The sequence below is a fragment of the Mesorhizobium sp. M0815 genome (assembly GCF_040319995.1).
Classification (GTDB): domain Bacteria; phylum Pseudomonadota; class Alphaproteobacteria; order Rhizobiales; family Rhizobiaceae; genus Mesorhizobium.
Genome location: NZ_JAMYOU010000020.1, coordinates 55,992 through 110,433, shown reverse-complemented (window position 1 = coordinate 110,433; position 54,442 = coordinate 55,992). Strand labels below are relative to the sequence as shown.

At 63.3% G+C, this 54,442-nt stretch carries 61 protein-coding genes (2 of these 61 only partly in view); 31 read left to right on the top strand and 30 right to left on the bottom strand.

Going from position 1 to position 54,442, the window contains the following annotated elements:
* The 3 genes from NKI01_RS30865 to NKI01_RS21770 all read right to left on the bottom strand — a co-directional run.
* Positions 1-635 carry the beginning of a mechanosensitive ion channel family protein gene (locus tag NKI01_RS30865; RefSeq protein ID WP_502899453.1) on the bottom strand. 1,900 nt of this gene lie to the left of the window's left edge, so 635 of the gene's 2,535 nt are visible here — the first part of the coding sequence; it begins with the start codon at positions 633-635; the stop codon falls past the left edge of the window.
* Between the two features lie 101 nt (positions 636-736).
* On the bottom strand, positions 737-1,741 hold the full coding sequence (locus NKI01_RS21775; protein ID WP_352481386.1) for a cytochrome d ubiquinol oxidase subunit II: 1,005 nt from the start codon (positions 1,739-1,741) through the stop codon (positions 737-739).
* Complete coding sequence (locus NKI01_RS21770) at positions 1,738-3,111, bottom strand: cytochrome ubiquinol oxidase subunit I (protein ID WP_023718884.1); 1,374 nt, start codon at positions 3,109-3,111, stop codon at positions 1,738-1,740. The genes NKI01_RS21775 and NKI01_RS21770 overlap by 4 nt, the downstream gene beginning before the upstream one ends.
* 263 nt (positions 3,112-3,374) lie before the next feature.
* Here NKI01_RS21770 and NKI01_RS21765 point away from each other — a divergent pair, with 263 nt between their 5' ends.
* The 4 genes from NKI01_RS21765 (at position 3,375) to NKI01_RS21750 (ending at position 6,383) form a co-directional block, all read left to right on the top strand.
* Positions 3,375-4,301 carry an ABC transporter ATP-binding protein gene (locus tag NKI01_RS21765; RefSeq protein WP_352640363.1) on the top strand — a complete coding sequence of 309 codons (927 nt, stop codon included), beginning with the start codon at positions 3,375-3,377 and terminating at the stop codon, positions 4,299-4,301.
* A gap of 14 nt (positions 4,302-4,315) precedes the next feature.
* Positions 4,316-5,077 (top strand): ABC transporter permease, encoded by a 762-nt coding sequence (locus NKI01_RS21760; protein WP_023718882.1) that lies wholly within the window; start codon positions 4,316-4,318, stop codon positions 5,075-5,077.
* Positions 5,078-5,214: 137 nt separating this feature from the next.
* Entirely contained in the window at positions 5,215-5,706 is a 492-nt protein-coding gene (locus NKI01_RS21755) for a MarR family winged helix-turn-helix transcriptional regulator (RefSeq protein WP_023718881.1), read from the top strand.
* Entirely contained in the window at positions 5,703-6,383 is a 681-nt protein-coding gene (locus tag NKI01_RS21750) for a GNAT family N-acetyltransferase (protein WP_352640364.1), read from the top strand. The genes NKI01_RS21755 and NKI01_RS21750 overlap by 4 nt, the downstream gene beginning before the upstream one ends.
* 103 nt (positions 6,384-6,486) lie before the next feature.
* Here NKI01_RS21750 and NKI01_RS21745 read toward each other — a convergent pair whose 3' ends face one another.
* A complete protein-coding gene (locus tag NKI01_RS21745) occupies positions 6,487-8,478 on the bottom strand; it encodes a PhoX family protein (protein ID WP_352481384.1) in 1,992 nt (663 codons plus the stop codon).
* Between the two features lie 203 nt (positions 8,479-8,681).
* Here NKI01_RS21745 and NKI01_RS21740 point away from each other — a divergent pair, with 203 nt between their 5' ends.
* From NKI01_RS21740 to NKI01_RS21725, 4 genes are all read left to right on the top strand, one after another.
* Positions 8,682-9,020, top strand: a complete 339-nt coding sequence (locus NKI01_RS21740) for a hypothetical protein (protein ID WP_023718878.1) — start codon at positions 8,682-8,684, stop codon at positions 9,018-9,020.
* 14 nt (positions 9,021-9,034) lie between these two features.
* On the top strand, positions 9,035-9,736 hold the full coding sequence (locus tag NKI01_RS21735) for a phosphatase PAP2 family protein (protein WP_352481383.1): 702 nt from the start codon (positions 9,035-9,037) through the stop codon (positions 9,734-9,736).
* Positions 9,737-10,054: 318 nt separating this feature from the next.
* The gene (locus NKI01_RS21730) at positions 10,055-10,324 is read left to right on the top strand and encodes a helix-turn-helix domain-containing protein (RefSeq protein ID WP_023718875.1); all 270 of its coding nucleotides are present in this window, start codon (positions 10,055-10,057) and stop codon (positions 10,322-10,324) included.
* 181 nt (positions 10,325-10,505) lie between these two features.
* Complete coding sequence (locus tag NKI01_RS21725; protein WP_352964563.1) at positions 10,506-12,218, top strand: SulP family inorganic anion transporter; 1,713 nt, start codon at positions 10,506-10,508, stop codon at positions 12,216-12,218.
* A 13-nt stretch (positions 12,219-12,231) separates the two neighbouring features.
* On the opposite strand, the gene NKI01_RS21720 is transcribed toward NKI01_RS21725, so the two are convergent.
* The gene (locus tag NKI01_RS21720; RefSeq protein ID WP_352964561.1) at positions 12,232-13,092 is read right to left on the bottom strand and encodes an NHL repeat-containing protein; all 861 of its coding nucleotides are present in this window, start codon (positions 13,090-13,092) and stop codon (positions 12,232-12,234) included.
* 115 nt (positions 13,093-13,207) lie between these two features.
* Between NKI01_RS21720 and NKI01_RS21715 the strand changes: the two genes are divergently transcribed.
* Positions 13,208-14,011, top strand: a complete 804-nt coding sequence (locus NKI01_RS21715; protein ID WP_023718872.1) for a helix-turn-helix domain-containing protein — start codon at positions 13,208-13,210, stop codon at positions 14,009-14,011.
* Between the two features lie 345 nt (positions 14,012-14,356).
* Positions 14,357-15,151 carry a DUF6647 family protein gene (locus NKI01_RS21710; protein ID WP_156948065.1) on the top strand — a complete coding sequence of 265 codons (795 nt, stop codon included), beginning with the start codon at positions 14,357-14,359 and terminating at the stop codon, positions 15,149-15,151.
* 109 nt (positions 15,152-15,260) lie between these two features.
* Here the strand turns inward: NKI01_RS21710 and NKI01_RS21705 are convergent, their stop codons facing one another.
* From NKI01_RS21705 to NKI01_RS21695, 3 genes are read right to left on the bottom strand one after another with little or no spacing between them, the layout of a single operon-like run.
* A complete protein-coding gene (locus NKI01_RS21705; RefSeq protein WP_023718869.1) occupies positions 15,261-16,073 on the bottom strand; it encodes a C40 family peptidase in 813 nt (270 codons plus the stop codon).
* Positions 16,074-16,114: 41 nt separating this feature from the next.
* On the bottom strand, positions 16,115-17,059 hold the full coding sequence (locus NKI01_RS21700) for a CHAD domain-containing protein (protein ID WP_023718868.1): 945 nt from the start codon (positions 17,057-17,059) through the stop codon (positions 16,115-16,117).
* Complete coding sequence (locus NKI01_RS21695) at positions 17,056-17,529, bottom strand: CYTH domain-containing protein (RefSeq protein ID WP_023718867.1); 474 nt, start codon at positions 17,527-17,529, stop codon at positions 17,056-17,058. Before NKI01_RS21695 ends, NKI01_RS21700 begins: the two co-directional genes overlap by 4 nt.
* A gap of 88 nt (positions 17,530-17,617) precedes the next feature.
* Between NKI01_RS21695 and NKI01_RS21690 the strand changes: the two genes are divergently transcribed.
* Genes NKI01_RS21690 through NKI01_RS21675 form a run of 4 tightly spaced genes read left to right on the top strand, consistent with a single transcriptional unit; the run spans position 17,618 to position 21,346 of the window.
* Positions 17,618-18,334 (top strand): CerR family C-terminal domain-containing protein, encoded by a 717-nt coding sequence (locus tag NKI01_RS21690; RefSeq protein WP_502899452.1) that lies wholly within the window; start codon positions 17,618-17,620, stop codon positions 18,332-18,334.
* Positions 18,331-19,284 (top strand): HlyD family secretion protein, encoded by a 954-nt coding sequence (locus tag NKI01_RS21685; RefSeq protein ID WP_023718865.1) that lies wholly within the window; start codon positions 18,331-18,333, stop codon positions 19,282-19,284. Before NKI01_RS21690 ends, NKI01_RS21685 begins: the two co-directional genes overlap by 4 nt.
* Positions 19,281-20,201 (top strand): ABC transporter ATP-binding protein, encoded by a 921-nt coding sequence (locus NKI01_RS21680; RefSeq protein ID WP_352592329.1) that lies wholly within the window; start codon positions 19,281-19,283, stop codon positions 20,199-20,201. Before NKI01_RS21685 ends, NKI01_RS21680 begins: the two co-directional genes overlap by 4 nt.
* Positions 20,202-20,209: 8 nt before the next feature.
* Entirely contained in the window at positions 20,210-21,346 is a 1,137-nt protein-coding gene (locus NKI01_RS21675) for an ABC transporter permease (RefSeq protein WP_023718863.1), read from the top strand.
* A 36-nt stretch (positions 21,347-21,382) separates the two neighbouring features.
* Here NKI01_RS21675 and NKI01_RS21670 read toward each other — a convergent pair whose 3' ends face one another.
* The 3 genes from NKI01_RS21670 to NKI01_RS21660 all read right to left on the bottom strand — a co-directional run bounded on the left by NKI01_RS21670 (position 21,383) and on the right by NKI01_RS21660 (position 23,626).
* Entirely contained in the window at positions 21,383-22,036 is a 654-nt protein-coding gene (locus tag NKI01_RS21670) for a glutathione S-transferase family protein (protein WP_352964559.1), read from the bottom strand.
* A 92-nt stretch (positions 22,037-22,128) separates the two neighbouring features.
* Positions 22,129-23,106 (bottom strand): threonine/serine dehydratase family protein, encoded by a 978-nt coding sequence (locus tag NKI01_RS21665; RefSeq protein ID WP_352964557.1) that lies wholly within the window; start codon positions 23,104-23,106, stop codon positions 22,129-22,131.
* Positions 23,107-23,308: 202 nt separating this feature from the next.
* Positions 23,309-23,626, bottom strand: coding sequence for a hypothetical protein (locus NKI01_RS21660; RefSeq protein ID WP_023718860.1), 318 nt, complete (start codon positions 23,624-23,626; stop codon positions 23,309-23,311).
* Positions 23,627-23,807: 181 nt separating this feature from the next.
* On the opposite strand from NKI01_RS21660, the gene mbfA reads away from it, so the two are divergent.
* Positions 23,808-24,791, top strand: a complete 984-nt coding sequence (gene mbfA, locus NKI01_RS21655; protein WP_023718859.1) for an iron exporter MbfA — start codon at positions 23,808-23,810, stop codon at positions 24,789-24,791.
* Between the two features lie 6 nt (positions 24,792-24,797).
* On the opposite strand, the gene NKI01_RS21650 is transcribed toward mbfA, so the two are convergent.
* The 3 genes from NKI01_RS21650 to NKI01_RS21640 form a co-directional block, all read right to left on the bottom strand.
* Positions 24,798-25,142: an antibiotic biosynthesis monooxygenase family protein gene (locus NKI01_RS21650; protein ID WP_023718858.1), complete on the bottom strand. Its 345-nt coding sequence runs from the start codon at positions 25,140-25,142 to the stop codon at positions 24,798-24,800.
* Complete coding sequence (locus tag NKI01_RS21645; RefSeq protein ID WP_023718857.1) at positions 25,139-25,471, bottom strand: NIPSNAP family protein; 333 nt, start codon at positions 25,469-25,471, stop codon at positions 25,139-25,141. Before NKI01_RS21645 ends, NKI01_RS21650 begins: the two co-directional genes overlap by 4 nt.
* A 95-nt stretch (positions 25,472-25,566) precedes the next feature.
* Positions 25,567-25,782 carry a DUF1127 domain-containing protein gene (locus NKI01_RS21640; RefSeq protein WP_352481378.1) on the bottom strand — a complete coding sequence of 72 codons (216 nt, stop codon included), beginning with the start codon at positions 25,780-25,782 and terminating at the stop codon, positions 25,567-25,569.
* 68 nt (positions 25,783-25,850) lie between these two features.
* Between NKI01_RS21640 and NKI01_RS21635 the strand changes: the two genes are divergently transcribed.
* A complete protein-coding gene (locus NKI01_RS21635) occupies positions 25,851-26,525 on the top strand; it encodes an ArsR/SmtB family transcription factor (RefSeq protein ID WP_352964555.1) in 675 nt (224 codons plus the stop codon).
* A gap of 224 nt (positions 26,526-26,749) precedes the next feature.
* Here the strand turns inward: NKI01_RS21635 and ligD are convergent, their stop codons facing one another.
* From ligD to NKI01_RS21620, 3 genes are all read right to left on the bottom strand, one after another.
* Entirely contained in the window at positions 26,750-29,251 is a 2,502-nt protein-coding gene (ligD, locus tag NKI01_RS21630; protein WP_023718854.1) for a DNA ligase D, read from the bottom strand.
* A 9-nt stretch (positions 29,252-29,260) separates the two neighbouring features.
* On the bottom strand, positions 29,261-30,112 hold the full coding sequence (ku, locus tag NKI01_RS21625) for a non-homologous end joining protein Ku (protein ID WP_352964554.1): 852 nt from the start codon (positions 30,110-30,112) through the stop codon (positions 29,261-29,263).
* Between the two features lie 125 nt (positions 30,113-30,237).
* Positions 30,238-30,744: a YciE/YciF ferroxidase family protein gene (locus NKI01_RS21620; RefSeq protein ID WP_023718852.1), complete on the bottom strand. Its 507-nt coding sequence runs from the start codon at positions 30,742-30,744 to the stop codon at positions 30,238-30,240.
* 407 nt (positions 30,745-31,151) lie between these two features.
* Here NKI01_RS21620 and NKI01_RS21615 point away from each other — a divergent pair, with 407 nt between their 5' ends.
* The 3 genes from NKI01_RS21615 (at position 31,152) to NKI01_RS21605 (ending at position 33,715) form a co-directional block, all read left to right on the top strand.
* Positions 31,152-31,298: a hypothetical protein gene (locus tag NKI01_RS21615; protein WP_023718851.1), complete on the top strand. Its 147-nt coding sequence runs from the start codon at positions 31,152-31,154 to the stop codon at positions 31,296-31,298.
* Positions 31,299-31,556: 258 nt separating this feature from the next.
* Positions 31,557-31,937: a thiol-disulfide oxidoreductase DCC family protein gene (locus tag NKI01_RS21610; RefSeq protein ID WP_502895944.1), complete on the top strand. Its 381-nt coding sequence runs from the start codon at positions 31,557-31,559 to the stop codon at positions 31,935-31,937.
* A gap of 50 nt (positions 31,938-31,987) precedes the next feature.
* Positions 31,988-33,715, top strand: a complete 1,728-nt coding sequence (locus NKI01_RS21605) for a saccharopine dehydrogenase family protein (protein ID WP_352964553.1) — start codon at positions 31,988-31,990, stop codon at positions 33,713-33,715.
* Here NKI01_RS21605 and NKI01_RS21600 read toward each other — a convergent pair.
* The 3 genes from NKI01_RS21600 to NKI01_RS21590 form a co-directional block, all read right to left on the bottom strand.
* A complete protein-coding gene (locus tag NKI01_RS21600; RefSeq protein ID WP_352964552.1) occupies positions 33,628-34,011 on the bottom strand; it encodes a DUF1850 domain-containing protein in 384 nt (127 codons plus the stop codon). The genes NKI01_RS21605 and NKI01_RS21600 overlap by 88 nt on opposite strands.
* On the bottom strand, positions 34,008-36,104 hold the full coding sequence (locus NKI01_RS21595; protein ID WP_023718848.1) for a TRAP transporter permease: 2,097 nt from the start codon (positions 36,102-36,104) through the stop codon (positions 34,008-34,010). Before NKI01_RS21595 ends, NKI01_RS21600 begins: the two co-directional genes overlap by 4 nt.
* Positions 36,105-36,283: 179 nt before the next feature.
* A complete protein-coding gene (locus NKI01_RS21590) occupies positions 36,284-37,243 on the bottom strand; it encodes a TAXI family TRAP transporter solute-binding subunit (RefSeq protein ID WP_352481372.1) in 960 nt (319 codons plus the stop codon).
* A gap of 259 nt (positions 37,244-37,502) precedes the next feature.
* On the opposite strand from NKI01_RS21590, the gene NKI01_RS21585 reads away from it, so the two are divergent.
* Positions 37,503-37,856 carry a YciI family protein gene (locus NKI01_RS21585; RefSeq protein WP_023718846.1) on the top strand — a complete coding sequence of 118 codons (354 nt, stop codon included), beginning with the start codon at positions 37,503-37,505 and terminating at the stop codon, positions 37,854-37,856.
* Positions 37,856-39,112, top strand: coding sequence for an RNA polymerase sigma factor (locus tag NKI01_RS21580; RefSeq protein WP_352964550.1), 1,257 nt, complete (start codon positions 37,856-37,858; stop codon positions 39,110-39,112). Before NKI01_RS21585 ends, NKI01_RS21580 begins: the two co-directional genes overlap by 1 nt.
* Before the next feature lie 15 nt (positions 39,113-39,127).
* On the opposite strand, the gene NKI01_RS21575 is transcribed toward NKI01_RS21580, so the two are convergent.
* The 6 genes from NKI01_RS21575 to hrcA form a co-directional block, all read right to left on the bottom strand.
* Complete coding sequence (locus NKI01_RS21575) at positions 39,128-39,751, bottom strand: glutathione S-transferase family protein (protein WP_023718845.1); 624 nt, start codon at positions 39,749-39,751, stop codon at positions 39,128-39,130.
* Positions 39,752-39,934: 183 nt separating this feature from the next.
* The gene (cysK, locus tag NKI01_RS21570; RefSeq protein WP_023718844.1) at positions 39,935-40,915 is read right to left on the bottom strand and encodes a cysteine synthase A; all 981 of its coding nucleotides are present in this window, start codon (positions 40,913-40,915) and stop codon (positions 39,935-39,937) included.
* A gap of 165 nt (positions 40,916-41,080) precedes the next feature.
* A complete protein-coding gene (locus NKI01_RS21565; RefSeq protein ID WP_023718843.1) occupies positions 41,081-41,698 on the bottom strand; it encodes a LysE family translocator in 618 nt (205 codons plus the stop codon).
* Between the two features lie 87 nt (positions 41,699-41,785).
* Complete coding sequence (locus NKI01_RS21560; protein WP_352592301.1) at positions 41,786-43,138, bottom strand: PQQ-dependent sugar dehydrogenase; 1,353 nt, start codon at positions 43,136-43,138, stop codon at positions 41,786-41,788.
* Between the two features lie 101 nt (positions 43,139-43,239).
* Positions 43,240-43,437, bottom strand: a complete 198-nt coding sequence (locus NKI01_RS21555) for a hypothetical protein (protein WP_023718841.1) — start codon at positions 43,435-43,437, stop codon at positions 43,240-43,242.
* 33 nt (positions 43,438-43,470) lie between these two features.
* Positions 43,471-44,583: a heat-inducible transcriptional repressor HrcA gene (gene hrcA / locus NKI01_RS21550; protein WP_352481369.1), complete on the bottom strand. Its 1,113-nt coding sequence runs from the start codon at positions 44,581-44,583 to the stop codon at positions 43,471-43,473.
* A 132-nt stretch (positions 44,584-44,715) separates the two neighbouring features.
* On the opposite strand from hrcA, the gene rph reads away from it, so the two are divergent.
* Genes rph through NKI01_RS21525 form a run of 5 tightly spaced genes read left to right on the top strand, consistent with a single transcriptional unit; the run spans position 44,716 to position 48,039 of the window.
* Positions 44,716-45,432 (top strand): ribonuclease PH, encoded by a 717-nt coding sequence (rph, locus tag NKI01_RS21545; protein ID WP_023718839.1) that lies wholly within the window; start codon positions 44,716-44,718, stop codon positions 45,430-45,432.
* A gap of 33 nt (positions 45,433-45,465) precedes the next feature.
* Positions 45,466-45,876: a VOC family protein gene (locus NKI01_RS21540; RefSeq protein WP_023718838.1), complete on the top strand. Its 411-nt coding sequence runs from the start codon at positions 45,466-45,468 to the stop codon at positions 45,874-45,876.
* On the top strand, positions 45,876-46,553 hold the full coding sequence (gene rdgB, locus NKI01_RS21535; RefSeq protein WP_023718837.1) for an RdgB/HAM1 family non-canonical purine NTP pyrophosphatase: 678 nt from the start codon (positions 45,876-45,878) through the stop codon (positions 46,551-46,553). The genes NKI01_RS21540 and rdgB overlap by 1 nt, the downstream gene beginning before the upstream one ends.
* Positions 46,550-47,713, top strand: coding sequence for a radical SAM family heme chaperone HemW (gene hemW / locus NKI01_RS21530; protein WP_023718836.1), 1,164 nt, complete (start codon positions 46,550-46,552; stop codon positions 47,711-47,713). The genes rdgB and hemW overlap by 4 nt, the downstream gene beginning before the upstream one ends.
* Before the next feature lie 5 nt (positions 47,714-47,718).
* Positions 47,719-48,039, top strand: coding sequence for a low molecular weight protein tyrosine phosphatase family protein (locus tag NKI01_RS21525; protein ID WP_352495439.1), 321 nt, complete (start codon positions 47,719-47,721; stop codon positions 48,037-48,039).
* A gap of 190 nt (positions 48,040-48,229) precedes the next feature.
* On the opposite strand, the gene NKI01_RS21520 is transcribed toward NKI01_RS21525, so the two are convergent.
* Positions 48,230-48,418: a hypothetical protein gene (locus NKI01_RS21520; RefSeq protein ID WP_023718834.1), complete on the bottom strand. Its 189-nt coding sequence runs from the start codon at positions 48,416-48,418 to the stop codon at positions 48,230-48,232.
* Between the two features lie 7 nt (positions 48,419-48,425).
* Positions 48,426-48,608 carry a hypothetical protein gene (locus tag NKI01_RS21515; RefSeq protein WP_023718833.1) on the bottom strand — a complete coding sequence of 61 codons (183 nt, stop codon included), beginning with the start codon at positions 48,606-48,608 and terminating at the stop codon, positions 48,426-48,428.
* Positions 48,609-48,783: 175 nt separating this feature from the next.
* On the opposite strand from NKI01_RS21515, the gene rsmI reads away from it, so the two are divergent.
* The 4 genes from rsmI (at position 48,784) to NKI01_RS21495 (ending at position 51,654) form a co-directional block, all read left to right on the top strand.
* Positions 48,784-49,710: a 16S rRNA (cytidine(1402)-2'-O)-methyltransferase gene (gene rsmI / locus NKI01_RS21510; RefSeq protein ID WP_352495438.1), complete on the top strand. Its 927-nt coding sequence runs from the start codon at positions 48,784-48,786 to the stop codon at positions 49,708-49,710.
* Positions 49,703-50,080 carry a YraN family protein gene (locus NKI01_RS21505; protein ID WP_023718831.1) on the top strand — a complete coding sequence of 126 codons (378 nt, stop codon included), beginning with the start codon at positions 49,703-49,705 and terminating at the stop codon, positions 50,078-50,080. The genes rsmI and NKI01_RS21505 overlap by 8 nt, the downstream gene beginning before the upstream one ends.
* Positions 50,081-50,374: 294 nt before the next feature.
* Complete coding sequence (locus NKI01_RS21500; RefSeq protein ID WP_023718830.1) at positions 50,375-51,334, top strand: complex I NDUFA9 subunit family protein; 960 nt, start codon at positions 50,375-50,377, stop codon at positions 51,332-51,334.
* Positions 51,335-51,378: 44 nt separating this feature from the next.
* Complete coding sequence (locus tag NKI01_RS21495) at positions 51,379-51,654, top strand: metallothionein (RefSeq protein ID WP_352495436.1); 276 nt, start codon at positions 51,379-51,381, stop codon at positions 51,652-51,654.
* Positions 51,655-51,769: 115 nt separating this feature from the next.
* Here NKI01_RS21495 and NKI01_RS21490 read toward each other — a convergent pair whose 3' ends face one another.
* Both NKI01_RS21490 and NKI01_RS21485 read right to left on the bottom strand, forming a co-directional pair.
* Positions 51,770-53,005, bottom strand: a complete 1,236-nt coding sequence (locus tag NKI01_RS21490; protein ID WP_352592275.1) for a flavin-containing monooxygenase — start codon at positions 53,003-53,005, stop codon at positions 51,770-51,772.
* A 94-nt stretch (positions 53,006-53,099) separates the two neighbouring features.
* On the bottom strand, positions 53,100-53,906 hold the full coding sequence (locus NKI01_RS21485; RefSeq protein ID WP_023718827.1) for an undecaprenyl-diphosphate phosphatase: 807 nt from the start codon (positions 53,904-53,906) through the stop codon (positions 53,100-53,102).
* A 161-nt stretch (positions 53,907-54,067) separates the two neighbouring features.
* Between NKI01_RS21485 and NKI01_RS21480 the strand changes: the two genes are divergently transcribed.
* Positions 54,068-54,442: the 5' portion of a glutathione S-transferase family protein gene (locus tag NKI01_RS21480; protein ID WP_023678968.1), read on the top strand. Its footprint extends 318 nt past the window's final position; 375 of the gene's 693 nt are visible here — the first part of the coding sequence; its start codon is at positions 54,068-54,070; its stop codon lies off the right edge, out of view.

The window sequence follows — 54,442 nt, the reverse complement described above, 5'->3', positions numbered from 1 at the left end:
CACAGGCGGAACGTCGCGTTGTCGATGACGGTGAACAGGAGCTTGGTGTAATCGGGCATGTTGAGGCCGCCGCGGTCGGCCTCGGTGACGTCGACGAGGCCCGCTGCCAGACCGGCAAGACCCATGCCGCCGCCGGTCGCGCGCGGCACGTTGTCGGCGCCGCTCTCGTTCATCGTCTGCAGGAACGAGCGCATGGTGCTCATCGGGCTCGACTGGTCGACACGGACGTCCTCGACGGCGCTGACGCGCACGCCTGTCCACCATTCGGCGGTGGCGACATCGAAACGGCCCATGAAGCTTTCGCCGTCAGGCGACTGGACGAAGGTGAAGGCGCCCTGGCGGTCGCCTTCGAACCAGTGGCCGACAAGCTTGTCGCCTTCGGCCTTCGCCTCGATACGGCCGCTGTAAAGGGGGTAGACGCCCTTTACGTCGGCGCCGGTCTGCTCGAACTTGATCTGGGCGCCGCCGCCGCGCCATTTCGTGTCCCACACGCCGGTCCAGCTGGCCGCGTCCTGCGCATGCGCCTGCGGCATGGCCGGCAGCAGGCCTGCAAGCGCGAGTGCGCCGACCAGCGCGACCGTCCGGATCAGCATCAGCAACAGCCGATCCTGTCTCGCCGCAAAAAAGGGGGTCATTCTGTTGCCCTTCTTCTGCCGGCGATTCTGCTGGGCCGGCCAGAGAAGGTTATTCCGCTTGAAGATGAATATTCTGTTTCGGCCGGCGCCGGCGAAGCCGGTCAGTCATAGGTCAGATCCGTCGCCTTGCCGCCGAACACGCGGTAGGCAAAGAACGAATAGAAGATGATGATCGGCAGCACGACGACTGTCCCGACCAGGATGACGGCCAGGCTTTCGGGTGCCGAAGCAGCCTGCCAGATGGTCAGCCGATCGGGCACGACGAAGGGGTAGAACGACCAGGCGAGCCCGGCAAAGCCAAGCGTGAAGATCGCGGCCAATGTCAGGAACGGGAGCAGCGCGTGGCGATCGTCGGGCTTCGGCAGATGAAAGGTCTGGCGCCACAGCCACAGGAACAGCACTGCCGACAGGATCGGCAACGGCGACAAATAGAGCATGGCCGGCCAGACGAACCATTTGTCGAAGATGCGCGCGCTGGCAAAGGGCGTGGCCAGTGATACTGCAACCATGCCGAGCGCGGTCAGCACCAGTGCCGTGCGCAGCCACAGCACCGCTTTCTTCTGCAAGTCGCCTTCCGTCTTGTAGATGACCCAGGCCGCGCCCATCGCCGCGTAGGCGGCGGCAAGGCAGAGCGCCACCAGCGCCCCGAAAGCCATGCCGCCAGGGCCGACGTCGAGGCCGAGCACATAGACGCCGAGCATATAGCCCTGCGCCAGCGACGCGATGACCGAACCGAGGAAGAAGATGCGGTTCCAGCGGTGCTTCCTGCCGGCCGGCACTTTGGCGCGGAAATCGAAGGCGACGCCGCGCAGGATCAAGCCGACCAGCAGCACGAAAACCGGAATGTAGAGCGCGGTCAGGATGGTGCCGTGCGCCAATGGGAAGGCGACCAGCAGCAGGCCGACCGCCAGCACCAGCCAGGTCTCGTTGGCGTCCCAGAACGGGCCGATGGCGGCGATCATCGTATCCTGTTCGGTGTCTTCGGCTGCGGCGAACAGGATGCCGATGCCGAGATCGAAGCCGTCGAGGATGACGTAGATCAGGATGGCTAGGCCCATCAGGCCGGCGAAGATCAGAGGCAACAGGGTCGGCCAGTCGAAGCTCATGATGTTTCTCCCGGTTGCGCAACCGGCTGCGACAGCGGCCTGTTCATGACGCCCGGCAGCGGCGAGGTGTCACCATCCTTCGCCGCCTTCAATGCCAGATGCACCAACACGCCGAGATAGGCGATCAGCAGCAGCACGTAGAGGATGAGATAGACCGCGAGCGACAGCGCGACATGGCTGCCGGCGACCGGGCCGACAGCATCGGCGGTACGCAGCACGCCGGTGACCAGCCAGGGCTGGCGGCCGATCTCGGTGGTGTACCAGCCGGCCAGCGTCGCCAGCCAGCCGGACAGTGCCATCGGCACCATGACCAGCGCCAGCGGCTTAGGCAGGCTGTGGCGACGCTTGAGGAAGAAGGCCGCCGACCAGGAGACGACGAGCATCAACAGGCCGGTGCCGACCATGATGCGAAAGCCCCAGAACACCGGAAACACCGGAGGATGGTTGCCGGCATAATCGTTCAGCCCCGGTACGATGCCGCCGGCGCTGTGCCTGAGGATGAGGCTGGCGCCGTCGGGAATGGTGAGCTCGAACCTGTTCTCCTTGGCCGCTTCGTCGGGAAGCGCAAACAGCACCAGCGGCACGTTGGGACCGGTGTTCCAGTTGGCCTCCATGGCGGCGATCTTCTGCGGCTGATGTTCAAGCGTGTTGAGGCCGTGCTGGTCGCCGGCAAAGATCTGGATCGGGATCAGGATCGCGGCGGCGAAGACACCGGTGCGCAGCGCCTTCCACATCGATTCCGAGCGATCGCCGTAGAGATAGCGCAGCGCCGACAGGCCAGCGATCAGGAACGAGACGGTCAGCCCCGAAGCAAGCAGCATATGAACGAGCCGGTAGGGCATGGACGGATTGAAGACAACGGCCCACCAGTCGGTGGCGTGCGCAACACCATCGCGAATTTCGAAGCCGGCCGGCGTCTGCATCCACGAATTGAGGGCGATGATCCAGAAGGCGGACAGAGTGGTGCCGCCGGCTACCAGCACCGTCGCCAGCGTGTGGACGCGGTTTGAGACGCGGCGGAAGCCGAACAGCATGATGCCGAGGAACGCCGCCTCGAGGAAAAAGGCCGTCAGGATCTCGTAAGCCAGCAGCGGGCCGGCGATGTTGCCGACCGTCTCCATATAGCCCGGCCAGTTGGTGCCGAACTGAAAACTCATGGTGACGCCGGAAACCACGCCCATGGCGAAGGACAGCGCGAATACCTTAACCCAGGTGAAATAAGCGCGCATCCAGGCGGAGTCGCCTGTCGCGTTGTAGCGGAGCTTGAAGAACAGCAGCACCCAGCCGAGCGCGATGGTGATCGCCGGGAACAGGATGTGGAACGAGATGTTCGCGCCGAACTGTATGCGCGACAGGATGAGCGGGTCCATGGCGGCTCCAGCTGCTGCTTGTTTGTACAAGGATAGGCTTCATGCGCCGGGCGGTCAAAGCGGCGTCCCGCCGCGAGGCGGAACGCCGCAGTGCCGGTTAATCTGCTTTTGCGTGGAATTTTGCTGGACGACCAGGCGGGTGTTGCCTATTCCGGCGAACCTCGATGTCCAGAACTGTCAGGAGCGCCATTGACATCCGGATTTGCGCACCGACATTCAGCGGATTAAATCAACAACTCTGTTTCAAGCAGCCGTTTTCAGCCATGCAGCCGATCATCTCGATTTCCGGGGTCACGAAGACCTACGCCACCGGCTTCAAGGCGTTGAAGGAGATCAATCTCGATATCGTGCGCGGCGAGATATTTGCGCTGCTGGGGCCGAACGGCGCCGGCAAGACGACGCTGATCTCGATCGTCTGCGGCATCGTCAACCGCTCGTCGGGCACCGTCACGGTCGACGGCCATGACATCAACCGCGACTACCGCGCTGCGCGCGGCCTGATCGGGCTGGTGCCGCAGGAACTGACCATCGATGCCTTCGAGAGCGTGTGGGCGACGGTCAATTACAGCCGCGGCCTGTTCGGCAAGCCGGCGGACAAGGCGTTCGTCGAAAAAGTGCTGCGCGACCTGTCGCTCTGGGACAAGAAGGACGCCAAGGCGATCACGCTGTCCGGCGGCATGAAACGCCGGCTGATGATCGCCAAGGCGTTGTCGCACGAGCCGCGAATCCTGTTCCTCGACGAACCGACCGCCGGCGTCGATGTCGAGCTGCGCCAGGACATGTGGGCGATGGTGCGCCGGCTGCGCGAAGACGGCGTCACCATCATCCTGACCACGCACTACATCGAAGAAGCCGAGGCGATGGCCGATCGCGTCGGCGTCATCAACCGCGGCGAGATCGTGCTGGTCGAGGACAAGGCCGAGCTGATGCGCAAGCTTGGCCGCAAACGGCTTGTGCTGGAACTGCGCAGCCCGTTGGCCACCGTTCCCGATGTTTTTTCGCACTACGCGCTGGAGCTTTCGCCCGATGGCGGGCAGCTGACCTATACCTATGACAACCAGAGCGAACGGCCGGGCGTCGCCTCGCTGATCCGCGAGCTCGAGGCGGCCGGCATCCAGTTCCGCGACATCGATACGGAAAACAGCTCGCTCGAGGAGATCTTCGTCAATCTGGTGAGGAAACAGGCATGAACCCGCGCGCGGCCATGAACCTTCATGCGGTATGGGCGATTTATCGGGTGGAGATGGCGCGCGCCCTTCGCACTGTGCTGCAGAGCATCGTTTCGCCGGTCATTTCGACGTCGCTCTATTTCGTCGTCTTCGGCTCGGCCATCGGCTCGCGCATCACCGAGATCGACGGCATCAGCTACGGCGCCTTCATCGTGCCGGGGCTGATCATGCTGTCGCTGCTGACGCAGTCGATCTCCAACGCCTCCTTCGCCATCTACTTTCCGAAATTCGTCGGCTCGATCTACGAATTGCTGTCGGCGCCGGTGTCCTATCTGGAGATCGTCATCGCCTATGTCGGAGGTGCGGCGACAAAGTCGATCGTGCTTGGCCTGATCATTTTGGCGACGGCCTCGCTGTTCGTGCCGCTGACGATCGAGCATCCGTTCTGGATGCTCGCTTTCCTGGTGCTGACGGCCGTGACCTTCAGCCTGTTCGGCTTCATCATCGGCATCTGGGCAAGAAGCTTCGAGCAACTGCAGCTGGTGCCGCTGCTGATCATCACACCGCTGACCTTCCTCGGCGGCAGCTTCTATTCGATCAACATGCTGCCCGGCATCTGGCGCACGGTGACGCTGTTCAACCCGGTGGTCTACCTGGTTAGCGGCTTCCGCTGGAGCTTCTACGGCAAATCCGACGTTTCGGTCGGCGTCAGCCTCGGCATGACGGTGGTCTTCCTGCTTGTCTGCATAGCGATCGTCGCCTGGATCTTCAGAACCGGCTACCGGCTGCGCAACTGATCGATTGGCCTTGCCAAGCAAAGCAGCCTTATCGATCAACGGAAACAGCACTGAGTGCAGCCCCTGCAACGATAGCCCCTTGACCTTCATGTTTTGTTATATATCATGTTATGATTTATCGCGAGGCGGATTGGCCTATGGAAGACGTCATACGATCGCTTGGCTTCCTGTGCCTGGGCAGCAGGATGAAGCGTATAGGCGAGCAACTGCAAGCGGAGGCGCAGCGCCTTCTCGACCGGCTGGATGTTCCGGTTCAGGCGAGCCAGTACCCACTGCTGGCCGCGCTCGACAGGCTAGGCCCCCTGCCTGTCGGGGAACTGGCGCAATCCCTTGGCATCGCGCAGCCAGGCGTAACGCGAAGCGTCTCGCTTCTCGCCGAGTTGGGATTGCTCGAGGTCAGTCCGTCGATCGATGACCAGCGGCGCAGGATCGTCTCCCTCACCAGGGACGGCCGGCGGCTGGTCGATGTCGCAAAGCGCGAGGTCTGGCCGCGCATCGAGAACGCCGTCGCGGATCTGTGCGCGGATCTTTCGGGGCCGCTTCTCGATCAGTTGGCCGCCATCGAGGACGGCCTCGCCGCGGCTCCTCTCGACCGTCGTGCACCAAAACCGAGAGATGCCGTGCAATGAAACACCTGCTTGACCGCCCGATCTGGAGCGCGCTTCAGACGCGACATCAGGCCTTCGCGCAAGGTGGCAACCTCGCCAGGCGACATCGGCCGTCGATTGTTCCTTTCGCCGCCACTGGCGCGGACGACGCGGAAAGCCTGCGGGCGCTCGAAAAGCTTGTCTCCCCGGGCGAGAGTGTGATCCTGCTTCAAGCGGACGCCATTGCTCTGCCCACGGGGCTTTCCGCGACTTCGACCGCGGCCGGGGTTCAGATGATTGCCGAGCAGCCATTGCAGATCGTGTCCGACGGGCGCGTGCAACGTCTGACGCGAGACGACGCCGCTGAGATGCTGGCTCTGGCGTTGGTCACCAAGCCTGGCCCATTCACGCTCGAAGCCTTGAGCCTGGGCGATTTTTGGGGTGTGAAAATCGAGGGCAGACTTGCAGCAATGGCCGGCGAGCGCATGAAGCAACCTGGCTATACCGAACTCAGCGGAGTGTGCTCACATCCGAAATTTCGCGGCGGTGGCCTGGGCAAGCTGTTGTCCATATTCGTGGCAAACCGGATAGTGGCGCGCGACGAAATTCCCTATCTCCACGCTTATGCCAGCAACGCCACGGCCATTAGACTTTACGAGTCCATTGGCTTCAGGTTGCGAAGCACAATGAATGTGGCCGTGGTTCAGCGCACCGAATGATTCGTCGGCGCATAATGCGTAGCATGGATGCATCCCGCATCGGGAAAGGAAGGATTTCGTATCGCCGAAATCCTTCCTTGAGACTGCAAGACCTTGCTGCGTGTCAGACCGCGATCTTGCCACCACCTTGCCTGGTGATGGCAACGACCGCCGGCCGCACCGGCATGTCCGGCTTGAAGTCGGGCCAGCGGGTCGACAAATCCTCATAGTAGGACGGACGGCCGAAAGCCTCCCAGTCCTCGCCACCGTCGCCTGGATGCTGGACGGCAACGAAAGCGGTCTGGTCGTCCGGCGCAAACAGGGGACCACACATTTCGGCGCCGATCGGCACGCGGAAGAACAGTTTTGAGGTCGCCCGCGCCGGCCCTTCCGTATCGACCGCCCACAGACCGTCGGTGCGGCCAGTGGCCTTCGGACCCTGACCGTCGGTGGCGACCCAGAGGCGGCCGGTCGAATCAACCGCGCAATTGTCCGGCATGCCGAACCAGCCATTGGCCGTGGTTGCGGTCGAGAAGGTGGCGCCGACTGCCGCAACCGAGGGATCACCGCATTTCAAGAGCACCTCCCACTTGCCCTTGGTGGCGGCAAAATCGCCACCGTCCTCGACGATCTCGATGATGTGGCCAAAGGCATTTTCGGCACGCGGGTTGGCGGCGTCGACCTGATCGGCCTTGCGCTTCGAATTGTTGGTCAGCATGACATAGACCTTGCCGTTGGCGGCATTGGGCTGGATGTCTTCAGGGCGGTCCATCTTGGTGGCGCCGAGCAGGTCGGCGGCGCGGCGCGTCTCGATCAGCACGTCGGCCTGGCTGGCAAAGCCGTTCTCCGCCGTCAGCGGCCCTTGGCCGAAGACGATCGGCAGCCATTCGACCGAACCGTCGTCGGCAAACTTGGCGACATGCAAGGTGCCGTCGTCGAGCAAATCCATATTGGCGGCGCGGTCGTCCGGATTGAACTTGCCTGTGGTGACGAACTTATAGACATAGTCGAAGCGCTCGTCGTCGCCGAGGTAGAAGACGACACGGCCATCCTTGGCGACGATCGATTCGGCGCCCTCATGCTTGAAGCGGCCCATTGCGGTGCGCTTCTTCGGCACCGAAGTCGGATCCTGGACGTCGACCTCGACGATCCAGCCAAAGCGGTTCGGCTCGTTCGGCTCTTTGCCGATGTCGAAACGGTCGTAATGCGCTGCCCATTCATAAGCACCTTCGGGAATGCCGAGCCGCTTGTAATTGGCCGCTTCCTTGTGGCCTTGCGGCAGCTCGCCCGAGAAATAGCCGTGGATGTTCTCCTCGGCCATGACATAGGTGCCCCACGGCGTGACGCCGCCGGCACAATTGTTGACGGTGCCGACAACTTTCGTGCCGGTCGGGTCGGCGCTGGTCTTGACGCGGTCGTGGCCGGCGACGGGGCCGGACAGCGCGATCTCGGTGTTGGAGGTGATGCGGCGGTTGAGCTTGCCGTCGCGAACGACCTGCCATTTGCCGGCTTCCTTGCGGATCTCGACAATGGTGCCGCCATGCGCGGCCATCTCGACGTCGACTTGTTCCTTGCTGAGAGGCGCCTGCTTGGCTTTGCCATCGACGATGGTGACGAGGCCCGGAAACATCAGGTGCGGATTGGTGTATTCGTGGTTGACCACCAGCAGGCCGTGCTCGGCCGAGCCGTCGATCGGGATATAACCGACATAGTCATTGTTGTAGCCGAATTGTCTGGCCTGGGCTTCCGCCGACTGTTTTGTCGGATCGAATTCCGGCGAATCGGCGAACAGCGGATCGCCCCAGCGCAGCAGCACGTCGGCGTCATAACCGGGTGCAACGTGATGCTTGTCGTCGATGCCGGCCTCGAGCTCGTCGAAAGCGAAGGCGGAGCCTTCGGCGGCGCGGGCGTTGTCGGCGGTGATCAGCGCCAGCGGGCTGACGGTAGCGGCTATGGCCGAGACGGCAAGCGAGCCCTTGAGGAAGCCGCGGCGCGAGAACCGCGCGGCGATGATCTCACCCATGGTGCGGTTGTCGCTGGGATTGGCTCCTGGCCCATCGTTTTCCTCGAGCAGGCTGGTGCGGAAATGGGCGTCAGGGGTGCGATGTTCGGTCATAGGGGCCTGCCTCTGGCTGGATAGATTGCTGGAGCGTGTTGCCTGGCCAATCCGGTATCGCCGGCAGGTCACAGTTTGATGACATGCCGGCTAATTGCCATCTGCGATTTCGTGCCCAACATCAGCCCCGCTTGACCGCGACCGGCGCTTCGGAAACAAGAGCTGCGGCAGGCGCGCAAGGACCGCATCGGGAGGAGCAAAAAGTGAGTTTCTGGGGACTTGGGCAGCTCTGCATTTCGACAGTGATCTTCCTGCTTGCGGCGACGGCGGCGAAGCAATGGGGACTGGCGCCGAGCTTTGGCAAGATCGTGCTGACGTTGGCGCTCTATTCGCTCGGCAATCTGATCATGCTGAGGCTGATCCGTGAATTCGGCATGTCGGTGTCGTTCAGCCTGTCAGCGGTGATCCAGCTGGTGTCGGTGAATGTGGTGGCGCTGGTCTTCTTCGGCGAGCGCGTCAATGCCTTGCAGGCGACCGGCATCGTGCTTGCCATCGCAGCTGTGGCGCTGATCACGCTCGGACCCTATCTGCAAAGGCTGTAACTGCGATCGGGCCGATGAAGAAGACCGCAAGCAGACTGCGCAACTGGCTGGAGTTCCCGGTTCTGCTGGCCGGGCTGATCATTGCCGGCGGGCTGTGGGGGTTCGAGGAGCTAATGGAGATGGCGCGGGCCACTACGCCGCATGCCTTCGATACCGAAATCCTGCTTGCCTTCCGCAAGGCCGGCCAACCCGACAATCCGATCGGACCGGCGTGGCTGGAAGGAGCGATGCGCGACATCACCAGCCTCGGCAGCGCCAGCGTGTTGATGCTGATCACGGCAGCAATGATCGTCTATCTGCTCCTCATCCGCAGGCCAGGCGCGGCGCTTCTCATGTTCATCGCGGTAGCGGGCGGCCAGGTCCTGTCAAGCGTGCTCAAGTTCGATATAGATCGGCCGCGCCCCGATCTGGTCTCGCATCTCGCCGACGTGGCATCACTTTCGTTTCCGAGCGGCCACGCCATGCTGTCGGCGGTGACATATTTGACGCTGGGCAGCATGGCGGCGCGGTTTTTGCCCGGGCGGACAACGAAGATCTATGTGCTCGGTCTGGCGGTGCTGACGACGGTGGTGGTCGGCATCAGCCGCATCTATCTCGGCGTCCACTGGCCCTCCGACGTATTGGCCGGCTGGTGCGCCGGCTTTGCCTGGGCGATGCTGTGCTGGCTTGCGGCCCGGTTCCTGCAGCGATGGCTCGGGCGGGCCGGCGGCACCTGACTCATGTCAGTCGATTTGCGGTCAAATCAGCCTGTTGATCAGGCCATGACCGCAGCCTGCCAGCAGGAAAACCATCGACAGCAAGGCTGTCGAGGTCGCCAACGCATTGAATATCTTCACCTGCTCATCCTTTTTGAGTCGTTGCCTGTGAAATCGGGATCGCAATGGATGTCCCGCCAAACGATGCCGAAATTGTAGCATGCTAGCGCATCGGCTGGCAAAGAGTGCTGCATGTTTCACATATGCAAGATGATGCTTGAACCATCATAATGAAGGTATTACACGTGATATCGCAGACTCAGACGGGGGTTATGGCCGATGATCACTGCCGCGCAGATGCGTGCCGCGAGGGCGCTGGCCGGCATCGATCAGAAGACGCTCGCCGAGCGCGCCGGGGTTTCGCTTCCAACCATTCAGCGCATGGAAGCGAGCGACGGCGTGGTCCGGGGCGTGGTCGATACGCTGATGAAGGTCATCCAGGCCCTTGAAGAGGCCGGGGTCGAGCTGATCGGCGACAACCAGGCGAGCGAGCGTGGCGGCAGGGGCGTTCGCCTCAAGCCTGTCACGCCGCAGAACCCGCAAGGCTGACGGTACTGCCGCATCGCCGAAAATCGAAATCGATTTTCGGATAGTCCAATGCGCGGTTCAAAAGTGTTGGAGCGTACCTGTGCGTCGATTTGGACGCACGCCGCTCCAAGTCGCGACGGCGACCGCCGACAGTCCTGCCGACGATCCCGCCGCCTCCTTGGTTTCATGGGGAAGGCACTCGATGGATCAGACCCGGCGGGCAGTGCATCAACCGGCACGGCCGACATTTTCCGAACTGTTCACGCCGAAGCTGGTGACGGTGCTGCGCGAGGGCTATACGCTCGCGCACTTCAAGGCGGATGCCATCGCCGGGCTGACTGTCGCCATCGTGGCGCTGCCGCTGTCGATGGCAATTGCCATTGCTTCAGGCGTGACGCCGGAGCGCGGGCTCTACACCTCGATCATTGGCGGCTTCCTGGTCTCGGCGCTTGGCGGCAGCCGTTTCCAGATCGGCGGCCCGGCCGGCGCCTTCATTGTGCTGGTGGCTGCGACGGTGGCGCGAGTTGGCGTCGACGGCTTGCTGCTGGCGACGATGATGGCCGGCCTGTTCCTGCTTGCCATCGGCTATCTCGGGCTTGGCACCTACATCAAGTTCATCCCGTATCCGGTGACCGTCGGCTTCACCGCCGGCATCGCCGTCATCATCTTCTCCGGCCAGATCGTCGAACTCTTCGGGCTGAAGCTCGCCGGCAAGGAACCGGGGCCGCTGGTGCCTAAGCTGATGGCCATCGGCGAGGCGGCCGGAACAATCAACCTCGCCGCAACCGCGGTGGCGGCACTGACCATCATCACCATTGCGCTGTTGAAGCGGTTTCGGCCGAAGTGGCCGGCCATGCTGATTGCCATCGGGCTGGCATCACTCGTCGTGGCATTGCTCGCCATGCCGGCCGAAACGATCGGCACGCGCTTCGGCGGCATCCCGCGCAGCCTGCAATGGCCGGCCTTCCCGCCGCTCAGCCTCGACAGGATAATCGACGTGCTGCCGGACGCCATCGCCTTTGCGCTGCTCGGGGCGATCGAATCGCTGCTGTCGGCCGTCGTCGCTGACGGCATGACCGGAAGGCGGCATCGCTCCAATTGCGAGTTGGTGGCGCAGGGCTTCGCCAATATCGCCTCCGCCTTGTTCGGCGGTATCTGCACCACCGGCACCATTGCCCGCACCGCGACCAATGTACGGGCCGGCGCGCATGGACCGGTCTCAGGCATGATGCACTCGGCCATCCTGCTTGCCCTGATGCTGGTGGCGGCACCGCTGGCCAGCTATATCCCGCTTGCAGCACTTGCCGGCGTGCTGGCGGTGGTGTGCTGGAACATGTTCGAGAAACAGGCCTTCGCCACCTTGCTGCGCGCCTCGCGCGGCGATGCGCTGGTACTGATGGCGACGTTCCTGATCGTCATCTTCCGCGACCTGACTGAAGGCATCGTCGTCGGTTTTGCGCTGGGCTCAATCCTGTTCATCGACCGCATGGCCAAGAGCATCGCGGTGGAGGCGGACCATCAATCCTTGGTGCAGGAAGACGTCGCCGACCGCGCCAGCGCTTATGATTCCAGCGAGGCGAGCGATGCCGATACTGTCGTCTACCGGATATCGGGCGGCTTCTTCTTCGGCGCCGCCTCGACCGTCGGCACGGTGCTGGACCGCATCGCCGACCAGCGCAGGAACTTCATCCTCGATTGTTCGGCGGTGCCGTTCTTCGATTCGACGGCGGCCAATGTCATCGAGGGCGCGGCCCACAAGGCCAGCCGCGCCGGCGTTCGCTTCATTATATTAGGCGCTTCACCGCAGATACGCCGCATGCTGATCAACCACGGCGTCAAGCGGCCGCTGGTGACTTATGCCGCCTCGATCACGGATGCGCGGGCGCAGCTGAAGAAAGCCGCGCCCGCCGCCTGAGCCGATGGCTGGCTTAGTCGAGGCCTAATGCCGCGATCTCGCCGTCGTTCATCAGCGGCACGAAGATTGTCGACTTGCCGTCGGTGCCGATGTCGGCGCTGCCCGGCTTGAACGTCGCAACCGCTTGCGGCGTGCCGCCGGCTTTGTAGCTGTAGAGCGTGCCGGTCATATACGCGGTGGCGTAAACGCTGCCGCCGATGGCGACGACGCCATCGAGGTTAGCGAACTTTTCTGCGCCGGGCAGTGACGCAATTGCCTTGGTGGCGAGATCGACCGAGAGCAGGCCGCCCGGCTCCGCGGTGCTGAAATCGGGCTTGATGCCCTTGCCCCAGGAAGCCACGATCAGCCGGCCGCCATCGGCGAAGATGCCATTCGGCGAAGCAAGCGCCGCATCCCTGACGAACAGTTCGGGCCGGTCGCCGTCGATGCGATAGATCGTATCGGCAAGCATATCTGTGACGTAGACCTTGCCGGACGCGTCGGCGGTCACGTCGTTGAGGAAGACCGCGTTCGGCAAGTGGATCGTCGATGTTAGCTTGCCGCTTGCGAGATCGACGACGCGCACATGGGTGAGGTCGGCGACGTAGAGTTTGCCGTCGGCAATCGCCATGCCCTTGGGCGCGTCCATGCCGTCGGTCCAATGTTGCGTAACCATCTTGCCGTCCACAGACAGGACCGACAGGTATCCATTGCCGTCGGCGTCGCCGGGATTGCCAACGATATTGGAGATGATGATGCGTTTGCCGGCGGCATCGAACAGCGCCGATTCCGGTTGCTCAAGCCCGGTAGCGCGCCAGAGTTCGGCCGCCTGAACTGCCGGCGCGGCGGCGATGCCGACCAGAGCGAGAAGTATCGAGGTGAAGAGGCTCTTCATGGCTAGTCTCCTGTAATGGAATGGGGGAGAGCTAGGCTTTTCGATACTTTTCGGGAAGATGTATCGGGACTAGTACCGAAGGCTGATACCAAATCGCGTAAAAGAGGTGCATCCCATGAACGGCCCGATCTTCGAAGCGCTGAAGCGGACGCTTAAGGCCAAGGGCGTGACCTACCGTGTCCTTGCCGAGCGGATGGGCGTTTCCGAGCCGACGGTGAAGCGCATCTTCCATGAGCGCAACTGCAAGCTCGACCGGCTGATCGAGATCTGCGATGCCGCCGGCGTGGAGTTGGAGAACGTGCTCGGCTCGATGAACAGGGGACCGGGACCTGCCAACCGGATCGCGCCGGAGATCGAGCGCAGGCTCGCCGGGCGGCCGGCACTGCTGTTCGTATTCGTCATGCTTTCCGAGAAATTCACGCCAGAAGGCATCATGCGCTCACAAGGGTTGAGCGAGGCTTCGATGTTCCTCTATCTGCGCGACCTCGAGGAACTCGGCCTAGTCGCGCTTGGTGGCGGCCTGTCGGCAAGGCTGCTGGTCGAGGCGCCGATCCAGTGGAATTTCGACGGGCCATTGCGGCCGCTGTTCGAGATGACCAACAAGAATTTCATCGGCTGGGCCATCACCCATCTTGAGCGCGAGGCGACATTCGTCAGCTTCTCCAGGCGGATGCGGCCGGAAACGGCGGAAATGGTCAGGCGCGAGGCGGAGGAATTGGCGGAGCGCGCCAAATTGCTTGCTCATCACGACCAGCACACGACGCCCGAAGACGGGCTGGTCGGCTACAAATGGACGTTTGCGTTCGGCGCAACGCCGTTCCCGGTGATCATGCCGATCGGGCCACATCCGCGCGACGCAGGCGCGCGGACGGACAATCGAGTTGCGGCCGCCGCAAACGGACGACGTCTGCCGGCCTAGGTCAAATCACGGAACGACTGAGGTCGGATTCTTGGGTTTAGGCTGCTGTCCTCCACAGACGCCTTGTAAGCCGCGAACACTAGGCAAGCGGCGCCTATAAATTGGGTGACCGTGCCGATGTGCATGGACATCGGCTTGCGTAGGGTGAGCCTGTGATTATCCAGGCTGCTTTGCAGTCCGGGGCCGGCGTCAGGAGGTGCGCACGGGACACCGGCCAGTAATTTATGCATCGCTTCGCAGGTTACGGGAGCACGTCGCGAAGCCGTCGCATTCGTTGACCGCAATGCAAACCTGAACGCTCTTTCGTGGCGTTGTTTCTTCATCACGGCGGTGTCTCCCAAATTGATGGCGCTGCCGATCAAGGAGGTCGTGACCATGAGCGCGCTCTTAAGGGCATGCTTGCCTTGCGTCCTAAGCGTGATCCTGGCGGCGACACTTGCCGCGTCCGCGGACGAGCCGGAGCTTAGAGGACCCAATGCCGATCCAGGCTCAGGATTGCCGCCGTTGGTCCTGCCTTATATCGAATTGCTCAGCGCACCCGGTGTAGTAGCATCAGCGACGCTTGCCGCGCCCGCGGGCGACTCGGAGCTTATGGGACCCGATCCCGCCCGGCCCGGCATCCAATTGCCCGGCGCACCTGGTGCTCTTGCTCCCATGAAGATGTCTGACCGCTCGCAGCCGGCCGCGCTAATGGCAATAGCGGTATGGCTTTCGTCTGAACTCGGCCTTCCGTCGATCGAAGAGCCCCCGGCGGTAAGCTTCGTACCTGCGCGCAGGATGGCAGGTTTGCGGTTTCGCGACGTGGCGGCGGATCGCTGGAACAGCAGCCCCAATTTTGCCAGTCCGGACAATGTTGGCAAGCAGCCCACTGTTATTGCTATCTACGATGACGAAGCACGGACTATCTTCTTGCCGGAGGGCTGGACAGGCGGCACCCCGGCGGAGCTGTCGGTACTTGTGCATGAGTTGGTCCATCACGTCCAAACCGTGGCCGGGCTGAAGTTTGCATGCGCGGAAGAACGCGAGAAGGCGGCCTTTGAGGCGCAAGAGCGGTGGCTTGCCTTGTTCGGCAGCGACCTTCTGAAGGAATTTGAGCTCGATCCTTTCACGCTGTTGGTTCGCACGAACTGCCTGTATTGATGCTGAAGCCGCTTCGGGGGCAGCCAGTCTGACTGAGCTTCTTACCCCAGAGTATCGGCCGCAAAACCGGTTCTCGGAGGCCCCATGCTCAAACCACAAGATCGAGCGGCTATCCGGCGGTCTTCGTCTCCGGAGCGGCCGCGACCGCCTTGTCATCCCAGACCATCTGCCGGTAGTCGAAGCCGTATTCCAGCGTCGGCTTGACGATGCGGAAATAGGGCGACAGGTCGAAGTCGCGCGGCGTGTAGAGCGAGTGATGGCGGATGTGCAGGATTTCCTTGCGCGAATAGCTCGACTGGGCCGAGGCACGGCCGGGCGCGCGGGTAATCTCGGGTAGGATCGGGTAGCGGATCTGGCCGTAAGCCTCGGCGATCAGCGACGAGCAGATGGCGCGCGTCGGGTCGCCGGAACCGAAAGCCAGCATGCGGCGGCGCCAGCGCACCGGCACCGGCGGCGTCGGCAAGAAGTAGCGCAGCATGTCGAATATGTTCTTGAGATCGTATCTGAGACCCAGCCTGCCGATCATGAAGGCGACGACCGCTTCGCGATCGTCGGGAGCCAGGCCGCTCGCCCGGCAGATGCGGGTGTTGTAGCTGCGGTAGCGCGACAGCGGCACGGCGATGCAGCCATCGCCGAGCGTGACCTCGATCAGGCGCCGCCGTTCCGACCCGTCCTCGGGCTCCGGCAATGCATCGCCGACATAAAAGGCGGCATGCGACCAGGTCGACTGGGTGAGGTATTTGATCGCCGCCGAGATCTTCTGGTTGCCTTCGATGAGCAGGATGTCGCCGGGCTCGAGCGTGCGGCGTAGCGTTTCGGCGTCCGACGGCGTGTAAGGCTCGTAGCCGGACGATTCCTCCTGCAGCCGGCCGGCAAGCCAGCGGCCAAGTCGGTCCAGAAGCGTGTCGCCGGGCTCGGTCATGCCAGACGGCGATTACCACAGGGCGACAAATTAGACCATGATCAGCCCACGCCAGGCGCGCCGGCGTCTTCGTGCGGTACCGCTATGAGATCCTCGCGCACCTTACGGGCGAGCTTCCTCGTCGAGCGCTTCGGACTGTCGCCGAAAAGCTCGGCCGCCTCGGCGAGGCAGGTTTTTTTCAGGCCCTTTTCCGAGCGCTTCAGCAGCTTGCCAAGCAACCGCGTCTCCTCAGCGGGGCCAAGCGGCTGGTCCTCGGCATCGAGAAGCGCGCGCATGACGAGCACATCGTGCAGTTCGCCGAGCCGCTCGCCCAGTTCGTCGACGGCCTTGCGCCGCGTCTTGATCGGCGTCGGCCACAGCCTGCCGAGCAGCGACAGATGCATGCCATGCGTCTTGGCCGCCTTGCGCAGATCGTGAAAATCATCGGCCGCGCCGCGCGAAGCGGCCTTGTCCAGCGCTTTCCTGGCGCGGCGCAAAGTGATGCGCGCGCCTTCGGCGAGCACGTCGGCAGCCTGCTCCGGCTGGTCGGGCAAAGCGAGCTTGTCGATGCGGACGACACCTTCCTCGCAAGCGGCAACCGCCGCGCCTATCGCAGCGTCGAGGCCCGCTCCGACATGCAGCTCATGCTGGCGCGCGACGAGCCTGTCGCGGACGGCACCGAGACCGCCGCCGGCACTTTGCTCGGGAAAGCTTGCCGCCAGCCGGTCGATTGTTTCGACCAGCGCAGTCGCCTCACGCGGACCGGCAAGCAGGGCCGCCACCTGGCGGTAGCACTGATTCTCGGTCACGCAGAATGTTTCGTCCCCGGAACGAACTAGGCGCAGTAAAGCGCGGACGTTTTTCAACCGCTTGCGGCACTTGTGCAGCGCCTGTTCGGGCCTGTCATGCGCCGCGTCCAGATGAACGAGCGCCCTGCCGATCTCCTCGGCGAGGATGCGCCTGACCTCGCCGGTCAGCGACATGCGCGGATCGATACGAAAGCTCATGCGACGATCTCCGGAATCCCCCCAAGGGCGAGCGACGCGTTGTAAAATCTCGGCTCGCCGGTGACTTCGCGGCCGAGCCAATCTGGCAGCATTTCGTCCGGTACATCCTCCTGCGTCTCGAGCTCGGCGATCACCAACCCCGCAAGCGTCCCGCCGAAGACATCGACTTCGTAGAGATAGCCGCGGTGTCTAACATGGTGGCGTGTCTTCTCGATGACACGTCCGATGGCAAAGGCCTGCATCTCTTGCGCCTCCGCCAAAGGCACCGGATATTCGAATTCATCGCGCTCGCGGGCCTGGCTGCCGAACTTGAGCGTCAGCTTGGCAGCGGCATCATTGCTGATGCGCACACGCACCGTGCGGGTAGGCTCGGCGACAAGATAGAATTGACGGATATGAATGTCCGCCTTGACCATTCCCCGCCATTCCTCACCTGAGACCAGGAATTTACGCTCGATTTCCTTGCCCATGGCGAGGCACTAAAGCGCGCACGGCCAGAGTTGGCAAGCCGCTTGACCGTAGTTGACTTTAATCATTCGATTGATTAAAGTATAGACCATGATCAAATCGTCCAGTGCCAGCGGCCTTCCTCATGAAGCGCCCAAGACTGCCGCGGATATGACGCGGACGGCCCTCGTGCGCGCGGCGCTGAAGCTGTTCGGACGCCAGGGTTTCGACGGCACGTCGACGCGCCAGATCGCGGCTGAGGCCAAGGCCAATATCGGCTCGATCGCCTATCATTTCGGCGGCAAGGAAGGGCTCCGCAACGCGGCGGCCGACTACATCGTAGACACCATCCAGACCATTGCGGGCCAGGCGATCGGCAATCTGCAAGCGCCGCCCGCGGCATTGGCGGACACCGAGGCCGCGCGGGCACATTTAGCCGTCGCACTGGAGCGGATGGTCGCCTTCATCGCGGCAAGGCCGGAAGCCGGCGAGATTGTACAGTTCGTCCTGCGTGAGCTGTCGCATCCAACCGCCGCGCTCGACCGTATCTATGACGGCGTGTTCGAACCGGCGCATCACCGGCTCTGCCTGATCTGGGAACAGTCGACGGGCGAGCCGGCCGAGAGCGAGCGCACTAAACTCACCGTATTCACGCTGATTGGCCAGGTCGTCTATTTCCGCATCGGCCGCGAGGCGGTTATGCGCCGGATGGGCTGGCGCGAGATCGGCGATGACGAGGCCGGCAAGATCGCGGCAACAGTAACCGACAATCTCAGCGCGATTTTAGCTCGGCGCGATTTGGCTGTCCGGAAGGATCGTGGATCATGAGCCTGCTCTGTTCTTTGCCGCTTGCCGCCCAGCTTTTCAGCGCCTGCGCGCCGGCAGCACCGCTCGCCGTCGGCTACGTCGAGGGCGATTATGTGCTGCTGGCGCCGATCGAGGTGGCCCAGGTCGAGACGATTGCGGTCAAGCGCGGCGACCGCGTAGCGCCCGGCACGCCGGTGGTGACGCTGGAAAACGCCGACGCCAAGATCGCCATCGCGCAGGCCGAGGCGGCCCTCGCGCAGGCCCAGGCGCAACTTGCCGACCTGCAGGTCGGCAAGCGGCCGGAAGAGATTGCAGTGCTCAGGGCGCAGGTCGACATGGCCAAAGCGCAGGCCGCCGACGCCAAACGCAGATACAGCCGCGCCAGCGATCTGTTCAAACGCGGCACCGGCACGCAGGCCGATTATGATACGGCTTCCGCGGCGCTGGAGACGGCCAACGCGCAGGTCGGCCAGGCGGAAGCCAATCTCGCTGTCGGCGGCCTGCCGGCACGGCCGGAGACGATCAAGGCCGCCGACAATCAGGTCAGGCAGGCGCAATCGGCGCTGGAGCAAGCGCAATGGCGACTGTCGAAGCGTGTGCTCACGGCGCCCTCGCCCGGCAGGGTCAACGATGTCATCCGCTATCCCGGCGATACAGCCGGGCCGACCGCGCCGGTCATCTCCATACTGCCGGACGGCGCAGTGAAGCTCAGCGTCTATGTGCCGGAAAGCGCGTTCTCCTCGGTCGAGGTCGGCACGCTGCTCAACGTCCATTGCGATGGTTGCGGATCGGGCGTGAAGGCACGCGTCAGCTATGTGTCGCCGGATCCGGAATTCACGCCGCCGGTGATCTACTCGCTCGAGACCCGGCAAAAGCTGGTCTATCTGGTCGAAGCGCGGCCGGAAGGCGACGCCAGCGCATTGCAGCCCGGGCAGATCGTCGACGTCGATCTGGCGGACATCGGAAAATGAACGTCATCGACGTGCACGGCCTGGTCAAACGCTTCGGCGACAAGACTGTCGTCGACCATGTGACGATGACCGTGGCCGAGGGCGAGATCGTCGGCTTCCTCGGGCCGAACGGCTCGGGCAAAACGACGACCATCCGCATCATGTGCGGCTTGCTGACGCCCGATGAGGGTGAAGGCACGGTTCTGGGCTTCAACATCCGCACCGACAGCCTGCGGATCAAGCGCGAAGTCGGCTACATGACGCAGAGATTCTCGTTCTACGAAGACCTCACCATCGGCGAGAATCTCGAATTCGTGGCACGGCTCTACCGGCTGAAGCCGCTCGACGAACATGTGGCCAAGACGCTTGAGGAGCTCGGCCTGACATCACGCAGAAACCAACTGGCCGGCACCTTGTCCGGCGGCTGGAAGCAGCGGCTGGCGCTGGCCGCCTGCATCATGCACAAGCCGAAACTGCTGCTGCTCGACGAACCGACGGCTGGCGTCGACCCGAAGGCGCGGCGCGAATTCTGGGACGAGATCCACCGGCTGGCGAGCGGCGGGCTGACCGTGCTGGTCTCCACCCATTACATGGACGAGGCCGAGCGCTGCCACCGCATCAGCTACATCTCCTATGGCAAGATGCTGGCCACCGGCACGGTTGAGGACGTGGTGAGGAATGCCGGGCTGACCACCTTCGTCCTGCAAGGGCCGCGGCTCGATCAGGTCGCTGCCGCACTTCATGGCCGCCCAGGCGTCGACCAGGTGGCGCCGTTCGGCGCGGCGCTGCATGTAGTCGGCTCCGACAGGACGGCGCTTCAGGCAGCGCTCGCCGACGTCGAGAAAGACCACAAGGGCGTCAGGGTCTCGCCCGGCGAGACCAGCCTGGAGGATGTGTTCATCCAGTTCATGTCCGGTTCGAAGGACAATATGGGATGAAGAACGGGATAAACAGCGTCTTTTCCTTCGCCAGGCTCGGTGCGCTGCTGATCAAGGAGTTCATCCAGATGCGGCGCGACCGCATCACCTTCGCCATGATGCTGGGCGTGCCGCTGATGCAGCTGGTGCTGTTCGGCTATGCCATCAACAACGATCCGAAGAGCCTGCCGGCAGCGCTGGTGGCGATGAGCAGCGATCCTTACACGCGAGCCATGGTTTCGGCGCTGCAGACCACCGGCTATTACCGCTTCGACCATGTCGCGCAAAGTGCCGCCGAAGCCGAATTCCTGATGGCGCGCGGCGACGTTGCCTTCGTCGTCACCATTCCCGCCGATTTCGCCCGACGGGTCGAGCGTGGCGACAGCCCGCAGATCCTGATCGAGGCGGATGCGACCGACCCGGCCGTCGCCAGCGGCGCCATCTCGACGCTCGGCACCGTTGCCAACCAGGCGCTGCTCAGGGCGCGCGGCATGCAGGAGACAGCGGCCGAAGCTGCCCGGGGCCAGCTCCAGGTCGTAGTGCACCGGCGCTACAATCCGGAAGCCGTATCGCAATACAACATCGTGCCCGGCCTGCTCGGCGTCATCCTGCAGATGACGATGGTAATGATGACCTCGATCGCGCTGACGCGTGAGACCGAGCGCGGCACGATGGAGAACCTTCTGGCGATGCCGTCCAGCCCGCTCGAGATCATGCTGGGTAAGGTGCTGCCGTATCTGGCGGTCGGCGCCGTGCAGGTGCTGGTGGTGCTGGCGGCATCGAAGCTTCTGTTCGCCATCCCCTTCACCGGATCGATGTCGCTGCTGTTGACGGCCGTCCTGATCTTCGTGCTGGCGCTGGTGCTGCTCGGCTATACGATCTCGACGATTGCCCGCACGCAGATGCAGGCACTGCAGCTCACCTTCTTCTTCTTCCTGCCGTCGATCATGCTGTCCGGTTTCATGTTCCCCTATCGCGGCATGCCGGACTGGGCGCAGATTTTCGGCGAGGTGCTGCCGCTGACGCATTTCCTGCGCATCATCCGCGCGGTGATGCTGAAGGGCGCCGAGCTGCCGGCGGTGGCAACGGAGATCGGCTGGCTGGTGGTGTTCGTGGCGCTGTTCGCCGGCGTGGCGCTGGTGCGGTTCCGCCGGACGTTGGATTAGGGTCGAACTCGATCCGCTTGTGCAAATGACCGAGATTCACACCGGCTTGGCCTGACCCGGGACCGGCGCCAATTCAGGCGCATTGAGCCCTTCGAAGGGATCGCGCCAGGCGTCGATTTCTTCAAGCTGCCGATACCAGCGACCGACAGAAGGATAATCATCGAGCGGCAATCGGGCGACGTCGTTGAAGGGCAGAAACGTCGCCATTCGAAAGTCGGCATAGGAAACCGAACTTCCGACCAGCCAATCTCGCTCGGAAAGCTCGGCATCAAGTATTGCGGCGGCGGTGCTGAAGTCGCTCAGGCCCTCCTCAACCCGCGCCTGATCGATCGCGCCGAGCCCATAGCGCTGTTTGGTCCCGCGTTCGAAATGCACGACGTCGCAGGCTCTTGCGAAGTTCTCTTTGCCCCAACTCAGCCATCGGATCATCTCGGGCTCGTCGTCGCCGGTGCGCCAGAAATGCGAATGCGTGTCGCGTGAAAACCGGCAGGCTATGGCGTCGGCCTCCCAGAGGCTTTTTCCCAAGCCCACAAGGATAGGCAATGAAAGATTTGGATTGAGCGGCCGAAAGCGCTCGGCCTGCCCCGGAGCGAAGGGAGAGGCGAATTCGAACTCGACCTTGGCTTTGAGATACCGTGCCACCGCGACCGCGAGGCGAGGATTGGGATTGCGGCTGAAGAACAGTTTCATTGATCTCAGTCTTTGAAGGGTACCGGTTCGACCGGGCGCAACGGACGCTCAAGCACCTCGAATCGGCACATGACCTGGAACTGGTTGCTATCCTAGCCGGCAGCAATGATCTCGGCATAGGTGCTGAGATCGACATTGCCACCGGAGAGCACCACGGCAATGCATTTCCCGGCAAGGTCGATCTCGCCTGACGACAGCGCGGCCAAGCCGACGCAACCGCCAGGTTCGACGACCAGCTTCAGGCAAGCCATGGCATCGCGCATCGCCTGTGCCACCGCCTTGTCGGAAACGGTAATGGCGCCGGCGAGATTCTTGCGGTTGATCTCGAAAGTGATCGCGCCCGGCTCGGCGACGAGAAGGGCATCGCAGATCGAGGTGTGGCCGGGCGCGTTCGACACCCTGGCGCCTTTGATCAGCGAGCGGCGTGTGTCATCGAAATGCTCGGGTTCCACGGCCCAGACGGCGGTGCCAGGTGAGGCGTCCTTGACCGCTATCGAAATGCCGCTGCTCAACCCGCCGCCGCCGCAGGGAACGACTACCGCATCCAGGCTGACGCCAAGCGCTTGTGCTTGGCGCATCAATTCGAGGCCGATCGTGCCCTGGCCGGCGATGATGGCCGGATCGTCGTAGGGCGGCACCAGGACCATGCCCCTTTCCACGTAAGAACGGACGACGGCAGTGCGATCGTCGCGGACCCGGTCGAAGGTGATCACTTCTGCGCCCATCTTCCTGACATTGCCGACTTTCATCGCCGGCGCATCGGTGGGCATGGCTATGACGGCCTTGACGCCGAACATCGCCGCTGCGGCGGCAACGCCTTGCGCGTGATTACCCGACGAGAAGGCGATGAGGCCGCCAGCGCGTTCTTCCGCCGAGAGCGAGGAGAGCTTGTTGTATGCACCGCGGAACTTGAAGGAGCCGGTGCGCTGCAACGTCTCGGGCTTGAACAGGATCCTGGCGCCGAAGCGCTTGTTCAGCTCCGGCGATTCGATCAGCGGCGTTTCGACGATCAGGCCGGACAATCGCGCTGCTGCGCTGCGGATATCGGCGATGCCGGGAGGGGTGGTCATGGCGAGGTCCTGCAAGAAATGAGACCGCCTATGGTGCACGGAAAGGGAGGCCGCGCACCAATGAAAAAATGTGACGGTTACAATTCGTCTTGCAGGCAGGAGAGGAGCGTGCCTGCCACCTGCCGCCTCCTCGTCTCTCCGCCATGCGGTCGTCGCTTCAATCGACAAATCGTTGCCGATTGACCGGCTTGGCCGCCGCTCCTCACCCCAACAGCGTCTTTTGCCGTTTGGGACCGCCCATCTTACGCCAGGTGTTGAAGCGGTGGGTGGCGGCGGCGAAGGAGATCTTCATCTGCTGGGCGACCGAATAGCGCGATTTGCCCTCGTCGAACAGGCGATAGCAGCACTCGACACCCTCCTCAGTCAACTTGCCATCGGGAGCCTTGTTGTGCGGATTGGCGGGATCGAATTTTTCGACCTGCTGCTCGACCAGGCCTTTCAGGCGCTGCAGATCCGCCTCGATGTTGGCGATCAGGTCGAGGACTGGTTTGGGATCAAACGGCTGCTGTTTTTCCGGCATCTGCGGGTTCCTTTCTCTTGGTTCAGGTTCGGTTATATAAGTGAACGTTCACCGATAGCAAACGACGACCTGCTCGGGGTTTCGAAATCTGTAGCTTTTGAGCATGAGTGGAGCACGCACGATTGACCGGCGACGTGCAAGGTCATAGTTTAGAACTATTCTAAACTAGGGTGAATTTCTCATGCTTTCCCGCGTTTTCGGCCTCGGCCGCCGTTCCTTTGAATCGCTCTCGGAACAGGAGATCCTGGCGCTCGCCATCTCCTCCGAGGAGGATGACGGGCGCATCTATCGCGCCTATGCCGACGGGCTGGCGGAAAGCTTTCCGCAATCGGCCAAAGTGTTCGAAGAGATGGCGGAGGAAGAGGACGGCCATCGCGATTCACTGATCGAGCTTTACCGCAAGCGTTTCGGCGAGCGGATACCGCTGATCCGGCGCGAACATGTGAAGGGTTATTACGAGCGCAAACCGGACTGGCTGGTGAGGCCGCTCGGCGTCGATCATGTGCGCAGCCAAGCCGAGGCCATGGAGCGGCAGGCCTACCTGTTCTATGTCGAGGCGGCCAAGCGCACAGGCGATGCGTCGACGCGAAAGCTGCTCGACGATCTGGCGATCGCAGAACAGGGCCACGAGACACTGGCGCAGCGGCTCGAACAAAAGCATGTGCCGGGCGCGGTCAAGGACGAAGAGGCGGCGGCCGAGCAGCGCCAGTTCATCCTGACCTACGTACAACCGGGGCTGGCGGGGCTGATGGATGGGTCGGTGTCAACACTGGCGCCGATCTTTGCCGCCGCCTTTGCCACGCACGACACGTTCCAGACCTTTCTGGTCGGGCTTGCTGCCTCGATCGGCGCCGGCATCTCGATGGGTTTCACCGAAGTGGCCTCCGACGACGGTAAGTTGTCGGGCCGCGGCTCGCCGGCAAAACGCGGTCTGACCGTCGGCGTCATGACAACGCTGGGCGGGCTCGGCCATGCGCTGCCCTATCTCATCCCGCTTTTCTGGACGGCGACCATTGTCGCCGCCGTGGTGGTTTTCTTCGAGCTGTGGGCGATCGCCTTCGTGCAGAACCGCTATATGCAGACGCCATTCTGGCGCGCCGCCTTCCAGGTGGTGCTGGGTGGCGCGCTGGTGTTTGCGGCAGGGGTGCTGATCGGGAATGCATAGCAGCCCCTATCCGTTCACCACCCGGCTGTCTGCTGGCGCCTCGGCGCGTTCGGTCAAGCCGTAGTCGCGCACGACGTGGGCGATGCGCAAACGATAGTCGGCAAAGATACCGCCGCGCCCGGCTTTCTGGGCCTGCCGATGTTCCTGCGTGTTGCGCCAGGCCTTCACCGCTTCCTCGTCGCGCCAGAAGGACAGCGACAGGATGCGGTTCGGATCGGCAAGGCTCTGGAAGCGCTCGATCGACAGGAAACCGTCGATGCCGTCGAGCAGCGGCCGCAGGTCGGCGGCGATGCCGAGGTAGGCTTCGCGCTTGCCCGCCGCCGGCTCGACCTCGAAGATGACGGCGATCATGGCTTCACCAAAGGACCATGCGGCGCGGAGGCCAGCTTGAGGAAGATGCGATCCTCCTTCAGGATGAATTTTTCCCGCCGGGCGAACTCGTAATTCGCCTTGCCGGCGGGATCGGCGGCGAGCCGGGCGCGGTAGACTTCGTAGGCCGCAAGACTGTCGATGTTGTAGGCGGCATAAGCCGTGGTGGCCGAGCCTTCGTGCGGCGCGAAATAGCCGATCAGATCGGCGCCGCAGCGCGGGATCGCCTGCCCCCAATTGCGGGCATATTCCTCGAACGCCGCCTTGCCGAACGGATCGATCTCGTAGCGGATGAAGCAGGTAATGGTCATTTTCGCCTCCTTGGCGGGTGGATGTTTCTTGCGACCACAGTTCGAGCCGGGTCGAAACGTTCCGAAGATCGATATGCTAGGCAATCCCTCGCTGATCATGCCTGCCAGAAGGATTTCGCGTATTCGCGACGGACGTCTTCGGGTGTCAGGCCAAGGTCACGCAGCAGATGATCGTCGATTTCGGCGAGATCGAGGCGCTGCGAATGACGGTCGTACCACCGCTTCAGGAGCCACAGCCGCAAGCGGCGCAAGACAATTAACGGGAACGGCCGGCGAGCAGGCGCGGCGCTGAGAATGGTCCTTGCAGGCATCGTCGTCTCCTTGATTTGCATCGAGATTAATGCTTGTCTGACGAGGATGCTTCGATGAGGAACGAACTATGCGCGAAGGCCCTGACATAGCCCGCATTGCCAGCCTGGTCGGCGATCCGGCGCGGGCAAACATGCTGTCCGCACTGATGGGGGGCACAGCACTGACGGCGAGCGAACTGGCACTCGAAGCCGGCGTGTCGCTTCCGACAGCGAGCTCCCATCTATCGAAGCTGATGGAAGGCGGGCTGCTGACGCTGGCGAGCCAGGGACGGCACCGCTATTACGGCCTCGCCGGCCCGCAGGTGGCAGGAATGATCGAAGCCATCACCGGCGTCGCTGCTGCTGTCGGGCCGCAGAGGGTGCGACCCGGCCCTCGCGACGCGGCCATGCGCGTGGCGCGGGTCTGCTACGACCACCTCGCCGGCGAGCAAGCGGTGGCGATGCTGGACCGTCTTGTCGCTCGACAAGTGCTCCTGCGCGACGACAAGGAGATCCAGCTTGGGCCGTCGGCCGCCTCGCATTTCGCCGCGATCGGCATCGACATCCATACCAAAGCGCGGCGACCGGTGTGCTGGGCGTGCCTCGACTGGAGCGTGCGGCGTTCGCACCTTGCCGGCACGCTGGGCGCCGCCATTCTCGACAAGATCCTCGCCGAGAAATGGGCGCGGCGCGAGAAGGACAGCCGTGCCGTGATCTTTTCACCGGCAGGCAAGCAGGCCTTCGAGAAAACGTTTCTCGCCTGACAGATCGCTTCGACGCGCTAGTACGCATTCGTCGTTTCACGGAAACGCCGAACCGCTCTGTCTTTTTGTTTTGACGCAATTCCGGACGGAAAACCTTTTCATACTTTTCCTGGAATTGCTTTAAAGCGCGTCGCGTTCGACCGGCCTCATGCGATGCGCTTTAGGTCCTTGTTTTGATGCATGTCGTTATCGCAAAACCGCTGCACACTTTTGCGCGACATGCACTAGTCGCGCTTGAGCAGCTTGGCCTGCTTGAAAAAATCCGCCCAGGGGTCGGCTTGCCCGAGCCGCTTCAGCGTCGTCTTGTCGCCGATCGGAAAGGCGTTGGGCGGCAATCCGGCCTCGATCTCCGCCCAGGTCACCGGCATCGATACCGTGGCGCCCTTTTTGGCGCGCGACGAATAGGGGGCGACGGTGGTGGCGCCGCGGCCGTTGCGCAGATAATCGACGAAAATCCTGCCCGTGCGTGCCTTCTTCGACAGCGTCGCCGTGTAGCGGTCGGGTGCGGCCTGTTCGAGCGCTCGGGCGAACTCATGGGCGAAGCCCTTGACCTCGTCCCAATCCGCCGACGGCTTCAGCGGCACGACGACGTGGTAGCCCTTGCCGCCCGAGGTCTTGACGAAATTCGGCAGGGACAGTTCGTCGAGCCGGCCGCGGATGTCGAGTGCCGCCGCGCGCACCGCCTTCACGTCGACGCCCTCGTCGGGATCGAGATCGAAGATGATCTGGTCGGGCTTTTCCAGCTCGTCGGTGGTCGAGCCCCAAATATGGATCTCGACGACGCCCAGTTGCACCAGTGCCACGAGACCGTCGAAATCGCGGATGAACAATATCTCCTCGCCGTCGGTCGGATCCTTCATCACGGCGATCTTGTCGTGCATGCCGGCCGAGGCATGCTTCTGGAAGAAGCGTTGGCCGCCGACACCGTCCGGCGCCCGCACGAGGCTGAGCGGCCGGTTGATGACGAACTGCTTCATGCGCGGCCAGACCAGCGCGTAGTGATCGACCAGATCCTGCTTCGATACGTTCTCCTCGGGCCACAGAAGCTTGTCAGGGCGGGACAGCGTAACCGAGGTTTTCGCCGCGCCTGCGGTTTTGGCGGGCTTTGGCTTCGGCTCTGCCGTGGCTGAGCGTGCTTTCGGTTTCTCCTGCACGACTTCCTCCGCCGGCTTGTCCTCGCGCAATCCCTGGAAGGACGCGTGGCGTATTATACGGTCCGACGTCCAACTGCGAAACTCCACTTCGCCGACAAGTTCGGGCTTGACCCAGACCAGCCCCTTGCCTCTTGGCACCGCGCTGTCGAAGGGCGAGGTTGTCGTCTTCAGCGCATCAAGCCTTTTCTTCAGCTCGTTGGTGCCTTTGGCCGTGAAGCCGGTGCCGACGCGGCCGGCATAGCGCAGCTTGCCGCCCTCGTGATAGCCGACCAGCAGCGAGCGCAGGCCACGCCCGGTCTTGTCCGACGGCGTGTAGCCGCCGATGACGAATTCCTGGCGCGCCGTGCATTTCGACTTCACCCACGAGGGAACACGGCCGCTGCGGTAGGGCGCATCGGCACGCTTGGAGACGACGCCTTCGAGGCCCAGGCGGCAAGCATGCTCCAGCATGATCTTGCCGGGCTCGGCAAAGTGGTCGCTGAAGCGCACGGCCTGCTCTTCGGTCTGTCCGGCGAGCAGGCTGCGCAGCCTTTCCTTGCGCTCGACCAGCGGCTCGGAACGGATGTCTTGACCATTGAGCTGCAACAGGTCGAAGACATAGTAGATGAAACGGTCCGTACGGCCCGCCGACAGATCTTGCTGAAGCAGCGAAAAGGACGACACGCCATTATCCGCCAGCACGACGATTTCGCCGTCGATGACGGCATCGGTACATTTCAGGCCGCCAAGTGCCGCGACAATTGAGCCACCGAATTTGTCGGTCCAGTCGAGGCCGGTGCGTGTCAAAAGCCGCACCTCGGTACCGGCAAGCTGCGCCTGCATGCGATAGCCGTCGAACTTCACCTCATGCAGCCAGTCCTTACCGGGCGGGGCGTCCCGCTCCAGCGTGGCGAGCGCCGGCTCGACGAATTCGAGCCGCCTTGCCGCGACAGCCTTCGCTTTGCCGGCGGCCGGCCTGTCGGACTGCCAGACGCTTGGCTTCTTGCCGTCGGCGGTCTTGCCTTCGCCGACGTCCTCGATGGTCAGGCCGGATTTCACCGATTGCGGCGCCTCCTGCAAAATGTCCTCACCGGGACGCGCGGCGGCATCGTCGGACTTGATCAGCAGCCAGTTGTCGCGTTTTTCGCCGGGCCGCGGCTTCAGCCGCACCAGATGCCAGGCGCCATGCAATTTGTGGCCATGCAGTTCGAAATTGATATGGCCTTTCTTCATCCCTTTGGCAGGGTCGCCTTCGGGGACCCACGTGCCTTCGTCCCAGACAATGACCGAGCCGCCGCCATATTGGCCCTTGGGGATTGTGCCTTCGAACGGCGCATAGTCGAACGGGTGGTCCTCGACATGCACGGCGAGCCGCTTCTCATGCGGGTCGAGGCTCGGGCCTCGCGTCACCGCCCAGCTCCACAGCACGCCGCCATGCTCAAGGCGAAGGTCGTAGTGAAGCCTGGTGGCGGCATGCTTGTGGACGACGAAGATGCCACCCGGCACGGCTTTCTTGCCGCGCGCGAGCTTACCGGCCGGTTCGGCGGTCTTCTTGAAATCGCGCTTGGCGTGATATTGCTCGAGGCCGGCCATGGTCTGATCCTAAGCCGATTTGCGCCGGGCGGCTTTGGACTTGGCGCCTTTTGCCGGGCGTCTGGCCTTTGCCGGCGGGCTGGCCTCCGACGAAAGGCTCTTCTTCAGTGCATCGAAGAGATTGACGACGTTGGAGGGTCGCGGTTCTGCCTTGGTCTTCGGTGCCTTCTTGCCGGCCTTCTTGGCGCGGACCAACTCGATCAGCGCGTTTTCGTATTTGTCCTCGAATTCGGAAGGATCGAACTTCGCCTGTTTCTCATCGACAATGTGTTCGGCCAGCCTGATCATCTCGGCGTCGGTCGTCACCGGCTTAATGTCGCCGAACACCATCTCCGGCCTGCGCACCGTATCGCCATAGCGCAGCGTCGTCAGCAGCAGGCCCTTGCCCAGCGGCTCGATGACCACCGGACGCTCGCGGCGGTAGAGCACGATGCGGGCAAGGCCCGCCGTCTTCTTGGCGGCCATGGCGTCGCGGATGACGGCAAAAGCCTCTTCCGAGACATCGTCCGCAGGCGTCACATAATAGGGCGTGTCGAGATAGATCTGCTGGATCGAAGATTTTTCGATGAACCCGTCGAGGCTCATCGTATGCGAGGATTCGATCTGGACGGCTTCGATCTCCTCCTCCTCGATTTGGACGAAGTCGCCGTCGCCGATCTCGTAGCCCTTGATCTCGTCGCCTTCATCGAGCGGCTTGCCGCTTGCCGAATCGACATAGACGCGCCTGACAGTGTTGCCAGTCTTGCGGTTGAGCACGCGGAACGAAACTTTTTCGGCCTGGGTGACGACATTGGTCACTTCGACCGCGCAGGTGACCAGCGAAAGCTTGAGATACCCTCTCCAGGCGGGGCGCGGCGCCATGACAAACTCCCTGCGCGACAACGTTCAACCGAGAACGGGCAAAGTCCGTTCCGGTTCCGGCGGCGCAAAAGGCAAGTCCGGGCTTTCGGCCCAGCCTTGCCTGAACTCCATTCTCGATCGCGGCCCTACTCGGCGGCTTGCAGGTTGATCTTGCTTTCCGCCATCTCGGTAAGCTTGCGGTCGGTTGCCTGTTCCTCCTTGAGGTTGTTGGCCAACACATTGGCGCAGTCGCTGCGGCCCAGTTGCTTGGCCCAGGCAATCAAGGTGCCGTAACGGGTCATCTCATAATGCTCGACCGCCTGGGCGGACGCGATCAGTGCAGCGTCGAGGACCTCCTTGTCGGCGATGTCGCCGCTGACCTCATCGGCCTCTTCGAGAATGCCATCGATGGCCGGGCAGTCGACTTCCTTGGCCTTCACGCCGTGCAGCTCGAACACCTGCTCGACACGCTGAATATGACCCTTGGTCTGGGCGAGATGCTTCTCAAAGCCGGCTTTCAACTGCGGATCACTCGCCTTGTCGATCATCTTCGGCAGCGATTTCTCGATCTGTTTCTCGGCGTAATAAATGTCGCGCAGCGTGTGCACGAAGAGATCGTCGAGTGTTTTGATGTCCTTCGAAAAGAAGCCCATGTCCTTTGCCTTTCCATTGCTCTTGCTGTTTCGGATTTTTGGCTGCGGCTCCAGCCGGAAGCTGCAGCCCGCGCAGCCGGTTCGTCCCGGCACTGGGAAATCAACGTGCGGCTGACGGGCGGGTTCCTGGTTTTTCGACCACGTGCACGGAAATTTCGCCGTGGCAGCAAAAGTGAAACAAACGCGCGCCTCGGCGACATTCAGGCGAAACATATGTGATGCAAAAGTCACACTGGGCGAAATGCCGACGGACAGCACGGAAACACCGCGAATCAGCCGCATTGCAGCCATGAACAAAGGCATTTTCGACCAGAGATTAACATCGCGTTCACCGACTATTCACGCCTGGACGCTATGATCCCCGCAATTCGGAAGGGACATCCGAAACGGGACAGGGACCGAGTAAAATGAGCTTCTGGAATCAAATCGCCGGCTATGCCGCCGCCATCCGCGAATTCGTCGCGCCGACCTATCGGCCCGAGCGCTATTACATGCGCGGCCCAGGCCCCGCCTGCGCACGCCGTGGCAACACGCTTGGGATCAGCGTGCACTGATGATGACCATGGAAAGCCGTCACGACAGCCGTATCTGCCGGCCCGACGCCGACAACCGGTCAACGACCTATCGCGCCGAGCGCCCTGCGCTGACCGACAGACGGCGGGCGACAACGCCAAGCCTCTAACATTCCGGGCTTTGATCCAGCCGCCGGCAGGCTTAGTGTCGCCTGACACCAGCTGCCGGGCGCCACGTGATCGTCAAGCCGAACCATTCTCCTGAGCGCGCCAGAATTCGAATCAAGTCGCTCGTTGATCGTGTTCGACGGCGTCTGCGTGTTGTGCTCGGGTTTTGTGCGGACGGTGGTAAAGCTCGACCGCAAGGGCCACTTCCATTTCGTAACGGCGCAATCGCCGCTCGGCGAGATGCTGTTCAAGAAATACGGGCTGCAGACGGATCGCTACGAGACCAATCTCGTCATCATCGATGGCGCGGCTTTCACACGCCTGGACAGTTTCGTTGCCGTCATGGCCGAACTCGCCTGGCCATGGCGAGCGGCGCGGATCCTGCTGTTGTTGCCGCGCCCGCTTCGCGACTGGCTCTACGATCGCATCGCAAAGAACCGCTACGCCCTGTTCGGCAAGAAGGACAATTGTGAAATCCCTTCCGCCGAGGTGAGGGCAAGATTGATCGGCTAGGCTCATCGCCGTGGCCGGGAGCGGCGCGGGGCATTTTGGGGGAACTGCGGATGAAGGTTCTTGTCGTCGGCGGTTATGGCACCTTTGGCGGTCGCACCGTCGAGCTTTTGGAGGGCGAGCCCCATCTGATCCTGTTCGTCGCCGGGCGCTCGCTCGCCAAGGCTGACGCGTATTGCAAGAAGCGCGCCCCGACGGCAGCGCAACTGCTGCCGGCACTGTTCGACCGTGACGGCGATCTCGCCGTGCAACTCGCTGCATTTGAGCCTGATATTGTGGTCGACGCGAGCGGTCCGTTCCAGGCCTATGGCGAGGGACGCTATGGCCTGATCGAGGCATGCATCGCCCGGCGCGTCAACTATCTCGATCTTGCCGACGGCTCGGATTTCGTCGCCGGTGTCTCTGCGTTCGACGAGGCGGCGCGAAACGCCGGCGTCTTCGTGCTATCCGGAGTCTCGAGCTTTCCGGTGCTGACGGCGGCGGTTGTGCGCCGCCTGTCTTCGGACCTGACGCGGGTCGACGGAATTCGCGGCGGCATCGCGCCGTCGCCCTTCGCCGGTGTCGGCGGAAACGTCATTCGCGCTATCGCCGGTTACACCGGTCAGCCGGTGCGCCTTGTTCGTAATGGCCGTCCCGAACAAGGCTGTCCGTTTACCGAGCAGCTGCGCTATACTATCGCGCCGCCGGGCCAGCTGCCGCTTCGAAACACGCTGTTCTCGCTGGTCGACGTTCCGGACCTGCGTGCTCTGGCCGAGCTTTGGCCGGAGGCGAGGACCATCTGGATGGGAGCCGGGCCGGTACCCGAGGTGCTGCACCGCGCCCTGATCGGCCTCGCCTGGCTGGTGCGCGCCGGGTTGATCGGTTCGCTTTCGCCGCTGGCGCCGCTGATGCATCAGGCGACGAACCGGCTGCGCTGGGGCGAGCATCGCGGCGGCATGTTCGTCGAGGTGGAGGGATCGGACCGCGCGGGCGCCACCGGCAAGCGCTCGTGGCATCTCTTGGCCGAGGGCAACGATGGGCCGCTGATCCCGTCGATGGCGGTTGAAGCGCTGGTCCGCAAAGTGCTGGCCGGACATCAGCCCGCGCCGGGCGCACGGGCGGCGGTGCGCGATTTAGAGCTCCGGGACTATGAGGCCCTGTTCGCCGGGCGGACGATCTACACCGGCTTCAGGAACGGGGCCGCGGACGAGGACAAGCCGCTCTATACCGAGCTGCTCGGTGCCGCCTGGCAAGGCCTTCCCGAGGCAATTCGGTCAATGCATGACCGTACGATCACGGCCGCAGGCCGCGCTAGCGTAGAACGCGGGCACAATGTTCTTGGCCGGCTAATGGCCTGGATGGTCGGCTTCCCCGGAGCAAGCGAGGACATCCCGGTTCATGTCCGCTTCGACACCGACAAGGACGGCGAGACCTGGACGCGGACATTCGGCAAGCACAGTTTTTCGAGCCTACAGTTCGCAGGCCGGGGTCGATCGCAGCGCCTGCTGTGCGAACGCTTCGGCCCGCTGACCTTCGCGATGGCACTGGTTGCCGAGGACGGCCGGCTGGCACTGGTCTTGCGCCGCTGGAGCTTTTTTGGCTTGCCGCTGCCGATCTGGCTCGGTCCACGCTCGACTTCCTACGAAACGGTGGAGGATGGCCGCTTCCGCTTCCATGTCGATATCTCGCATCCGCTTGCCGGCATGATCGCCCGCTACCGTGGCTGGCTAGAGCCTTCCGACCCGCACGGCTCCAGCGAGATCGTGTCGCCTGCCACCTTGCCAAATTCGCGGCAGTCCTGAGCCGTGCACAGCGTCCAGCCTTGACCCGTGGCGCCCGAGGCGGCGAGCACCAGGCGCCGCTGTGGCCCGACCCGGGGCGCATAGACCCACCAGCCGTCGCGCAGCGCCGAGCCTTGCGGCGGCTCCATGCCGGCGCCCGAGCCCTTGATTCGTGCCTCGACGAGTTGCAGGCCGGACGGCAGCACCTTCCAGTCTTCCTGCCACTGGGTCTTCTCCACAGAATGCCTCCAGGAGAGCGTGAAGGCGGCGACCGCGAGCGTCATCGTCTTGCCGGCCGCGACGATGCAGAGGCTCATGCCGAATTGGCCAGTGACGCCTGCCGCGCGCGCCAGCAGTGCCACCCGATCCAGGCAAGAGACAGCGCCCAGCCCGCCTCGTCGGTGAGCGGCAGCGCCGCAACCAGCAGCACGCCAGCGGCGAAGGCGACGAGGCGTTCCCACCAGGCCATGCGCCGGGCGAGAAAGCCGACGGCGGCGGCGCCCCACAGGACGATGCCCATGCAGGCTTTGATGACGATGTAGGCGACCTCGACGGGATAGCCGAACTGGGCGGCGATCGGGCCGGGGTCCTGCAGCATCAGCGCCGGGGTATAGACCGCCATGAACGGCACCACGAAGCCAGCAATGGCAAGCTTGGTGGCCTGGATGCCGATCTTGAGGCCGCTTTCCTTGGCCATGGGTGCGGCGGCGAAGGCGGCCAGCGCCACGGGCGGGGTGAGATCAGCCATGATGCCGAAATAGAAGACGAACATATGGCTGACCACCAGCGGCACGCCGAGCGACAGAAGCGCCGGCCCGGCTAGCGACGAGGTGATGATGTAATTGGGAATGGTCGGGATGCCCATGCCGAGCACCAGGCAGGTGAGCATGGTCAAAAGCAGCGACAGGAACAGATTGTTCTCGCCGATCGAGATGATCCAGCCGATGAAGGTCGAGGCGATGCCGGTGAGCGTCAGCGTGCCGATGACGATGCCGACGATGGCGCAGGCAATGCCGACCGGCAGCGCGTTCTTTGCTCCCTCGGCAAGGGAATCGACGCATATGCGCAGTGTCTCGCGCCCGCCCTTGAAGGTGAGGCAGGCGACGACCAGCACGGCGATGACCAGGCTGAGGATGTTGACGCCGAACTTCATGAAGGAAGCGGCGGCAAGCCCGAGCGCCAGCCAGAAGACGACGCGGAAGGCGAGCGGCCCGATCGATGCCGCCAGCGGCGTGCCGAGGATAAGCACAATGGTCAACGCCAGGCCCATGGTGCCGGCGAAGACCGGTGTGTAGCCGGCAAACAGCAGGTAGATCAGTGCTGCGAGCGGCAGTACCAGCGGCCAGTGTTGTCTCACCGCATCCCACGGATTGGGCAGGTCGGCCTTGGCCATGCCGTGCAGGCCGGCCTTGCCGGCCTCCAAATGCACCTGCCAGAAACAGGCGCCAAAATAGAGCAGCGCCGGAATGATCGCCGCCTTGACCACCGCGGCATAGGGAATGTTCAGCGTCTCGGCCATGATGAAGGCAACCGCACCCATCACCGGAGGCATGATCTGGCCGCCCATCGACGAGGTCGCCTCGACGGCTCCGGCGAAGGCCGAGCGGAAGCCGAAGCGCTTCATCAGCGGGATGGTGAACTGGCCGCTGGCCACCACGTTGGCGACGCCGGAGCCGGAAATGGTGCCCATCAGCGCCGAGGACAGCACGCAGACCTGCGCCGGGCCGCCGCGCCATGAGCCGACCAGGCCAAGTGCAAAATCGTTGAACAGCGCGATCATGCCGGCGCGTTCGAGAAAGGCGGCGAAGACGACGAAGATGAAGATGTAGGCGGCCGAGACATAGATCGGCGTGCCGTAGATGCCTTCGGTGCCATAGGCGAAGGTGTCGACGAGCTGGGCGAAATCATAGCCGCGATGGATGAAAGGCGGTGGCAGATGATTGCCGGCAAATGCGTAGGCGAGAAAGATGAACGCAATAACGGCAAGCGGCAGTCCCATCAACCGCCGCGCCGCCTCGAAGACCAGCACGACCAGCACCGCGCCGACGATCAGGTCAGGCGTGGTGAGGAAGCCAGAGCGGCGGATGAGGTCGGCATAGAATACCCAGTTGTACAGACCGGTGGCGAAGCCGAGCACGCCGAGAGTCCAGAAGACTGCTTTCGCCGGGACGCTTTTGGCACGCAGATTGGCGATCAGGGCAAAGCCGAGCAGCAGCAGGAAGCCGACATGCATGGCGCGCACGACCTGGCTCGGCAGGCTGCCGTAGGCGGCGATGTAGATCTGGAAGATGGAGAAGGCGACGGCGATAAAAAAAGCCGCCTTGCCGGCGATGCCTTCGCCGAAGCCCGGTGGCAGGCCTTCGACAGGGATTTCGGCTGTGGTGGAAAGAACGGTCGGGGTTTCGGTCATTGGCGGGGTTCCTGGGGGCGTCCCTCTCCCTTGAGGGGAGGGTGGACAGCCGCCGAAGGCGGATGGACGGGTGGGGTAACCTCAACTGCCTCGACCTTTGCCTGAACGGTGGAGCGCGTCGCCGAGGACCCCTCCCGGCCCTGCGGGCCACCCTCCCCTCAAGGGGGAGGGATGGCGCCTTACTTCACCAATCCCTTTTCCTTGTAATACCTCTCGGCGCCTGGATGCAGCGGCACCGGCATGCCGTCGAGCGCCTTGGCCGGGTCGATCGCCTTGGCGGCGGCATGGGCAGCGGTGAGCTGGTCGAGATGCTCGAACAGCAGCTTGGTCATCTGGTAGGCGGTCTCGTCGGAGACATCGGCGCTGGTGATCAGGAAATTACCGACGGCGGCGGTCGCGACATCATCGGTCTGGCCCTCATAGGTGCCTTTCGGGATGACCACGGAAAGATAGGGCGAGCCGATCTTGGCGACGTCCTCCGCCGGCACGGCAACGATGTTGACCGGGACCGAGGTGGCGAGGTCGCGGATCGAGGCAACGCCCAGGCCAGCCGATTGCAGCGTGGCGTCGAGCTGGCGGTTCTTGATCAGCTCCACCGATTCGGCGAAGGGCAGATATTCGATCCGCCCGAGGTCTTCGTATTTCAGCCCGGCAGCGGCGAAGATCGTGCGGGCGTTGAGCTCGGTGCCCGAGGCCGGCGCGCCGACCGACAGGCTCTTGCCCTTGAGGTCGGCGAGCGTCTTGATGCCGGACTCCTTGCTGGCGACGATCTGGATGTAGTTGGGATAGATGGCGGCAATGCCGCGCAGCTTGTCGAGCTTGCCTGGGAAGCCGGCTTCGGTATTGCCCTCGGCGGCCAGCTTGACGGAATCGCCAAGCGCGAAAGCGATCTCGCCCTTGCCCTGCTGCAAGAGATTGAGGTTTTCGACCGACGCTTTCGTCGCCTGCACCTGGGTGCGCGCGCCTTCTATGCCCTTGCCATAGATCTCCGATAGCGCGACGCCGAGCGGATAGTAGACGCCCGACGTGCCGCCGGTCAGCACGTTGATGAATTCCTGTGCCTTGACCGATACCGCGCCAAGGCCAAGCGACAGCGCCAGCGCGCCGGCTGCAACAAATTTCGTCCTGAAATTGAGCATGCGATTTCCTCCCTGAAAAACTCGCCGCCGTGCCCTCCTCTGCGGCACGAAGCGAAGCGAGTTTAGACAGCGGGCGGGAAATGCCAACCCGCAATAGCAGCGATTAGACGAACGGCTAAGCAATGCCGCAACAGGTTGGCGCTTGCGCGAGGTCGCGTCGCGGCAGAAAGATTTTTCCAGCACCTGTCGAAATCCGGCAGGGCCGCGCGACATAAGTCCGGCTCGCAACGATGCGGCCTTCGAGAAAGGGGAGAAGACCATGCGATATATGCTTTTGATCTACGGAAACGAAGCGGGGATGGCAGCGGCGCCGGCAGATGCGGTGACACAGATGTCGAGCGCGTACGTCGCCTACACCGAAGCGTTGAAGAAATCCGGCGCCTGGCTCGCCGGCGACCGGCTGAAGCCGACGCAATCCGCTACCTCGGTGCGGATGGCCAATGGCAAGACCAACGTGCTCGACGGCCCCTATGCCGACACCAAGGAGCAGCTTGCCGGTTTCTATATGATCGAAGCGGAGGACGTCGACGCGGCTATTGCCTGGGCGGCGCGCTGCCCGGGCGCCAGCACCGGCACGGTAGAGGTGCGGCCGATCTGGGAACTCACCATGTGATGCCTGAACTGCCCGACACCGCACGGGCGGCGGCGGAAGCGGCCACCCGGCAAAGCTACGGCAAGCTGGTCGCCTATCTCGCCGCACGCACGCGCGACGTGGCCGCTGCCGAGGACGCCTTGGCCGATGCCTTTGCAGCGGCGCTCGAGCGTTGGCCACAGGCGGGCGTGCCCAACAAGCCGGAAGCCTGGCTGCTGGCGGTGGCGCGCCGGCGCCGCGTCGACGCGCTCAGACGGCGGCTGACAAGCGAGGCGGGCCGCGACCACCTCAGGCTGATCGCGGAGGAGATGGAGGCACGCATGGCCGACGAAGACCTGCCGGACGAGCGGCTCAGGCTGATGTTTGCTTGCGCTCATCCGGCGATCGAGGCCGGTATCCGCGCGCCGATGATCCTGCAGACGGTTCTGGGCTTCGACGCAGCGACCATCGCCTCGGCCTTTCTTGTCTCGCCGGCCACGATGAGCCAGCGCCTGGTGCGCGCCAAGGCCCGCATCCGCGAGACCGGCATTCCGTTCCGCGTGCCGGAGCGGGCCGAACTCGGCGAGCGGCTGGGCACCGTTCTGGAAGCGATCTACGCGGCGTTTGCCGAAGGCTGGTCCGACCCCGCCGGCACCGAAGCGCAGCGGCGCAATCTCGCGACCGAAGGCATCTGGCTCGGCCGGCTGGTCGCCTCGCTGATGCCGGATGAGCCGGAAGCACTCGGCCTGCTGGCGCTGATGCTGTTCGCCGAAGCGCGGCGCGCAGCGCGGCGCAATGCGGCAGGCGACTATGTGCCGCTAGCGGAGCAGGATCTTGCACTGTGGGACGATACAATGATCGACGAAGCGGAGATGCTGCTCGGGCGCGCCGCTGCCAAGGGCGTGGTCGGCCGCTACCAGCTCGAGGCCGCCGTGCAGTCAGCCCATGCGACAAGGCGGCTGACCGGCGGCACCGACTGGGTCGCGATCAAGGAGCTCTACGACGCGCTGTCGGTGATTGCCGGCTCGCCGGTGGTGTCGATCAACCGTGCGGTGGCGATTGCCGAGGCCGAAGGTGCTTCGGCAGGATTGGGCGCCCTTGATCAACTCAGCGGCGACAAGCGGCTGTATGACTATCAACCTTACTGGGCCGCCCGAGCGGGCCTGCTGGCAAGACTCGGCAGAGTTCCGCAAGCGAGCGAGGCCTATGACCGGGCTATCGGCCTCGAACGCGATCCGGCCGTGCGCCGGTTCCTGCAGGAACGACGGGCAGGTCTCGACCGCGCGGAAAGACACTGAGACAAGGCGGAGTGCTTAGGCCGGCCACATGTCGTGGGAAGCATTTAGCCTCTTTATCACCCGATGTTCCCGCAAATTGGCCCACAGGCGTTCGATGTTCGGCCAAGCGGTTGGAATCTTCGCGACCTCGGGATGCCAAGCCACCAACATGACGAGATAGATGTCGGCCAGCGAGAGCCGGTCGCCGACCAGCCAGTCGCGGCCTTCGAGGGCGGCATCGAGAATGGCGAAGCCGCGATCCATTTCCGAGACCGCCGCCTGTTTGACGGCTTCCACGCCGCCGGGATCTGTCGTGTAGCGATGAGCGTAGAAGAACCGCAGGTCAGCCGAATAGATGACGGAGGACATGAAAAACATCCAGCGCAGGAAGTCGGCACGGTCAGGTGTGTTCGCTGCCGGCGCTAGAGCTGCTTCCGGATAGCGTTCGGCGAGCAGGATGCAGATTGCCGCCGACTCGGTCATCGAATGCCCGTCCGGCAAGACCAGGACCGGGACCTGGTTCAAGGGATTGATGTCGAGGAAGGCCTGGTTGGGTCGGCCTTTTGGAACATCGATCTGGTCGAAAGGCACTCCCGCTAAAGCAAGCGCCGCCTCGACGACAAAGCCGCCGGTATTGGCACGCGTATAGAGCTTGTACATGAAGTCCTCCACCTGCCGGTGCAGCGACGATTTGATATGGAAGTGACTCGCCGCTCAAGCGAACGACGCCCGCCACAGGTGGTTTTTCAGCAGTCCACGCCGAAGCGTCGAAACAGAACTTTTTATGCCGGAGGGGCAGCGCGAAGGATCGCTACGAACCGGCCAAAAACTCCTGTCCAGACTCTAAGCACCCAATCCCTCGAATAGGATCGTGGAGAGATAGCGCTCGGCGAAGGAGGGGATGACGACGACGAGGTTCTTGCCCTTGTTCTCCGGCCGCGAGCCGACGACGATCGCCGCCTGCAGGGCGGCACCCGACGAGATGCCGACCGGTACACCTTCGAGACGGGCGACGAGCCGTGCATTGGCGACCGAATCCTCGTTCGAGACCTTGACGATCTCGTCGTAGATCGTCGTGTCGAGGATTTTTGGTGCGAAGCCGGCGCCAATGCCCTGGATCTTGTGCGGGCCGGGTTGGCCGCCGGACAGTACCGGCGAGGCCTCCGGCTCGACGGCGACGACATGCACCGAGGGCTTGCGCTTCTTCAGCACCTGGCCGACGCCGGTGATGGTGCCGCCGGTTCCAATGCCGGCAACGAAGATATCGACTTCGCCATGGGTGTCGTTCCAGATTTCCTCGGCTGTGGTGCGGCGATGGATTTCCGGATTGGCCGGGTTCTCGAATTGTTGCGGAATGACGGCATCGGGCAGCGTCGCGGCCAGCTCGTCGGCCTTGGCGATGGCGCCCTTCATGCCTTTCGGCCCTTCGGTCAGCACCAGCTCGGCGCCGAGCAGCGCCAGCATTTTGCGGCGCTCGACCGACATGGTTTCCGGCATCGTCAGGATCAGCTTGTAGCCTTTGGCGGCGGCGGCAAAGGCGAGCGCGATGCCGGTATTGCCCGAGGTCGGCTCGATAAGCGTGGTCTTGCCGGGCGTAATCCTCCCAGAAGCCTCCAGTGCCTCGATCATCGACACGCCGATGCGGTCCTTGACCGAGGCGATCGGGTTGAAGAATTCGAGCTTGGCCAGCAGATTGGCGACGACACCCTTCTCCCTGGCGAATTTGTCGAGCCGCACCAACGGCGTGTCGCCGATCGTCTCGGTGATCGAATTGTAGATGCGGCCGCGGCCGGGCACGTGTGTGGGGGTGGCGGGCTTGTTCATTGATTTTCCTCCCAGAGGTCAAGCGGCAAGAGTCGGGCGGGCATAAGATAGAGCCATCCGCCGCGCAAGATAGGCTGTCGATCGAAAATATCCGAGTGAAGTTCGTGCCGAATGCCCTCGCCTTGGAAAGGCGTGACAATTCCTGGCCGGCTTGGCGAAAGAGGTCTATTGGCGGGCGGCGATAGCTGCCGCCGCCCCGATCATGAAACCGGCGGCGGTGCGGTTGAGTGCCCTCAGCGCCCGCGGCGACTTCAGGAACCAGCGCGCTTTGGCCGCGAGCGCCAGATAAGGCACCAGCACCACAAGCAGGACGACGATCGTGAGCGCAACTAGGATGCCGTAATCGGCCAGCGTGATCGTCTTCAGATCGACGATGGTCGGGGTGATGGCTAGATAGAAGATCATCGTCTTCGGATTGCCGAGCGTGACGGCGAGACCGGCTACAAAGCTGGATGCCAAGCCGCCCTTGCCTTTCTTCGCCTCCACCGTCTCGGGCGTGATGCCGTTCGTCCAGAAACGCCAGCCAAGAAAAGCGAGGTAGGCGACGCCCAGCCATTTGATGATCAGAAAGATCATGCCAAAGGTCTGTGCGACGAAAGCGAGGCCGAGCACCACGGCCGTGAGATACGTCAGGTCGCCGAGCATCAGCCCGAAGGACATGGCCAGCGACGAGCGGAAGCCGGAACCCAGCGCACGCGCAACGAGTGCGGTGACGCCGGGGCCGGGGATGGCTGCGGCGATGCCGAGGGCAGCACTATAGGCGAGGAACCCGGTGAGCGTCATGATTCGCTCTTGTCGCACAATGTGGAAGTTGGGTGAATTCCCTCGGCCCGGATTCGATTGCGCCAGCGCAGCAGGCGACACCGCCGTTCAAGAGCGGCCGTCTTCGTAGGTAACGCGCCAGATGGTGCCGTTGCCGTCCTCGGTGACGATCAGCGAGCCGTCCTTGGCGATGGCGATACCGACCGGGCGGCCCCAGACGGCGTCGTTCGAGATAACGAGGCCGGTCATGAAGTCCTCATATTCGCCGGTCGGCTTGCCATCCCTGAATTTGAGCCTCACCACCTTGTAGCCGGTCCTGGCGCCACGGTTCCACGAACCATGCATGGTGACGAAGGCGTCACCCTGATAATCCGCCGGAAAGTTGTTGCCGTCGTAGAAGGCTATGTTCATCGGCGCCGAATGCGCCTGCATCAGCACGTCGGGGACAGTGGCCTTGCCGGCGAGGTCGGGCCGCTCGCCCTGATGGCGCGGATCCTCGTGATTGCCGATGTAGTACCAAGGCCAACCATAGAATCCGCCGTCCTTGACTGCAGTTGCAAATTCGAACGGCACATTGTCGCCGAGTTCGTCGCGCTCATTGACGACGCACCACAATGCGCCGGTGGCGGGCTGCACGGTCATGCCCGTACAGTTGCGCAGGCCGGTGGCGACAGTTCGGGGATTTTTCCCATCCGGGTCGAAGGCGAGCACATCGGCACGGCCGTCCTCGGAGCCCCAGGCCGCACCGAGCGGCTTTGAGTTCACCCAGGCGTCCAAGCCATCATCCGGCTCCTCCATGTCCTCGCCGACGTTCGACGCGGAGCCAACCGACAGATAAAGCGTCTTGCCGTCCGGCGAGAAGGCGATGTCGCGGGTCGTGTGACCACCCGACGGGATTTCCGCGACAATGGTTTCTGGTTTGCCGGATGCCTTCAGGTCGCCGTCGCGATAAGGAAAGCGGACGATGCTGTCGCTGTTTGCGACATAGACCCATTGCGGCTTGTCTCCTGGCGGATAGAAGGCGATGCCGTAGGGATAACTGAGCCCCTTGGCGAAGATCGCTTTCTCGATGGGCTTGGCGCTGTCCTCGGCGAGACGGTAGACACGTATCTGGTCGGCATGGCTGTTGGCAACGAACAGGTCGCCATTCGGAGCGACGCGCACGACGCGCGGATTGACGATGCCGGATGCGATCAGTTCGGCCGAAAAGCCCGGCGGCAAATCTGGCTTGGCGCTTTCGGGCCGTTCCGCCACGCCGGCGCCGTTCGAAGCGGATTGGGCGGGATCGGCTGGCGGCATGTCTTGCGCCCCGATCAGGCGGCGGGTGCCAGGCCTGTCGGCGTGCCAATCGCCAAAAGCGGCTTCGCCTTTGAGCACCTTCTGATCCGCCTGCTGGGCGGCTGCCGGTGTCGCAACAAGGAGAGCAGCGGCAATGGCCGCAAAGCCGCCAGATCGGATCATCAACGTCCTCCGGGATTCGCCTCGAAAAGGGCAAACGGGATGAGGCATTGGTCGTTCCAAGCGGCCGTCCAGCACACGAGGATTTGAAGCCGAACCCCGATTCACTTGCCGGCGGCGTAGAAATCGTCGTCGAGGCGCTTTTCCAGCGCGACCAGATCGGCCGGCAGCGGCAAGCCCATGGCCCGCATCTCTTGCAGCTTCTCGCGCAACTGCTCTTGCACCTCGTGCTGATCCTCTGGCTGGTTGATCATTTCTTCGAGCAGCAGGCTGATCTGGGCCTTGAACGATTCCAGCGCCATTCTTTTTCTCCTTGCGGCAGGCCGCGGCGGCTCCTAGCGCAGCATGCGCGAAATCAGCTGCGCGGTATAGTCGACCATCGGTACTATGCGCGCATAATTCAGCCGCGTCGGCCCGATGACGCCGAGCGCACCGACGACGCGGGCGTCCTTGTCGCGATAGGGTGCCACCACCAGTGATGAGCCCGACAGAGAAAACAGCTTGTTTTCCGAACCGATGAAGATGCGCACGCCCGGGCCCTCCTCGGCGAGGTCGAGGAGCTGGATCAGTCCGTCCTGGGTTTCGAGATCCTCGAAGAGATGCCGCAGCAATTCGATGTCGGCCTGGGCAGTGACGTTTTCCAGGAGATTGGCGCGGCCGCGCACGATAAGCCGCCCAGGCACCCCGCTTTCGGCGCCTGCCCAGACCGCCAGGCCCTTCTCGACCAGATCCTGTGAAAGCGTATCGAGGGCTGCCCTGGTCTCTTCCTTGATGCGGGCGATCTCGACCCGCGCTTCGGCCAGGGTGCGGCCGCGAATATGGGCGTTGAGGAAATTGGAGGCTTCGTGCAATTGCGAGACGGTGATGCCGGCGGGCAGATCGACGACGCGATTTTCGACGTCGCCGTTCTGCGAGACCAGCACGGCCAACGCCTTGGTCGGCTCGAGCTGGATGAATTCGATGTGCTTCAGCGCCACCTCGTTCTTGGCGGCGAGCACAAGGCCGGCGCCGCGCGACATGCCGGACAGCATCTGGCTGGCCTCGGTCAGCATATGCTCCAGCGTCGCGCCCGAGCCGGAGGCGCGCACCTGCGCCTCGATGGTGCGGCGCTCCTCGTCGGAGAGGTCACCGAGTTCCATGAACGCATCGACGAAGAAGCGCAGGCCAGCCTGGGTCGGCAGACGGCCGGCCGAAATATGCGGCGCATAGATCAGGCCGAGATGCTCGAGGTCGCTCATCACGTTGCGGATGGTGGCCGGCGATAGCGACGACGGCAGGATGCGCGACAGGCTGCGCGAGCCGACCGGCTCGCCATCCCTCAGATAAGAATCGACGATGCGCCGGAAGATGTCGCGCGAACGCATGTCGAGCGATTGAAGCGCGGGCGATTGCAGCGCGTGCGACGGGAGCACGTGCGATTGCGAACCGGGATCGACTGCCTTGGTCATTTCGAGCCAAAAACCTCCGGCCCGAAGATATAGACTTCCGCGGCGTCGGCGCAACCGGTCCATTTTCCTTTGCGCCTCACGCCCCGTGCGGCTACAAGCCGGCCAAGATCCCGAAGAAAGAAAGAAGCCTGAATGCGCCCTTCCAAACGCCAGTTCGACGAAATGCGCCCCATCTCCTTCGAGCGCGGCGTCTCCAAGCATGCGGAAGGCTCGTGCCTGGTGAAGTTCGGCGACACGCATGTGCTGTGCACGGCCAGCCTGGAGGAAAAGGTGCCGGGTTGGATGCGCAACTCCGGTAAGGGCTGGGTGACGGCGGAATACGGCATGCTGCCGCGTTCGACCGGCGAGCGCATGCGCCGCGAGGCTTCGGCCGGCAAACAAGGCGGCCGCACGCTGGAGATCCAGCGGCTGATCGGCCGCTCCCTGCGCGCCGTGGTCGATCTGCAGGCGCTCGGCGAGCAGCAGATCACCGTCGACTGTGATGTGATCCAGGCCGATGGCGGCACGCGCACCGCTTCGATCACCGGCGGCTGGGTGGCGCTTTACGATTGCCTGCGCTGGATGGAAGCCCGCCAAATGGCGAGCCTGGGCAAGGTGCTGAAGGATCACGTTGCGGCGATCTCCTGCGGCATCCATGATGGTCAGCCGGTCATCGACCTTGACTATATCGAGGATTCCTCGGCCGGAACCGACGCCAATTTCGTCATGACCGGCAAGGGCGGCATCGTCGAGATCCAGGGCACGGCCGAGGGCGAACCGTTCTCGGAAGAGCAGTTCGCGGCCTTGATGGGGCTGGCCAAGAAAGGCATTCAGCGCCTGGTCAGCCTGCAGCAGATGGCGGTGGACTGATCTTCAGGTTATGACGATGAGGGTGACGATCCTGTGACTCCTTCCGCAATCCTGGAATCAGCACTCTACGTGACGGATCTCGCTGCCGCGGAACGGTTCTATTCGGGCGTCCTCGGGCTCGATCCGCTCGGCAAGGTCGAGGGCAGGCATCTCTTCTTCCGCTGCGGCGACGGCGTGCTGCTTATCTTCAATGCCGAGGCGACGAAAGTGCCGCCGCCGGCCGACGCCAGGCTGCCAGTGCCGCCGCATGGCGCCGTCGGCGAGGGCCATCTCTGTTTCGCCGCAAGCGCCGACGAGATCGTGCGCTGGAAAGCGCACCTGGAAGCAAAGAGCATCGCCATCGAAAGCGAGTTCGAGTGGCCGCAAGGCGGCCGCTCGATCTATATTCGCGACCCCTCGGGCAATTCGATCGAATTCGCCGAGCCAAGAATCTGGGGCATCTGATGCATTCGCAGACTGTTCATTCGCCAATTGTTCATTCGCTTGATGGGCATAAGATCGTCGTCGCAAGCCACAATGCCGGCAAATTGCGCGAATTCGCCGATCTGATGGCGCCGTTCGGCATAGAAGCGAGGTCCGCCAAGGAATACGGCTTGCCGGAACCGGACGAGACCGGCACCACTTTCGAGGAGAACGCGCTCATAAAAGCCTTGGCCGCTGCCAAGGCCACTGGATTGCCGGCGCTGTCGGACGATTCCGGCCTATGTGTCGATGCGCTCGACGGCGCACCCGGCGTCTACACTGCCAACTGGGCCGAGACGCCGGACGGCCCCCGCGACTTCGGCATGGCCATGCAGCGCACGGAAGTGGCCTTGCAGGAAGTTGGCGCGATCGCGCCTGCTCAGCGCAAGGGCCGCTTTGTCGCGGTCATCTGCCTAGCCTTTCCCGACGGCCAGGCTGAATATTTTCGCGGCGAGGTCGAAGGTACGCTGGTATGGCCGCCGCGCGGCGAACTCGGCTTCGGCTACGACCCGGTGTTCTTGCCCAACGGGTTCGAAAAAACCTTCGGCGAGATGACCGCTGAGGAAAAACATGGCTGGAAGCCGGGCCAGCCGACAGCATTGTCGCACCGCGCCCGCGCCTTCCAGAAATTCGCGCAAGCCCGATTGGCCGCGGCATGACCATGCTGCTCGACCGCAGCCCGGGTTTTGGCGTCTACATCCACTGGCCGTTCTGCGCGGCCAAGTGCCCCTATTGCGACTTCAACAGCCATGTCCGCCACCAGCCGGTCGACCAGGAGCGTTTTGCGCGCGCCTTCGAGGCCGAGTTGGCGACCATGCGCGGCCGCACCGGGCCGCGCGAGGTGACAAGCATCTTTCTCGGTGGCGGTACGCCGTCGCTGATGAAGCCGCAGACCGTGGCGGCGGTGCTGGATGCCGTGGCGAAGAACTGGACGGTACCAGATGGCATCGAGGTGACGCTGGAGGCCAATCCTTCCTCGGTCGAGGCCGAGCGCTTTCGCGGCTATCGCGCGGCGGGCGTCAACCGGGTGTCGCTTGGCGTGCAGGCGCTGAACGACAAGGATCTGCGCTTTCTCGGCCGTTTGCACAATGTCGATGAGGCCCTGCATGCGATCGGCCTGGCGCGCGAGATTTTCCCACGGTTGTCCTTCGACCTGATCTACGCGCGGCCGGACCAGACGCCTGAAGCGTGGCAGACGGAACTCGAGCAGGCGATCGGCCACGCCGCCGACCATCTGTCGCTGTACCAGCTGACCATCGAGGAAGGCACGCCGTTCCATGCACTGCATGCAGCAAGGAAATTCATCATTCCAGACAACGATGTTGCCGCCGATCTCTATGCGTTGACGCAGGAGATCACCGCCGCGCACGGACTGCCGGCCTACGAGATTTCCAACCACGCCAGGCCCGGCGCTGAAAGCCGGCACAATCTCACCTACTGGCGCTATGGCGAATATGTCGGCGTCGGTCCCGGCGCGCATGGCCGTTTCGTCGAGAGCGGGCGGCGCGTGGTGACAATCGCCGAGAAAATGCCGGAGACCTGGGCCAATCTGGTCGAGGCCAAGGGCCATGGCGTCACCGGCGGCGAGATCCTGACGCGATCGGAAGAAGCCGACGAGTTCCTGCTGATGGGGCTGAGGCTGGCGGAAGGCATCGACCTTTCCCGCTACGAGGCGTTTTCCGGGCGCGGCCTGTCGACGGCACGGCTGTCGGTGCTGCAGGACGAAGGCCTGGTGGCGCCGATCGGCAATGCCCGCCTGCGCGCCACGCCGGCCGGCATGATCGTGCTCGATGCCGTCGTGGCGGATCTGGCCAGATAGTACCGGTGAAGAACGTTCTCTTCGTCTGCAGCCAGAATCGCTTGCGCAGCCCGACGGCGGAGCAGGTGTTTTCCGGTCGCAGGGACATCGAGGTCGCTTCGGCCGGCACCAATCACGATACCGACACTCCGTTGACGCACGAACTTGTCGCCTGGGCCGATATCATCTTCGTGATGGAAAAGGCGCACCGCGGCAAACTGCAGCAGAAATTCAGGGCCAGTCTAAGGAAGGCTCGGGTGATCTGCCTCGATATTCCCGACGACTATGAATTCATGGACCCGGAACTGGTCCGGTTGCTGGCGGTGAAGGTATCGCGATATCTCTGAAGGCTGTCGCGCTACTGCGCCTTCGTCATCCTCGGGCTTGACCCGAGGATCCATGCCGCTACCCTTGTCGAAGAATGCTGCGGTAGAATAATTCTGAACTGTCGAAACGCTTGAATATTACGGCATGGATCCGGGTGTCTGCGCCGCGTCGCTGCGCTCCTTGCTCCGTCCCAGGATGACGAAAAGAGGATCAAGCGTCGTGCTTGAAACGACGCTTGCCGCGGTCCTTCTCGGCATGCGCTTCTCCGGAGCGGGTCTGCTTGATCTCGCTCTTGTCGCGCGGGGCAGAATGCTGGTCGCCTGTGGGATGTGATGCTGCGCCATCGCGGGCGCTTTTTGTTTCGAGACGGGTGATGAAAATATCGAAGCGATTGGGCATCGTCCGGTCAGTGCTCCGTCGTGCTGTCGGTTTCGGTTACGGGCTTGCTCTCTGCCAATGGCTGGCGTGCGAGCGGTTTCCTGGCCTCGCCATCCGCGTTGCCACGCAGGCTCTTGTCGCCTGGCGCGGCGAAGCGCTTGCGGCCGGCATAATAGGGTTCGAAAACGTCCTGTATCGTCAGGCTGTCCATCCTGCTCCTCCCGAGATCAGGGTTAAAATTCGCCGGCAACGGTTTCGTTCCCTACTATGGCAAAGGCATGGCGGCCGGTTCACGTCGGGACCCCGTTTGGAACCGGGCGTTTGCAACCCAGGCTTTTGCAACCAGGCGTGAGCCGTGCCAAACAGGGTCGAACGGAGTTGTGCAGGTGACCGGCGAATTGGCCAAACGCAGTTATGTGGTCGGGCAGACCGAGATCGCCGCCCGGCCGCTCGAGCCGGCGCTCTATCTGGTGGCTACGCCGATCGGCAATCTCGCCGACATCACGCTGCGCGCGCTGGAAACGCTCGCCGCCGCAGATATCGTCGCCTGCGAGGACACGCGTGTTTCGCGCGTCCTGCTCGACCGCTACGGCATCCGCCGCCGCACCACCGCCTATCACGAGCACAATGCCGCCGAGGCCGGGCCGAAGCTGATCGCGGCACTGCTGGCCGGGCAGAGCGTAGCGCTGATCTCTGATGCCGGCACACCGCTCATCTCCGATCCCGGCTACCGGCTGGTTGGCGAGGCGCTGGAACGCGGCATTCGTGTCGTGCCGATCCCCGGACCGTCGGCGCCACTTGCCGCTCTGACGGCATCCGGCCTGCCTTCGGACGCCTTTCTGTTTGCCGGCTTCCTGCCGGTGAAGACCGGCCAGCGGCTGACGCGGCTGGAAGCGCTGAAGGCGGTGCCGGCAACGTTGATCTTCTTCGAATCGCCGCGCCGGCTGGCCGAGACGCTCAGTGCCATGGTCGAGGTGCTGGGCGGCGCCCGCAAGGCGGCGATCGGCCGCGAGTTGACCAAGACTTTCGAGGAGATGCGGACCGGCACCCTGCAGTCACTCGCCGGCCATTACGCGGCAGCCGATACGCCTAAGGGCGAAATCGTCATCTGCGTCGGCCCGGCCGATGCGGTCGCTGATGAGCCTGAAGACATCGACCGGCTGCTGCTTTCGCTGGCGGCCGAGATGCCGGCCTCCAAGGCGGCGGCGGAAGCCGCCAAGATGACGGGTGGCCAAAAACAGACGCTCTACCGACGGCTGCTCGACCTCAGGAATGCCGGAAGAGACGGGGCCGGCGGAGACCGCGATGGCTGAACGGCGGAGCGCCAGCCGGCAAAAGGCCTACCGGCGCGGCCATCACGGTGAATGGCTGGCGGCGGCGGCGCTGATGCTGAAGGGCTACCGGATTCTTGCCCGCCGCCACCGTACCAGGTTTGGCGAGATCGACCTGATCGCGCGGCGTGGCGATTTGGTGCTGATCGTCGAGGTCAAGGCACGCCGTACGCTGATCGAGGCGATGGAGGCCGTCGGCCGCGAATCGGAGCGCCGCATCGAAGGCGCGGCCGATTTCTGGCTGTCGCGCCAATCCGACTACGGAAAATTATCGGTGCGCTTCGACATGGTGGCGGTATTGCCGTGGCGCTGGCCGGTGCATGTCGAGAACGTTTTTTACGGGGGGAACTAGGTCATTCCCGAAGTGGGGTCGGTTTTGCCGCGATCTCCGGTTCAGATTCGATTGCCTGTCGTCTCGTCGATGGGAACAAGCAAGTAGCGCCATTTGCCGCCTGGATCATGTGCCGACGCTCACCTGGATTCGCTCAATCGATCGGTTTGTCGACCTGGTCTCCGCCCAGCACTGACTGGAACAAAAGCGTTCCTGCGTTGTTCTCCAACCGTCCTGATGTTCGACGGGCTGGTTCAAATGCCGATCAGGGCAGTCCTCGTGGCAGGCGTGCGAGGACAAGGGATGGCGAGGCAAATGGATCCTGACGATCTCAACCAGGAACGGATCGTCACCGTGTTCGGCGGAACTGGCTTTCTCGGGCGCAGGATCGTGACGCGGCTCCTGGAAAGGGGTTTCACGGTGCGCGCCGCATCTCGCCATCCGGCTCGCGTGGCCCTGGTCTTTTCCTCGATTACAAGGATGCCCGAAGCAGTCGAGGCGGATATATTGGATGCGTCCTCGATTGGGTCGGCCATTACCGGATCACAGGCGGTCGTGAATGCTATCAGTCTTTACGTCGAGCAGGGCGTCCAGACCTTTGAACGCGTCCATGTGAAAGCCGCGGCCGATCTCGCTGCCGTGTCGCGCAAGGTCGAGATCGATCAGTTCGTCCAGATTTCAGGGATCGGCTCCGATCCTCAATCGGATTCGAATTATATAAGGGCACGTGGGCGCGGAGAAGTTGCCGTGGGAAACGCATTTCCCGGCGCTTTCATTGTGCGTCCCGCCGTCATGACAGGACCTGACGACGCTTTCCTCACGACCATTGTGAGGCTGATACGCCTCCTGCCGGTCTATCCGCTGTTCGGCGATGGTGGCACACGGCTTCAGCCGGTCTATGTGGCCGACGTCGCGGAAGCAGTGAGCCGGCTGATCGACGGGCGAAGCCACAAGGGTTCATCCATATTCGAATTCGGGGGCCCGCGTATCTATACCTATAAGGAATTGCTTCGGGAGATCGCCCGACAGCTCGATACGCACGTAAAGCTGATGCCGGTGCCGTTTGCTGTATGGAACGCCTTGGCTGGCGTCGCGGAACTCCTCCCGGCTGCCCCCATAACGCGCAACCAGATCGATCTTATGCGTCAGGATAATGTGGCAGCAATCGACGCGCCGGGCCTGAAGGAACTCGACATCGAGCCGCGGGATATCGACGAGGTGATCCGCGTGATCGAACAGCGCCGTGGCGTAGGCTCGCGCTCGTCTCCGCCTTAGGACGGCCCTCTGATCCTGGCGGGAACCTATCGCCGCGCGACAGGTTGGTCGAGCTTGAAGCCAATGAAAGAAGGAAAAGAACCATGGCCAGATGCGATCAATGCGGGAATGACTACGACAAGGCTTTCAAAGTGACGATGGCCGAGGAGACCTACACATTCGACAGCTTCGAATGCGCGGTCCAGAAACTTGCTCCGACGTGTCCGCATTGCGGATGCCGGATCATCGGACATGGCGTCGAACAGGATGACATCATCTACTGCTGCGCACATTGCGCCGCTGAGGAAGGTGCGAGCGCGCTGACCGATCGCGCGCCTTGATGCACCTCCTTTGGCGTCTCCAGGGCGACCATTCCGAATGACTGCGCCGGCTCATCCCCATATGGCCAGTGCTGTCAGCCCGACGACGACCAGCCGAGGTCCAGACGCGCCGAGGTCAAGGCCGCCGCACCTGGACAAGTCGCTCCACAATGCCAGCCACCTCCTCTGGAATGGCCGGTATGGTGCCCGATTTCCGTGTCGACCCGAAATCGAGGCCGGCGAAAAAGAGACCTGGAACAGCGCCGACGCCATCCTCGTGGACGGGCTGGCCGGCCGCATCGAGCGCGCCAGGAAGCCGGACCCATGAGAAATCGCCGGTGAAACCCGTGCACCAGATCACTGATCTGATGCCGCTCGCCGTCCAGTCGAGGGAGCGGATCGGAGGATCGGGCAAGCGCGGGGCAACCGTCTCGGCTGGATCATCCTCGGCCAGGGGCGCATCGAGGCCGGCGCGCTCAATGTACTCGTCGACCAGGCGCTTGGCATTCGCCGAAACCTCGTCGGCAAATCGCATATGGTCGTCGAGTTCGTCGCCGAAGACGAGGCTGCCATTCTCCACGCCCCTGAAGCGGCCGAGCAGCACCACGCCCTGTGCACTCAGCGATTGCAGGCTGATTGTATGGGTCGCGCCGACCAGCGCGCGGGCCTGCAGCTTGCCGGAGGGGAGGACGAGTTCCTTGCGCGGAACGTCGAGAAAACCGGACAGCGTCAGCCATTTAAGTATGTTGCCCCCGCGGTAGCGCCGCACCCAACGGCCGTTGCGGCTGGTCGCCAAAAAGACCGCACGTCCGGCCACCGCCAGATCCTCGGCGATCTGGCCGCCCGACTGGCCGCTGCCGACCACCAGCACCGCGCCATTCTCGAACTCGGCCGGGTTGCGATAAGCCGAAGAATCGACTTGGCGAACTGCCGCCGGCAAGTCCGCCGACCCTGGTGGCCGGACCTGTCGGTTCTGGTCGCCGGTGGCGATCACCACATTGCGCGCCAGAAGCACGCCACGAGCCGCCGTAGTGACGCGAAAGATCCCATCGTCTCTCGTCAGCTCTTGAACCGGAGTTTGGGTGCTTACCGGCAGGCGGTGCCGCTCGGCATAGCCTTCGAGATACGCGACAAATTCGTGGTGGGTTATCGCGCCCCAGGGCTCCGGCCCCTCGTAGGAATCACCGGGTAAGATGGAGCGAATGGTCGGCGAATTCAGTCGAAACGAATTCCATCGCTGCGTTCGCCACGTTTCGCCGATCCGGCCTCGATCGAGCACACGGTGGTCGCGGCCCTGCCGTTTCAAGAAGTAGCTGACGCCGAGCCCCGCCGGACCGGCGCCAATAACGAGGGCGTCAAGAACTTCGCTCATGCATTCCCCCTGCGAACCATACGTCCACAAGATCGTATGGCTCGGCTTCGGGCAAGAACAGAGTTCCGGCTGGGATTGCGCTATCCGCGCCGGCTCACCCCCAGATTGCCAGCCCCGCCAGGCCGACGATGCCCACGACCAGCCGCCACCAGCCGAACAGCGCATAGCCATGGCGCGAGACATAGTCGAGCAGGAAGCGCACGACGATTAGCGCGGTGACGAAGGCGGCGACGAAGCCGACGGCGATGATAGGCAGGTCGGCACTGCTCAGCACATTGCGGTTCTTGAACAGGTCGAAGGCGAAGGCGCCGACCATGGTCGGGATGGCAAGGAAGAAGGAGAATTCCGCCGCCGCCCGTTTGTCGACCCCGAGCAGCAGCGCGCCGACGATGGTCGAACCCGAGCGCGATGTGCCGGGGATCAGCGACAAGCACTGGAACAGCCCGATCTGCAGATAGAGCCTGGTCGGGAACCGCTCGACATCGTGGTAATATGGCTTCGGCTTCATGCGATCGACCAGCAGCAGGATGACGCCGCCGATGATCAGCATGATGCAGATCAGCCGCGGCGATTCGAACAGCACCGTCTTGATGAAATCATGCGCCAGCGCGCCGACGACGGCCGCCGGCAGGAACGCGATGAGAATGCCAAGGACGAAATGCCGCGTCAGCCGATCGTATGGCAGTTCGAGCAGCATCTTCCAGAGCCGGTGGAAATAGACGCTGAGGATCGCCAATATGGCGCCGAGCTGGATCAGGATCTCGAAGGCCTTGCCGGTCGAATGAAAGCCGAGGAAATGGCCGGCGAGCAGGATATGACCGGTCGAAGACACCGGAATAAACTCGGTCAGGCCCTCGAGCATGCCGAGCAGCAGCGCTTCGACGACGGTCTGGCTTTCCATGGCAACCTCGGCGTTGGAGGGAGGGCTTGAGAAAACGGCTTGCTTGTCACGGCGCGGAACTCCCCCTATAGGTCGCAGCACCCTGACAGCCCCTGAATCGGGCGGCCAAGACTTACCGGCGCAGCCGGCGATTTGCCAGTGCGCTCTATTATCGCGGGACCATGCTAACGCTTTTCCACCATCCGATGTTCGCCAGCTGCCGCTTCGTCCGCCTCGCCTTTGGCGAGTATGGCGAGGAACTGGCACTGATCGAAGAGAAGCCGTGGACGCGGCGCAAGGAGTTCCTGGCGCTGAACCCGGCCGGCACGCTGCCGATCCTGCTTGCCGAGGGCGACGTGCCGATTGTTGGCGCAGTGGTCATTGCCGAATATCTCGACGAGACGCGCGGCGTACTCAAGCGCGACAAGCGGCTATTCGCCGAAGACCCGATGGAACGCGCCGAAATCCGCCGGCTGACCGACTGGTACCTCAACAAGGCGGAAAGCGAGGTTACCCGGCATCTGGTGCGCGAGCGCGTTCTGAAGCCGGTCATGCCG

Bases quoted from the DNA above. Each gene is read 5' to 3' on its own strand.
- NKI01_RS21775 (WP_352481386.1), bottom strand. From the start codon at position 1,741: ATGAGCTTCGACTGGCCGACCCTGTTGCCTCTGATCTTCGCCGGCCTG.
- NKI01_RS21770 (WP_023718884.1), bottom strand. From the start codon at position 3,111: ATGGACCCGCTCATCCTGTCGCGCATACAGTTCGGCGCGAACATCTCG.
- NKI01_RS21765 (WP_352640363.1), top strand. From the start codon at position 3,375: ATGCAGCCGATCATCTCGATTTCCGGGGTCACGAAGACCTACGCCACC.
- NKI01_RS21760 (WP_023718882.1), top strand. From the start codon at position 4,316: ATGAACCTTCATGCGGTATGGGCGATTTATCGGGTGGAGATGGCGCGC.
- NKI01_RS21755 (WP_023718881.1), top strand. From the start codon at position 5,215: ATGGAAGACGTCATACGATCGCTTGGCTTCCTGTGCCTGGGCAGCAGG.
- NKI01_RS21750 (WP_352640364.1), top strand. From the start codon at position 5,703: ATGAAACACCTGCTTGACCGCCCGATCTGGAGCGCGCTTCAGACGCGA.
- NKI01_RS21745 (WP_352481384.1), bottom strand. From the start codon at position 8,478: ATGACCGAACATCGCACCCCTGACGCCCATTTCCGCACCAGCCTGCTC.
- NKI01_RS21735 (WP_352481383.1), top strand. From the start codon at position 9,035: ATGAAGAAGACCGCAAGCAGACTGCGCAACTGGCTGGAGTTCCCGGTT.
- NKI01_RS21730 (WP_023718875.1), top strand. From the start codon at position 10,055: ATGATCACTGCCGCGCAGATGCGTGCCGCGAGGGCGCTGGCCGGCATC.
- NKI01_RS21725 (WP_352964563.1), top strand. From the start codon at position 10,506: ATGGATCAGACCCGGCGGGCAGTGCATCAACCGGCACGGCCGACATTT.
- NKI01_RS21720 (WP_352964561.1), bottom strand. From the start codon at position 13,092: ATGAAGAGCCTCTTCACCTCGATACTTCTCGCTCTGGTCGGCATCGCC.
- NKI01_RS21715 (WP_023718872.1), top strand. From the start codon at position 13,208: ATGAACGGCCCGATCTTCGAAGCGCTGAAGCGGACGCTTAAGGCCAAG.
- NKI01_RS21710 (WP_156948065.1), top strand. From the start codon at position 14,357: ATGGCGCTGCCGATCAAGGAGGTCGTGACCATGAGCGCGCTCTTAAGG.
- NKI01_RS21705 (WP_023718869.1), bottom strand. From the start codon at position 16,073: ATGACCGAGCCCGGCGACACGCTTCTGGACCGACTTGGCCGCTGGCTT.
- NKI01_RS21700 (WP_023718868.1), bottom strand. From the start codon at position 17,059: ATGAGCTTTCGTATCGATCCGCGCATGTCGCTGACCGGCGAGGTCAGG.
- NKI01_RS21695 (WP_023718867.1), bottom strand. From the start codon at position 17,529: ATGGGCAAGGAAATCGAGCGTAAATTCCTGGTCTCAGGTGAGGAATGG.
- NKI01_RS21690 (WP_502899452.1), top strand. From the start codon at position 17,618: ATGATCAAATCGTCCAGTGCCAGCGGCCTTCCTCATGAAGCGCCCAAG.
- NKI01_RS21685 (WP_023718865.1), top strand. From the start codon at position 18,331: ATGAGCCTGCTCTGTTCTTTGCCGCTTGCCGCCCAGCTTTTCAGCGCC.
- NKI01_RS21680 (WP_352592329.1), top strand. From the start codon at position 19,281: ATGAACGTCATCGACGTGCACGGCCTGGTCAAACGCTTCGGCGACAAG.
- NKI01_RS21670 (WP_352964559.1), bottom strand. From the start codon at position 22,036: ATGAAACTGTTCTTCAGCCGCAATCCCAATCCTCGCCTCGCGGTCGCG.
- NKI01_RS21665 (WP_352964557.1), bottom strand. From the start codon at position 23,106: ATGACCACCCCTCCCGGCATCGCCGATATCCGCAGCGCAGCAGCGCGA.
- NKI01_RS21660 (WP_023718860.1), bottom strand. From the start codon at position 23,626: ATGCCGGAAAAACAGCAGCCGTTTGATCCCAAACCAGTCCTCGACCTG.
- mbfA (WP_023718859.1), top strand. From the start codon at position 23,808: ATGCTTTCCCGCGTTTTCGGCCTCGGCCGCCGTTCCTTTGAATCGCTC.
- NKI01_RS21650 (WP_023718858.1), bottom strand. From the start codon at position 25,142: ATGATCGCCGTCATCTTCGAGGTCGAGCCGGCGGCGGGCAAGCGCGAA.
- NKI01_RS21645 (WP_023718857.1), bottom strand. From the start codon at position 25,471: ATGACCATTACCTGCTTCATCCGCTACGAGATCGATCCGTTCGGCAAG.
- NKI01_RS21640 (WP_352481378.1), bottom strand. From the start codon at position 25,782: ATGCCTGCAAGGACCATTCTCAGCGCCGCGCCTGCTCGCCGGCCGTTC.
- NKI01_RS21635 (WP_352964555.1), top strand. From the start codon at position 25,851: ATGCGCGAAGGCCCTGACATAGCCCGCATTGCCAGCCTGGTCGGCGAT.
- ligD (WP_023718854.1), bottom strand. From the start codon at position 29,251: ATGGCCGGCCTCGAGCAATATCACGCCAAGCGCGATTTCAAGAAGACC.
- ku (WP_352964554.1), bottom strand. From the start codon at position 30,112: ATGGCGCCGCGCCCCGCCTGGAGAGGGTATCTCAAGCTTTCGCTGGTC.
- NKI01_RS21620 (WP_023718852.1), bottom strand. From the start codon at position 30,744: ATGGGCTTCTTTTCGAAGGACATCAAAACACTCGACGATCTCTTCGTG.
- NKI01_RS21615 (WP_023718851.1), top strand. From the start codon at position 31,152: ATGAGCTTCTGGAATCAAATCGCCGGCTATGCCGCCGCCATCCGCGAA.
- NKI01_RS21605 (WP_352964553.1), top strand. From the start codon at position 31,988: ATGAAGGTTCTTGTCGTCGGCGGTTATGGCACCTTTGGCGGTCGCACC.
- NKI01_RS21600 (WP_352964552.1), bottom strand. From the start codon at position 34,011: ATGAGCCTCTGCATCGTCGCGGCCGGCAAGACGATGACGCTCGCGGTC.
- NKI01_RS21595 (WP_023718848.1), bottom strand. From the start codon at position 36,104: ATGACCGAAACCCCGACCGTTCTTTCCACCACAGCCGAAATCCCTGTC.
- NKI01_RS21590 (WP_352481372.1), bottom strand. From the start codon at position 37,243: ATGCTCAATTTCAGGACGAAATTTGTTGCAGCCGGCGCGCTGGCGCTG.
- NKI01_RS21585 (WP_023718846.1), top strand. From the start codon at position 37,503: ATGCGATATATGCTTTTGATCTACGGAAACGAAGCGGGGATGGCAGCG.
- NKI01_RS21580 (WP_352964550.1), top strand. From the start codon at position 37,856: ATGCCTGAACTGCCCGACACCGCACGGGCGGCGGCGGAAGCGGCCACC.
- NKI01_RS21575 (WP_023718845.1), bottom strand. From the start codon at position 39,751: ATGTACAAGCTCTATACGCGTGCCAATACCGGCGGCTTTGTCGTCGAG.
- cysK (WP_023718844.1), bottom strand. From the start codon at position 40,915: ATGAACAAGCCCGCCACCCCCACACACGTGCCCGGCCGCGGCCGCATC.
- NKI01_RS21565 (WP_023718843.1), bottom strand. From the start codon at position 41,698: ATGACGCTCACCGGGTTCCTCGCCTATAGTGCTGCCCTCGGCATCGCC.
- NKI01_RS21560 (WP_352592301.1), bottom strand. From the start codon at position 43,138: ATGATCCGATCTGGCGGCTTTGCGGCCATTGCCGCTGCTCTCCTTGTT.
- NKI01_RS21555 (WP_023718841.1), bottom strand. From the start codon at position 43,437: ATGGCGCTGGAATCGTTCAAGGCCCAGATCAGCCTGCTGCTCGAAGAA.
- hrcA (WP_352481369.1), bottom strand. From the start codon at position 44,583: ATGACCAAGGCAGTCGATCCCGGTTCGCAATCGCACGTGCTCCCGTCG.
- rph (WP_023718839.1), top strand. From the start codon at position 44,716: ATGCGCCCTTCCAAACGCCAGTTCGACGAAATGCGCCCCATCTCCTTC.
- rdgB (WP_023718837.1), top strand. From the start codon at position 45,876: ATGCATTCGCAGACTGTTCATTCGCCAATTGTTCATTCGCTTGATGGG.
- hemW (WP_023718836.1), top strand. From the start codon at position 46,550: ATGACCATGCTGCTCGACCGCAGCCCGGGTTTTGGCGTCTACATCCAC.
- NKI01_RS21520 (WP_023718834.1), bottom strand. From the start codon at position 48,418: ATGCCCAATCGCTTCGATATTTTCATCACCCGTCTCGAAACAAAAAGC.
- NKI01_RS21515 (WP_023718833.1), bottom strand. From the start codon at position 48,608: ATGGACAGCCTGACGATACAGGACGTTTTCGAACCCTATTATGCCGGC.
- NKI01_RS21505 (WP_023718831.1), top strand. From the start codon at position 49,703: ATGGCTGAACGGCGGAGCGCCAGCCGGCAAAAGGCCTACCGGCGCGGC.
- NKI01_RS21500 (WP_023718830.1), top strand. From the start codon at position 50,375: ATGGATCCTGACGATCTCAACCAGGAACGGATCGTCACCGTGTTCGGC.
- NKI01_RS21490 (WP_352592275.1), bottom strand. From the start codon at position 53,005: ATGAGCGAAGTTCTTGACGCCCTCGTTATTGGCGCCGGTCCGGCGGGG.
- NKI01_RS21485 (WP_023718827.1), bottom strand. From the start codon at position 53,906: ATGGAAAGCCAGACCGTCGTCGAAGCGCTGCTGCTCGGCATGCTCGAG.